The sequence below is a fragment of the Sporosarcina sp. ACRSM genome, assembly GCF_022346545.1.
Lineage (GTDB): Bacteria > Bacillota > Bacilli > Bacillales_A > Planococcaceae > Sporosarcina.
Window position 1 is genome coordinate 57,672 of sequence record NZ_JAKRNU010000014.1, and the last position, 53,712, is coordinate 111,383.

At 43.5% G+C, this 53,712-nt stretch carries 51 protein-coding genes, 1 rRNA gene and 5 riboswitches (1 of these 57 cut by a window edge); of the genes, 39 read left to right on the top strand and 13 right to left on the bottom strand.

Features of this window, described 5'->3' with window-relative positions; all coding sequences use genetic code 11:
• Positions 1-197 carry the final stretch of a saccharopine dehydrogenase NADP-binding domain-containing protein gene (locus MHZ95_RS18380; RefSeq protein ID WP_239392250.1) on the top strand. The gene continues 1,075 nt to the left of window position 1, outside the view, so only the last 197 of its 1,272 coding nucleotides appear in the window; its start codon lies beyond the left edge, outside the window; it ends in the stop codon at positions 195-197.
• Between the two features lie 130 nt (positions 198-327).
• Here MHZ95_RS18380 and MHZ95_RS18385 read toward each other — a convergent pair whose 3' ends face one another.
• On the bottom strand, positions 328-645 hold the full coding sequence (locus MHZ95_RS18385; protein WP_239392251.1) for a hypothetical protein: 318 nt from the start codon (positions 643-645) through the stop codon (positions 328-330).
• 287 nt (positions 646-932) lie between these two features.
• On the opposite strand from MHZ95_RS18385, the gene MHZ95_RS18390 reads away from it, so the two are divergent.
• The 7 genes from MHZ95_RS18390 to MHZ95_RS18420 all read left to right on the top strand — a co-directional run bounded on the left by MHZ95_RS18390 (position 933) and on the right by MHZ95_RS18420 (position 8,750).
• A complete protein-coding gene (locus tag MHZ95_RS18390; protein WP_239392252.1) occupies positions 933-1,424 on the top strand; it encodes a hypothetical protein in 492 nt (163 codons plus the stop codon).
• 68 nt (positions 1,425-1,492) lie between these two features.
• Entirely contained in the window at positions 1,493-3,217 is a 1,725-nt protein-coding gene (locus MHZ95_RS18395; RefSeq protein ID WP_239392253.1) for a hypothetical protein, read from the top strand.
• A 19-nt stretch (positions 3,218-3,236) separates the two neighbouring features.
• Positions 3,237-3,914, top strand: coding sequence for a DUF2642 domain-containing protein (locus MHZ95_RS18400; RefSeq protein WP_239392254.1), 678 nt, complete (start codon positions 3,237-3,239; stop codon positions 3,912-3,914).
• 319 nt (positions 3,915-4,233) lie between these two features.
• On the top strand, positions 4,234-5,589 hold the full coding sequence (locus MHZ95_RS18405) for an arsenic transporter (protein WP_239392255.1): 1,356 nt from the start codon (positions 4,234-4,236) through the stop codon (positions 5,587-5,589).
• Between the two features lie 272 nt (positions 5,590-5,861).
• A complete protein-coding gene (locus MHZ95_RS18410; RefSeq protein ID WP_239392256.1) occupies positions 5,862-6,602 on the top strand; it encodes a (Fe-S)-binding protein in 741 nt (246 codons plus the stop codon).
• Between the two features lies 1 nt (position 6,603).
• Positions 6,604-8,034 carry a LutB/LldF family L-lactate oxidation iron-sulfur protein gene (locus MHZ95_RS18415; protein WP_239392257.1) on the top strand — a complete coding sequence of 477 codons (1,431 nt, stop codon included), beginning with the start codon at positions 6,604-6,606 and terminating at the stop codon, positions 8,032-8,034.
• A complete protein-coding gene (locus MHZ95_RS18420; protein ID WP_255726843.1) occupies positions 8,031-8,750 on the top strand; it encodes a LutC/YkgG family protein in 720 nt (239 codons plus the stop codon). The genes MHZ95_RS18415 and MHZ95_RS18420 overlap by 4 nt, the downstream gene beginning before the upstream one ends.
• A 91-nt stretch (positions 8,751-8,841) precedes the next feature.
• Here the strand turns inward: MHZ95_RS18420 and MHZ95_RS18425 are convergent, their stop codons facing one another.
• Complete coding sequence (locus MHZ95_RS18425) at positions 8,842-9,039, bottom strand: hypothetical protein (protein WP_239392258.1); 198 nt, start codon at positions 9,037-9,039, stop codon at positions 8,842-8,844.
• Positions 9,040-9,254: 215 nt separating this feature from the next.
• Positions 9,255-9,361, top strand: a riboswitch (SAM riboswitch).
• Positions 9,362-9,667: 306 nt separating this feature from the next.
• On the opposite strand from MHZ95_RS18425, the gene MHZ95_RS18430 reads away from it, so the two are divergent.
• Together MHZ95_RS18430 and metE are read left to right on the top strand one after the other, a co-directional pair.
• Positions 9,668-11,530, top strand: coding sequence for a bifunctional homocysteine S-methyltransferase/methylenetetrahydrofolate reductase (locus MHZ95_RS18430; RefSeq protein ID WP_239392302.1), 1,863 nt, complete (start codon positions 9,668-9,670; stop codon positions 11,528-11,530).
• A 38-nt stretch (positions 11,531-11,568) separates the two neighbouring features.
• The gene (metE, locus tag MHZ95_RS18435; RefSeq protein ID WP_239392259.1) at positions 11,569-13,863 is read left to right on the top strand and encodes a 5-methyltetrahydropteroyltriglutamate--homocysteine S-methyltransferase; all 2,295 of its coding nucleotides are present in this window, start codon (positions 11,569-11,571) and stop codon (positions 13,861-13,863) included.
• A gap of 212 nt (positions 13,864-14,075) precedes the next feature.
• Here the strand turns inward: metE and MHZ95_RS18440 are convergent, their stop codons facing one another.
• The 6 genes from MHZ95_RS18440 to MHZ95_RS18465 all read right to left on the bottom strand — a co-directional run bounded on the left by MHZ95_RS18440 (position 14,076) and on the right by MHZ95_RS18465 (position 20,944).
• A complete protein-coding gene (locus MHZ95_RS18440) occupies positions 14,076-15,554 on the bottom strand; it encodes an MFS transporter (RefSeq protein ID WP_370643109.1) in 1,479 nt (492 codons plus the stop codon).
• A 73-nt stretch (positions 15,555-15,627) separates the two neighbouring features.
• Positions 15,628-15,738, bottom strand: a riboswitch (SAM riboswitch).
• A 14-nt stretch (positions 15,739-15,752) separates the two neighbouring features.
• Complete coding sequence (locus tag MHZ95_RS18445; RefSeq protein ID WP_239392261.1) at positions 15,753-16,862, bottom strand: 5-methyltetrahydropteroyltriglutamate--homocysteine S-methyltransferase; 1,110 nt, start codon at positions 16,860-16,862, stop codon at positions 15,753-15,755.
• Positions 16,863-16,885: 23 nt separating this feature from the next.
• A complete protein-coding gene (gene metC, locus MHZ95_RS18450) occupies positions 16,886-18,070 on the bottom strand; it encodes a cystathionine beta-lyase (protein ID WP_239392262.1) in 1,185 nt (394 codons plus the stop codon).
• Positions 18,067-19,191, bottom strand: a complete 1,125-nt coding sequence (locus tag MHZ95_RS18455; protein WP_239392263.1) for a methionine biosynthesis PLP-dependent protein — start codon at positions 19,189-19,191, stop codon at positions 18,067-18,069. The genes metC and MHZ95_RS18455 overlap by 4 nt, the downstream gene beginning before the upstream one ends.
• An 81-nt stretch (positions 19,192-19,272) precedes the next feature.
• Positions 19,273-19,379: riboswitch (SAM riboswitch) on the bottom strand.
• An 81-nt stretch (positions 19,380-19,460) separates the two neighbouring features.
• Positions 19,461-20,216 carry an ABC transporter permease gene (locus tag MHZ95_RS18460; RefSeq protein ID WP_239392264.1) on the bottom strand — a complete coding sequence of 252 codons (756 nt, stop codon included), beginning with the start codon at positions 20,214-20,216 and terminating at the stop codon, positions 19,461-19,463.
• The gene (locus tag MHZ95_RS18465; protein ID WP_239392265.1) at positions 20,213-20,944 is read right to left on the bottom strand and encodes an ABC transporter ATP-binding protein; all 732 of its coding nucleotides are present in this window, start codon (positions 20,942-20,944) and stop codon (positions 20,213-20,215) included. The genes MHZ95_RS18460 and MHZ95_RS18465 overlap by 4 nt, the downstream gene beginning before the upstream one ends.
• Before the next feature lie 148 nt (positions 20,945-21,092).
• Between MHZ95_RS18465 and MHZ95_RS18470 the strand changes: the two genes are divergently transcribed.
• The 4 genes from MHZ95_RS18470 (at position 21,093) to MHZ95_RS18485 (ending at position 24,011) form a co-directional block, all read left to right on the top strand.
• Complete coding sequence (locus tag MHZ95_RS18470; RefSeq protein ID WP_239392266.1) at positions 21,093-22,430, top strand: MATE family efflux transporter; 1,338 nt, start codon at positions 21,093-21,095, stop codon at positions 22,428-22,430.
• 82 nt (positions 22,431-22,512) lie between these two features.
• Positions 22,513-22,932, top strand: a complete 420-nt coding sequence (locus MHZ95_RS18475) for a hypothetical protein (protein ID WP_239392267.1) — start codon at positions 22,513-22,515, stop codon at positions 22,930-22,932.
• A gap of 4 nt (positions 22,933-22,936) precedes the next feature.
• On the top strand, positions 22,937-23,401 hold the full coding sequence (locus tag MHZ95_RS18480; protein WP_239392268.1) for a hypothetical protein: 465 nt from the start codon (positions 22,937-22,939) through the stop codon (positions 23,399-23,401).
• 31 nt (positions 23,402-23,432) lie between these two features.
• Positions 23,433-24,011, top strand: coding sequence for an SCO family protein (locus MHZ95_RS18485; RefSeq protein ID WP_239392269.1), 579 nt, complete (start codon positions 23,433-23,435; stop codon positions 24,009-24,011).
• Between the two features lie 417 nt (positions 24,012-24,428).
• Here the strand turns inward: MHZ95_RS18485 and MHZ95_RS18490 are convergent, their stop codons facing one another.
• The 4 genes from MHZ95_RS18490 to azlC all read right to left on the bottom strand — a co-directional run bounded on the left by MHZ95_RS18490 (position 24,429) and on the right by azlC (position 26,362).
• On the bottom strand, positions 24,429-24,743 hold the full coding sequence (locus MHZ95_RS18490) for a DMT family transporter (RefSeq protein WP_239392270.1): 315 nt from the start codon (positions 24,741-24,743) through the stop codon (positions 24,429-24,431).
• Complete coding sequence (locus MHZ95_RS18495) at positions 24,743-25,084, bottom strand: DMT family transporter (RefSeq protein WP_239392271.1); 342 nt, start codon at positions 25,082-25,084, stop codon at positions 24,743-24,745. Before MHZ95_RS18495 ends, MHZ95_RS18490 begins: the two co-directional genes overlap by 1 nt.
• A 69-nt stretch (positions 25,085-25,153) precedes the next feature.
• A riboswitch (guanidine-I (ykkC/yxkD leader) is annotated at positions 25,154-25,254 on the bottom strand.
• A gap of 65 nt (positions 25,255-25,319) precedes the next feature.
• Positions 25,320-25,652: a branched-chain amino acid transporter permease gene (locus tag MHZ95_RS18500; protein ID WP_239392272.1), complete on the bottom strand. Its 333-nt coding sequence runs from the start codon at positions 25,650-25,652 to the stop codon at positions 25,320-25,322.
• Positions 25,649-26,362: an azaleucine resistance protein AzlC gene (azlC, locus tag MHZ95_RS18505; RefSeq protein WP_370643111.1), complete on the bottom strand. Its 714-nt coding sequence runs from the start codon at positions 26,360-26,362 to the stop codon at positions 25,649-25,651. Before azlC ends, MHZ95_RS18500 begins: the two co-directional genes overlap by 4 nt.
• Before the next feature lie 196 nt (positions 26,363-26,558).
• Here azlC and MHZ95_RS18510 point away from each other — a divergent pair, with 196 nt between their 5' ends.
• Positions 26,559-27,947, top strand: coding sequence for an aminotransferase-like domain-containing protein (locus MHZ95_RS18510; protein WP_239392303.1), 1,389 nt, complete (start codon positions 26,559-26,561; stop codon positions 27,945-27,947).
• 22 nt (positions 27,948-27,969) lie between these two features.
• On the opposite strand, the gene MHZ95_RS18515 is transcribed toward MHZ95_RS18510, so the two are convergent.
• Entirely contained in the window at positions 27,970-29,013 is a 1,044-nt protein-coding gene (locus MHZ95_RS18515) for an AI-2E family transporter (protein WP_239392274.1), read from the bottom strand.
• Between the two features lie 168 nt (positions 29,014-29,181).
• On the opposite strand from MHZ95_RS18515, the gene MHZ95_RS18520 reads away from it, so the two are divergent.
• The 24 genes from MHZ95_RS18520 to MHZ95_RS18635 all read left to right on the top strand — a co-directional run.
• Positions 29,182-29,901, top strand: coding sequence for a GntR family transcriptional regulator (locus MHZ95_RS18520; protein ID WP_239392275.1), 720 nt, complete (start codon positions 29,182-29,184; stop codon positions 29,899-29,901).
• 281 nt (positions 29,902-30,182) lie between these two features.
• Positions 30,183-30,605 (top strand): phosphonate C-P lyase system protein PhnG, encoded by a 423-nt coding sequence (gene phnG / locus MHZ95_RS18525; RefSeq protein WP_239392276.1) that lies wholly within the window; start codon positions 30,183-30,185, stop codon positions 30,603-30,605.
• A 64-nt stretch (positions 30,606-30,669) separates the two neighbouring features.
• Positions 30,670-31,266 (top strand): phosphonate C-P lyase system protein PhnH, encoded by a 597-nt coding sequence (gene phnH / locus MHZ95_RS18530; protein WP_239392277.1) that lies wholly within the window; start codon positions 30,670-30,672, stop codon positions 31,264-31,266.
• Positions 31,267-32,373 (top strand): carbon-phosphorus lyase complex subunit PhnI, encoded by a 1,107-nt coding sequence (locus tag MHZ95_RS18535; RefSeq protein WP_239392278.1) that lies wholly within the window; start codon positions 31,267-31,269, stop codon positions 32,371-32,373.
• Positions 32,373-33,245: an alpha-D-ribose 1-methylphosphonate 5-phosphate C-P-lyase PhnJ gene (locus tag MHZ95_RS18540; RefSeq protein ID WP_239392279.1), complete on the top strand. Its 873-nt coding sequence runs from the start codon at positions 32,373-32,375 to the stop codon at positions 33,243-33,245. The genes MHZ95_RS18535 and MHZ95_RS18540 overlap by 1 nt, the downstream gene beginning before the upstream one ends.
• The gene (locus MHZ95_RS18545; protein WP_239392280.1) at positions 33,235-34,074 is read left to right on the top strand and encodes an ATP-binding cassette domain-containing protein; all 840 of its coding nucleotides are present in this window, start codon (positions 33,235-33,237) and stop codon (positions 34,072-34,074) included. Before MHZ95_RS18540 ends, MHZ95_RS18545 begins: the two co-directional genes overlap by 11 nt.
• A 12-nt stretch (positions 34,075-34,086) precedes the next feature.
• Positions 34,087-35,262 carry a phosphonate metabolism protein PhnM gene (gene phnM, locus MHZ95_RS18550; protein ID WP_239392281.1) on the top strand — a complete coding sequence of 392 codons (1,176 nt, stop codon included), beginning with the start codon at positions 34,087-34,089 and terminating at the stop codon, positions 35,260-35,262.
• Complete coding sequence (locus MHZ95_RS18555; protein WP_239392282.1) at positions 35,259-35,909, top strand: DapH/DapD/GlmU-related protein; 651 nt, start codon at positions 35,259-35,261, stop codon at positions 35,907-35,909. Before phnM ends, MHZ95_RS18555 begins: the two co-directional genes overlap by 4 nt.
• A complete protein-coding gene (locus MHZ95_RS18560) occupies positions 35,893-36,654 on the top strand; it encodes a phosphonate C-P lyase system protein PhnL (RefSeq protein WP_239392283.1) in 762 nt (253 codons plus the stop codon). Before MHZ95_RS18555 ends, MHZ95_RS18560 begins: the two co-directional genes overlap by 17 nt.
• A 140-nt stretch (positions 36,655-36,794) precedes the next feature.
• Positions 36,795-37,613, top strand: coding sequence for a PHP domain-containing protein (locus MHZ95_RS18565; protein WP_239392284.1), 819 nt, complete (start codon positions 36,795-36,797; stop codon positions 37,611-37,613).
• 186 nt (positions 37,614-37,799) lie between these two features.
• Positions 37,800-38,825 carry a PhnD/SsuA/transferrin family substrate-binding protein gene (locus tag MHZ95_RS18570; RefSeq protein WP_239392285.1) on the top strand — a complete coding sequence of 342 codons (1,026 nt, stop codon included), beginning with the start codon at positions 37,800-37,802 and terminating at the stop codon, positions 38,823-38,825.
• 158 nt (positions 38,826-38,983) lie between these two features.
• The gene (gene phnC, locus MHZ95_RS18575) at positions 38,984-39,748 is read left to right on the top strand and encodes a phosphonate ABC transporter ATP-binding protein (RefSeq protein ID WP_239392286.1); all 765 of its coding nucleotides are present in this window, start codon (positions 38,984-38,986) and stop codon (positions 39,746-39,748) included.
• A gap of 11 nt (positions 39,749-39,759) precedes the next feature.
• Positions 39,760-40,545 (top strand): PhnE/PtxC family ABC transporter permease, encoded by a 786-nt coding sequence (locus MHZ95_RS18580; protein WP_239392287.1) that lies wholly within the window; start codon positions 39,760-39,762, stop codon positions 40,543-40,545.
• A complete protein-coding gene (locus tag MHZ95_RS18585) occupies positions 40,545-41,408 on the top strand; it encodes an ABC transporter permease subunit (RefSeq protein ID WP_239392288.1) in 864 nt (287 codons plus the stop codon). Before MHZ95_RS18580 ends, MHZ95_RS18585 begins: the two co-directional genes overlap by 1 nt.
• 30 nt (positions 41,409-41,438) lie before the next feature.
• Positions 41,439-42,242: a Cof-type HAD-IIB family hydrolase gene (locus MHZ95_RS18590; protein ID WP_239392289.1), complete on the top strand. Its 804-nt coding sequence runs from the start codon at positions 41,439-41,441 to the stop codon at positions 42,240-42,242.
• A 214-nt stretch (positions 42,243-42,456) separates the two neighbouring features.
• Positions 42,457-43,002 (top strand): DoxX family protein, encoded by a 546-nt coding sequence (locus MHZ95_RS18595; RefSeq protein ID WP_239392290.1) that lies wholly within the window; start codon positions 42,457-42,459, stop codon positions 43,000-43,002.
• A 145-nt stretch (positions 43,003-43,147) separates the two neighbouring features.
• Positions 43,148-44,623 (top strand): nicotinate phosphoribosyltransferase, encoded by a 1,476-nt coding sequence (locus MHZ95_RS18600; protein ID WP_239392291.1) that lies wholly within the window; start codon positions 43,148-43,150, stop codon positions 44,621-44,623.
• A 19-nt stretch (positions 44,624-44,642) separates the two neighbouring features.
• On the top strand, positions 44,643-45,470 hold the full coding sequence (nadE, locus tag MHZ95_RS18605; protein ID WP_239392292.1) for an ammonia-dependent NAD(+) synthetase: 828 nt from the start codon (positions 44,643-44,645) through the stop codon (positions 45,468-45,470).
• Between the two features lie 266 nt (positions 45,471-45,736).
• Complete coding sequence (locus MHZ95_RS18610; RefSeq protein ID WP_239392293.1) at positions 45,737-46,687, top strand: AAA family ATPase; 951 nt, start codon at positions 45,737-45,739, stop codon at positions 46,685-46,687.
• Entirely contained in the window at positions 46,684-47,865 is a 1,182-nt protein-coding gene (locus tag MHZ95_RS18615) for a DUF58 domain-containing protein (protein WP_239392294.1), read from the top strand. Before MHZ95_RS18610 ends, MHZ95_RS18615 begins: the two co-directional genes overlap by 4 nt.
• A gap of 111 nt (positions 47,866-47,976) precedes the next feature.
• Positions 47,977-50,166, top strand: coding sequence for a DUF4129 domain-containing transglutaminase family protein (locus tag MHZ95_RS18620; RefSeq protein ID WP_239392295.1), 2,190 nt, complete (start codon positions 47,977-47,979; stop codon positions 50,164-50,166).
• A 122-nt stretch (positions 50,167-50,288) separates the two neighbouring features.
• Entirely contained in the window at positions 50,289-51,599 is a 1,311-nt protein-coding gene (guaA, locus tag MHZ95_RS18625) for a glutamine-hydrolyzing GMP synthase (protein ID WP_239392304.1), read from the top strand.
• A 173-nt stretch (positions 51,600-51,772) separates the two neighbouring features.
• A riboswitch (purine riboswitch) is annotated at positions 51,773-51,874 on the top strand.
• A gap of 91 nt (positions 51,875-51,965) precedes the next feature.
• Positions 51,966-53,300, top strand: a complete 1,335-nt coding sequence (locus MHZ95_RS18630) for an NCS2 family permease (protein ID WP_239392296.1) — start codon at positions 51,966-51,968, stop codon at positions 53,298-53,300.
• Positions 53,301-53,654: 354 nt separating this feature from the next.
• Positions 53,655-53,712, top strand: a 16S ribosomal RNA gene (locus MHZ95_RS18635); the annotation flags it as partial.

The following is a 53,712-nucleotide window of genomic DNA, read 5'->3' on the forward strand; positions in this document are numbered from 1 at the left end:
GTGGTATCTATGCTTCTTTATCCGTACTGCTATTAGATCAAATTCCACAAGGAGCTTATTATGTAGATGAACTATTGTTGAATACAAACAATCATTTTGGGGATTATTTGACTTATTACATGACGGATTTTATAACAGGTGAAAATAAGCATTCAGATGGTCTTTTGCATCAAAGGATGAAAAAACTCCGAAACTAGTCGATTGTGGACAGCGGCTTATGTTAAGTATCCCTTTCAGCTTCCTGACCTAAGGAAAGCCCACTCCCAAATGAGAGTGGGCTGTTTGGAGAACAACCTATTATAATACCGTGCTTACCTTACATACGTATCATTTTTTCTTATCATCGTCCTTCTTCGTGTGATCCTTCTTCTTATCTTTTTTCTTCTCTTCAACCGCATTCGCTTCTTTTTCAGTAGTATCGGTATCAGCTTCAGTCGCTTCTGTTTCAGTAACGTCTGCTTCGGCAGCAAGAACAGCAGCAACAGCAGCGGCTGCAGCAGTAGCGGCTGCAGAGGCAGAGGCAGAGGCATTAGCATCTGTTTCAGCTGCAGCAGCAATTCCAGCCGCAGCGCCCGCAGCCGCAGCTGCAGCAATCGCAGTAGTAAATGAAACCTCTAAATGTTTTGCTTTTTTTCCTTTTGGCACACAAATCCCACCTTTGATTTAGAGTTTAATATCACTATCATTGTATTCAACACTTTACGAACTGTGTCGGCAATAACGAGTATAGACATTTATTGCACCATGCCGTATGACCATACATATTCTTATAGAAAAGCGAAACTAATAAACTGTTAATAATCTCTTTGGAGTGAATAACCAAAATAGTCTGGGCGATTGATCCATTACGGCGGATTAGGCAATTGACCATTACACGATCATCCCAAGACACATATAGATAGGGGGATACTAAAAATGGAGGTTAGAAAACTATGAATAAGGATATGTTACTTTCATTAGTAGATAGAGTTATTAAAGTCGATCGAGGGGGACCTGAATCTAGATATGGTAAGCTGCTCGCAGCAGAAGAGGATCACTTTATATTGCTGACAGAAGATGATGGCATTATTTATTATAATACACACCATGTTAAGAGCTTAACTGTTAATGCAAAAAATGAAGTAAAGCTCAATTTTGACATTCCTAGAGGCTTAGATTATGTAAAAGCGGAAAATTTTAGAGGTGTAGTGGAAAAATTAAGATATCGCTGGGTAAAAATTAATCGTGGTGGGCCAGAAACACTAGAGGGTGTAATGGACGTTGTTAATGATGACTTCATAACAATTGTCTCTAATGAAGAAATTATAAACCTCTCCATGTTTCATGTCCGTAACATTAGCTATGGAGTAAAGGTTGAAAAAGCAAACAAAGGTAAGGGAAATGAAAGCAATAAACAAACGAATGCAAAAAAGGAAAACGAATAGTTCGATAGGCCATTCGTCGCTTCTAACTACGAGAAGCGACGATATTCTATGAAGGAGGCGCGCCAAAATTGCGAGAGCAAAAATTTGAAAAAGTATTAGGCGACCTTGTAAATTTAAAAATTGGTTTGTTTCTTAGTGATCAGCAATTTATAGAAGGCGTTCTATTAGCTGTTAAACAGGATCATCTCGTGATCGATATAAATAAGAATATACATTATATTGCACGTCAACATATTAAAGCTCTTTCAAAGAATGCGAAAGACTTTCATTTAAAGACGAAAACGGTTCCCTACCTCGATAGGCAGTACTTCACAGATGTTTTAAGTGTTATGAAATATTACTCGGTGACCGTGAATAGCTCGGGTAAACAGACACATTTTGGAGTGCTGAGTAAAATAGCTGAAGATTATATAGTATTGATCAATCATGCGGAATTACTGCATATTCCCAAATCCTCTATAGCAGATATCTCTAGTAAAATATCCGACAATCAAATCCGCTCAATCAATGCTAAAGAACAATTAAAGAGTCAAACGGTGCATTCAGCAACTGTTATTAAAGAAGTAGAAGAAATGGAAACTCACCAATTAGAAAGTGCTCAAGACGCTATTCTTCAGACAAATCATAAGACAGAATCGGTTGAAGTCTCTTTGGAAAAACAAGCAGCTACTATTCAGGAAGAAGAAAAGGAAGAACTACAGACAGATGAAATTGAAAGTCTTGGCGAGTCGGAAATTCCACAACAGCTTGAAGTGGAAGGAATACAGGAAAATAAGGTTGAATTACAAGAAGACACGAGTCAAAAGGAAGGGCAACAACTTACTTCGTCTTCTTCAACTGAAGAAATAAAACTAGTCGAACACTCTTTAGAACAAGAAACGGAACCAATTCAGGAGATGGAAGATAACGGGGTCCTTGAGCAGCCAGAAATCTCACAACAACTTAAAATAGAAGGTTTATTGGAATCATTCAATATTATAAAAGCAAATATTCAAGACAAGGAACAGATAATAGATGGTCTAGAACTAGAGTCGATTCATATGGAAGAATCATTGGATCAAATAAAAAACGAACTACAAGAAAAATTTACAACACTTATACAAGAAGCACCAATGGTAGTCGTTCAGGATGAGGAACATTCAAGCAAAGTAAATGACCATGAAGAGTTGTCGTCCATTTTTAAAGATTTTAGAGTAGAATTACTTTCCTATGATGAACCTCTAGGTTATGAAAGAAGTTTCCATCTTCCTGATTGGAAAATTTTCCAAAAGGACCAACAGGCAATGATAACTTTGAACAATCCGGCAGAGGGAGAGGAAGCTCTAACGTTTGACGACCATTCGGTGCAGATAAACGACAGCGCAGAGATGATTGAATTATGCAATGCGCTTAAAAGTGAAAATCTATCAACGAGTGAAACGAAGAATGATGATCAAGCTGAATGTATAGTTGAAGAATGCGAGCCTTCTGATACGAATCGTGCAAAGATAACGTTCAGACAAATGAGCCCAAAAGAAGAAAAAGCCATGTTAGAGAAGCAATACTTTTCTTTAGCGAAGTATGCTGCGGCCTATTCAATGAAGTTAGATGAGCGGTCTGATCAATCGAAGTCCACTTTGTATTCTTCGATTGATCACGACAAGAACAGTACAGGGGGAATTAATACTAGTTTCGAAAAAAAGGGAAAAAAAAACGTGATTAATTCATTGGAAAGGCAAAGCGCTCTCGAGGGTCAATACGTTTCTTTAATGAATCATGCAGCAAAAATGTATCGGCAATTAAGGGATTTTTAAGTAAAGAGGAGATGCTGATTTGAATAAAATTATTCAAAATCTCATTCAGGAAGTTATCCGAATTGAAATCTCCGGAAAGAAAAAGATGAACGGTACGCTAATTGATATGGGAAGCGATATGGTTGTCCTTTTCGATGGGAAGGATTTCGTGTATATTCCCTTAAATCATATCCGGAATTTTAGTCTGGATCGTGACAATGAAAATGAGGTTCAATCCCCTACAGAGCTCCCGAGCTTCGTAGCGGAAGAAAGCAAGGAAGACTTAGCGTTTGAAGAGGTGCTTACTCAAGCGAAAGGAAGAATTGTTGAAATCTATGTAACAGGCAACCAAACTTTGCATGGAACGATAACGGGCATTATGAACAACTATCTTATATTCCAATCTCCGGTTTATAAGACGATGTTCATTGCAATAGACCACGTCAAATGGCTAATCCCATATGCTCAAAGTCATACACTTTACGGGCTGGATTACGCTGCCGTCTCCTCACAGCCGCACAATGAGACGTTTGCTAGATCTTTTGACAGTCAAGTTGAAAAGTTTAAAGGTGCAATTGTCGTATTGAATATTGGTGATCCAAAAAGTTATATAGGGAAAATAAATAATGTCGAGGATCAAATCATTGAGTTTCAATCAGCAAGAACTTCCCCCGTTTATTTAAACATGCACCATATAAAAACGCTCCACGTAGTATAGTTATGGTTCAAAATTGTCTAGGAAGTTTTATAAGAGGAGATCCTTTTTTAGGCTGACGAGTAACGATCGACAGCCTAATTTTTTGTGGGAACTAACGTTGTTATTCAGAGAGAAAGAAGAAATCACAAAAAGGCAGGTTAGTATCGGTTCTTGTCCTAGTCGTAAAAAATTCCGAATCAGAGGGATTTTTCAGCTCAATTTCGTAAGGGTTGGACATACATCTCGTTTCACGTAGCCTGCAGTGAATATACATACAAGGAAACGGACAAACAATTCACTCGCGAGTCGTCTAGTAAAACGAAGGGAAATGAGTAGATGTATGAGTTTTCAAATAGGTATTACCGGTTTGGTGTTTGTACTAACCATGCTCATCATATTTTGGAGGCCAAGAGGTTTAAATGAAGCATGGCCTGCATCAATAGGCGCGAGTATTATTTTAGCAACAGGGATTGTCTCACAACAAGACATTATGGATATCATCAGCAAAATTGGCGGGGCATCCATTACGATTATTGCGACAATCGTGATGGCTGTCATATTAGAAAGTTTTGGATTCTTCCACTGGGCAGCGGCAAAACTGGCAAGATTCTCGAAAGGGTCGGGGTATCGTCTCTATTGGAATATTCAGCTCCTGTGTTTTTTAATGACACTATTGTTTAATAATGATGGGAGTATCTTAATCACAACTCCAATACTTATTTTACTCCTCAAAAATATGCAACTGAAGCTTCGGCAACAAATCCCTTACCTGTTAAGTGGTGCGCTTATCGCCACCGCTTCTAGTGCACCGATTGGAGTTAGTAATATTGTTAACTTGATTGCCTTGAATATTATTGAAATGTCACTTTGGATGCATACGGCCATGATGTTTATCCCGGCGACAATCGGATTGTTGTTTATGTCATTTTTGATGTTTTTTGTTGTGCGAAAAAAATTACCGAAAAAATTACCTGATTCCGTTATGGATATTGAAGAATCCTTTTTCATTAAAAACTTTCATCCATTGAAAACAAAATTATCCGTTGAAACAAAACGTAAGCGCACAAGGTTTATGATGAAGATTTTGCTGTTTGTCTTTATCATGCGTTGCCTTTTATTTGTGGCATCGTACGTCAATGTTCCCATTGAAATTGTGGCAGTATTCGGATCGGTCGTCTTGCTATTGTGGAGATGGTATCATTTACGGACGAATCCTGTGGACATTTTGAAGAAGACACCTTGGCATATTCTGATTTTTGCCTTCTCGATGTATGTCATTATTTACGGACTGCATAATGTAGGTTTGACAGCGCTATTAGTGCAATGGTGTGAGCCAATTGTAAACCAGGGATTAATTCAAGCAAGTTATATTATGGGAGGATTAGTTTCGATACTTTCCAACTTCTTTAATAATCACCCGGCTTTAATGATCGGAACGATTACTTTGACTGAAATGGGGCTAGATCCGATTACATTAAAGACCATCTATCTGGCGAATATTATAGGTAGCGACATGGGGTCATTGCTATTGCCGATCGGAACACTGGCATCGCTCATTTGGATGAGTATTCTCAGAAAAAACAAAATAAAAGTGACTTGGAAAGATTATTTAAGTGTATCATTACTTGTCATACCGATTTCAACGATTGTTACACTCACATTGCTATACTTTTGGGTACAATTTGTCTTCGCTTAATCGTTGGGAAATATATCATAAGTGCAGGGAATAGGTTGATTATACTTACGTATAATGGAACTACTTCTTGTACTTGTTTACTTGTTCATTTGAAAAATATGAAAGTTGGTTTGTTCCCTCTATGTATATGACATTATTGTGAGAAAGGTACAGCATTATTCATTTTAATACATATAGCCTATAGTCTATTGAGAGCAAGGTTATTAGATGATACTATACATTCATACTACTTTTTAGAATCAACAAAATTTTATGAAAGGGTGAAAAAGTGAATGAAAGTGACCCTTTTTGCGACGTGTTTGGTCGATATGTTTCAAACGAGTGCGGGAAAGGCGACGGTGGAGTTACTGGAGCACTTAGGATGTACCATCGATTTTCCTGAATCGCAAGTGTGTTGCGGGCAGCCTGCTTATAATTCGGGGTATGTAAAAGAGTCCAAAGAAGCAATGAAAAAGATGATCCAGACGTTTGAGCATGCTGAATATGTCGTTTCGCCATCCGGTTCATGTGCATATATGTTTCATGAATATCAAAATGTATTCAAAGGGGATCTAGTTTGGGAGCCGAAAGCACAGGCGCTTGCCAAGAAAACCTATGAATTGACGGAGTTCATAGTCAACGTATTGAAAGTGGAAGATGTGGGTGCGCATTTTGAAGGGAAAGTGACTTATCATACGTCCTGTCATATGACGCGGTTGCTTGGCGTCCAGGAGGCACCTATGAAACTGTTGAAAAATGTTGCCGGCCTTGAATATGTTGAACTGCCGAATAAGCATCAATGCTGCGGTTTTGGAGGAACATTTTTAGTGAAAATGGCACAAATTTCTGAACAGATGGTCGATGAGAAAGTCCAGCATGCCGAAGAGACGGTAGCGGATTATTTAATCGGCGCGGATGCCGGTTGTTTGATGAATATCGGGGGGAGAATGGAGCGCGTTGGAACCCCTGTGAAAGTGTTACACATTGCGGAAGTACTAAACAGTCGTTTAGTTGAGAAAAGTGAGGTGAGCTAATATGCCGATGAAAGTCGGGACGGAAGATTTTAAGAATCGTGTAGATGCGGGGCTTCAGAATACATTTATGAGAGGCGCTGTTTCGGGTGCTCAGGATAGGCTGGAGGTCAGGCGGCAACTTGCGGCAGAGGAACTTGGTAACTGGGAGGAGTGGCGTTCTTTAGGTGAAGAGATTCGTCAGCATGTACTGGAGAACTTGGATTTTTATTTGCACCAATTGAGTGAAAATGTGGCGAAGCGGGGCGGACATGTCTTTTTCGCGTCGACTGCCGAAGAGGCAAACGACTATATTATGGGCGTCATGAAGGAAAAAGAGGCCAAAAAAGTCGTCAAGTCCAAATCGATGGTTACGGAAGAAATCGACTTAAACGCCAATTTGGAACGGATGGGCTGTGAGGTCATTGAGACGGATCTTGGCGAGTATATTTTGCAAGTCGATGATCATGACCTGCCTTCCCATATTGTGGCGCCAGCATTACATAAAAATAAAGAACAAGTGAGAGAAGTATTCGCCCGAAAATTGGGGTATACCGGTTCAGAGAAACCGGAAGAACTAACCAAGCATGCCCGTAAAATGCTGAGAGATGATTATTTAACTGCAGACGTCGGCATTACAGGCTGTAATTTTGCGGTCGCTGAAACGGGTTCCATCTGTTTAGTGACCAATGAAGGTAATGCTGATCTGTCAACGGCGTTGCCTAAAACACAAATTACCGTGATGGGCATGGAGAGGCTTGTCCCGACGTTCGAAGAATTGGAAGTATTGGTCGGCATGCTTTCGAGAAGTGCTGTCGGACAAAAATTGCCGAGCTATGTGACGGTGCTAACGGGGCCGAAAGAGGAAGGGGCTGTCGATGGTCCTGAAGAATTTCATCTTGTCATCGTGGACAATGGCCGGTCGGACATTTTGGGCGGTGAATTCCAATCGATATTGCAATGCATCCGCTGTGCGGCTTGTGTCAATGTTTGCCCAGTTTATCGACATGTCGGCGGACATTCGTATGGCTCCATCTACTCGGGTCCGGTCGGCGCCATTTTGTCACCTTTGCTAGGAGGATACGATGACTATAAGGAACTCCCTTATGCTTCCACATTATGTGGGGCGTGTACGGAAGTTTGTCCGGTGAAGATACCCCTTCACGAACTATTGCATAAACATCGTCAAGTGATTGTTGAAAGGGAAGGGAAAGCACCGATTTCAGAAAAGCTGGCGATGAAGGCGTTCGGATTGGGCGCAGCCTCTCCCGCTCTCTATAAAATGGGGTCCAAAATCGCACCTGCGGCTATGAATCCTTTCACAGTCGGTGATAAAATCTCCAAAGGTGTCGGGCCGTTAAAAGCGTGGACGGAAATTCGGGAATTCCCAGCACCTCACAAAGAGCGATTCCGCGATTGGTACAAGGAACGTTCGAAAGGAGACGAAGAATCTTGACTGGGAATATTCAAGGGAGGGAAGCCTTCCTCACTAAAATAGCCAAACAACTTGGCAGGGAGAAAGTCGCGACTGATATTGTCAGACCAAAGTGGCGTCACCAACCCCAAGACAAAGTTTTACAAGGGGCTAGTCCCGATGAGTTAGTAGACGTGTTGGCGCAACAATGCCAAGTGATCAATACGGATTTTGTTGTGACAACAAAAGAAAGACTAGCATCCGACTTGCATCAAACAATTGCAGCCTATGGGGGAGGTCCTGTTGTTAGGTGGAAAGATGCCCGTTTTGAGCAATTTGGGCTCACTCCGCTGCTAAAGGAAATCCTACCTGCTGAACAAATCCCTGTTCATGAATGGGAAACCGCTAAAGGGAGAGAAAATATTGAACTAGTCGAGCAGGCGAATGTTGGAATCACCATCAGTGACATCACATTAGCGGAATCGGGCACAGCGGTTCTATTGAGCAGTAAAGACAAAGGGAGAACTGTCAGCTTTTTACCGTTAAAATCAGTCATAATCGTTCCGAAAAGTACGATTGTTCCACGCATGACCCAAGCGGCACGAATCATTCGAGAAAAAACGGCTAACGGCGAATACTTAGCTTCCTGCATCAACTTTATAACAGGACCGAGCAACTCGGCCGATATTGAAATGATTCTTGTCGTCGGCGTTCACGGTCCTATGAATATGACATATATGGTTGTGGAGGATTTATAAGCAGCTAAATTCGTACAACCTAAAAAACCGTGTATGGAGTACTCCGTGCACGGTTTTTTATTACAAACCGAACCTTGTGATGTTCGGTGCCCTAAGGAACCATTGGTATGAGCAAGGCGATTACTGCGAGGATAATCGCGCTCCATGCCAATCTTTTTTGTGGGAATGAGAGACCAATAATACCTAAGACGAGCGCAATGCCTCCCAGCCAAAATGGGGCGTAAAAAAATCCAAATACAGCCAAAACAATGGCTAACAAGCCGATCCAAACACCATAGGAAGCTTTCAAAATTAACACCTCCGTTCTACATGAAATGGAACAACAATATACTTTATACTATGCATATATACTGGCTTTTGCTTGGTCAATCTTCATGTATTTATAAGGATAATAGTTAGGTTGTTTCCAGAAAAACAAAAAACTTTCGGAAAAAGGGTTGCATTCTTTGGAGATAGCGTCTATTATTGTTAATAACGAAATATACAAATAAAACAGAATAGTTTTTCTTATCTAGAGAGGTTTAGGGACTGGCCCGATGACGCCTCAGCAACCACCATTTTGGTACGGTGCTAATTCCAGCAAGTCCATTAAACGACTTGATAGATGAGGAATAGACTTTTTCATATGAAGAGTCTGCTCCTTTATAAATAGAGGGGCAGACTCTTTTTGATTTGAATCAGCAGGGAGTCTAAACTCCCTGCTGATTCAAATCAAGCCTCCGGCGGATGTCACGGATTTTGAAAGGAGTTAATTGCGCTTATCTAAGTGCCTTAATTTCTGCAAAAAACGCAAAAATACGGTAAATCGAACCCTTCGCCGTTCGATTCGCAATTCAAAATCCGGACGCAATCACGCCGAGGCGTGATTGATTTATATGAAAAGAAAGAAAAAAGTGGGAGAGGGGAATGTGAAGCCGTTGAGTTTATTAGAGACGTTGAAGGATCGTGTGTTGATAGGGGATGGAGCAATGGGGACATTGCTCTATACGACGGGCGTGGACCGCTGTTTTGAGGAGTTGAACTTGACGCAACCTGAACAGGTACAACATATTCACGAGGCCTATATCGAAGCGGGTGCCGATGTCATTCAAACCAATACGTATGGAGCGAATTATATCAAACTGGCAAGATACGGCTTAGAAGAGCAGGTGAAGAAAATCAATCAGGCAGCGGTTCAAATTGCCAAAAGAGCTGCACGGAAGGAGACATACATCCTCGGAACCATTGGCGGCATCCACGGTACACAAACGACAATCGGAACGAAAGAGGAAATCAAACGTAGCTTCCGAGAGCAGCTGTATTGCTTGCTCCTTGAGGGGGTGGATGGTCTTCTACTGGAAACGTATTATGATTTCGATGAATTGACGACCGTTTTGAAAATAGCGAGAGAAGAGACGGATATTCCGATCGTGACAAACGTCTCCATGCACGAGGCCGGCATTTTGCAAAATGGAATCGAGTTGGAGGATGCTTTGCAACAGTTGGAAGATTTGGGAGCGGATCTGGTCGGTATTAACTGTCATTTGGGCCCTTATCATATGTTGAAATCATTGGAAACTGTGCCGCTTCTCAAGCGTGCCTTGTTGGCGGTCTATCCAAATGCCAGTTTCCCTGAATACCGGGATGGCAAATTGTTTTACGAAAATGAACCGGCCTATTTTGAAAATTATGCGGCCAGCTTCCGGGAACAAGGGGTCCATCTGATCGGCGGTTGTTGTGGAACGACACCTGAGCATATCCAAGCACTGACAAAAGGGTTGACCAATCGGAATCCGATCCGTGAAAAAGTCATTAAAGTGAAGAAGCCTAAGGTGGCTGTGTCCAAAGCAAGAGGCCCACAAGCGCCTTCGCTGTTGGAAACAGTAAGGGAAAGGCACTCAATCATCGTTGAATTGGATGCGCCCAAACATTTGGATACGCAGAAGTTCTTCGAAGGGGCTCAAGCCTTGCAAGATGCAGGGGTCGATGCGATTACATTGGCAGATAATTCATTGGCATCGCCAAGGATTTGCAATACGTCCATGGCTTCACTCGTTCAGCAAAAGACCGGTGCTACACCGCTTGTCCATATCGCATGCAGGGACCGGAATCTGATCGGTTTGCAATCGCATTTGATGGGACTTCATACATTGGGCATCACCGAATTGTTGGCCATTACAGGAGACCCGACAAAAGTGGGCGATTTTCCGGGAGCGACTTCTGTTTTCGATGTTACTTCGTTTGAATTGATCCGACTGATCAAACAGTTTAACGAAGGCATTTCATTGTCCGGGAAGTCGTTGCGGGAGAAAACATCCTTTACGGTAGCTTCCGCTTTCAACCCGAATATACGTCATCTGGAAAGGGCTATTCCGAGATTGGAGAAGAAACTGGCGTCAGGAGCTGATTATTTCATTACCCAGCCGATTTTTAGCCCTGAAAGGATTGAAGAGGTGCATAAGGCGACTAAACATATCGGAGCACCGATGTATATTGGAATCATGCCCCTGACCTCACCTCAAAATGCAGAGTTTTTGCATAACGAAGTGCCGGGCATTAAATTGACGGATCAGGTCCGTGACAGAATGGCGGCTACCGCCGGTAATCGGGAACAGTCAACGATCGAAGGGTTGGCAATCGCGAAAGAGCTGATCGATGTGGCGCTGGAACATTTCCACGGTATTTATTTGATTACGCCTTTCATGCGTTACGACATGACAGTTGCTTTAACGAAGTATATCAACGAAAAAGTGTCCGCAGTAAAGGGGGTGGTTCAAACAGAAAGTGTCGTGCATGGATGAAAGGAAAAAATACTAAGTAGACAAAGGGGATTAGTTACATGGTAAACGTACAAAGTTCGACGATTGGTTATCCAAGAATTGGTGGGAAACGTGAATGGAAGAGAGCATTGGAGCGATTTTGGAATGGCGATATTTCGGAGGCTGAACTGCTTACGACGACAGAAGCACTCCGTTTAGATAGCTTGGCGAAACAGCGGAAATTGGGCATCGACTTAGTGCCGGTAGGAGACTTCTCCCTCTATGATCACGTATTGGATACATCGATCATGTTCGGTGTTGTTCCGAAGCGTTTTGGCTACACAGGTGGAAAAGTGTCTTTGGAAACGTATTTTGCCATTGCTCGTGGAACGAAAGATGCAGTCGCATCTGAAATGACGAAATGGTTCAATACGAATTATCACTACATTGTGCCGGAACTTGAAGGCATCACGCCACAATTGGTGGAGAATCGTCCACTTGCATTTTATAAAGAGGCGAAAGAGAAGCTAGGCATCGATGGCAAACCGGTACTATTAGGACCTGTTACGTATATCAAATTGGCAAAGTCATATGGGAATGAAAATTTCGCTTCTTTATTGCAAGAATTTACACCGTTGTATATTCAGGTTTTGCAAGAACTTGCAGAGGCGGGGGCACAATATGTGCAAATTGATGAGCCGATTTTGACGAAGGAATTGTCTGCGGGGGAACTCGAGCAAGTGAAAAAAGCTTATATAGCGATTAATGAAGCGGTGCCACAGCTGAAGATCATCTTGCAAACGTATTTTGAAAAGATCGCAAATTATGAAGCAATTGCTACCTTGCCTGTACATGGACTAGGATTGGACTTCGTACATGGTGATTCGCTTTCATTGCTACAAAAATACGGGTTCCCGAAAGATAAAGTGTTGGCTGCAGGTGTCATTGACGGACGGAACGTATGGCGTGCTGATTTAGATAAAAAAGTGGCACTCTTGCAGGATATCTTAGCGCATGTTGAACAAGAACGACTGATCGTTCAATCATCCGCATCCCTTTTACACGTCCCGGTCAGTACGGAGCCTGAAGAAAAATTAGATCCGGTCATTAAAGGCGGTTTAGCTTTTGCAGATGAGAAGATCGCTGAAATCGTCCTGTTGACAAAAGGTGTACAGGAAGGGGCCACAGCGATTACGGCAGGGCTTGAAGAAAGCAGAAAGGCATTGGCTGCGCTGAATAACTCCAAATACCGCCAAAACACTGAGGTGAAAGAGAATGTTGCCAAACTGACGGATCAGGACGTGAATCGCGCATTGCCATTTGCGGAACGGATTCATGCGCAAGAGCAGCGCTTCCAGTTGCCGCTATTGCCGACAACGACGATCGGAAGCTTACCGCAAACACCGGAAGTGCGACAGACGAGATCGAAATGGCGCAAAGGCGAAATAACGGACCAAGCGTATGAGCAATACATCAATAGTCAAATCGATAAATGGATTGCCATTCAAGAAGAAATCGGTATCGATGTCCTCGTACACGGCGAATTTGAAAGAACGGATATGGTGGAATACTTCGGTGAGAAATTTGCTGGATTTGCAGTGTCTGAGTTCGGATGGGTCCAATCTTACGGTTCCCGCTGTGTCAAGCCGCCACTCATTTTAGGGGATGTTGCGTTCAGCGAGCCGATTACAGTGAAAGAAAGCGTCTATGCACAATCGTTGACGAAGAAGCCGGTGAAAGGGATGTTGACAGGTCCAGTAACGATCTTGAATTGGTCCTTTGTGCGTGATGATATCCCACGTTTCGATGTGCTGAACCAAATTGCATTGGCGCTGCGCCAGGAAATCGAAGCGCTTGAAAAGAACGGCATCCGCATGATTCAAGTGGATGAGCCTGCATTGCGTGAAGGTTTGCCACTCGATCCGGAAAAACATGAGGCCTATTTAGAGGCGGCTGTCTATGCCTTTAAACTGGCGACTGCGTCTGTTCAAAATGATACACAAATCCATACACATATGTGCTATTCGGAGTTCAACGGAATCATCGATTCAATCAGTGCATTGGATGCGGACGTTATTTCCATTGAGACTTCCAGAAGCCATGGTGAAATCATAACTGCATTTGAAAACAATACGTACGACAAAGAAATTGGCCTTGGCGTCTATGACATCCACAGCCCGCGTGTGCCAAGTAAAGAAGAGATGAAACAAAACATCCATCGCGCGCTTCAAACGATTCAACCGACACAATTCTGGATCAACCCGGATTGCGGTTTGAAGACGCGAAAGGAAGAAGAAACAATCGAAGGATTGAAAGTGATGGTAGAGGCGGCAAAAGAAGTGAGAGAAAGCCAGTTGGCTGCCGTTCAGAAATAAAAGGAAAAGCTTCCCCCGTTTAGATGGACGGGGGAAGCTTTTTTATTATCGGCGGAATTCCATATAATATTGGCGCTTAATGCTTCATTATCGGCGCTTGGAGGATAGATATCAGCGATTCCCCTACATATATTGGCGAATCGGGACTTTCCTCTCACCAAGTTCCAATGAAAAACCGCCTGACAATGAGTCAGGCGGTTTTAATAATGAAATCATCTTCCTGCTTTCGCCGGAGACAATGTTGTCTGGCGAACCTTTTGACTGGAGACAGCGAGTACGAGAACAAGACCCGCTGCCATCAATGCACCGTCAAGCATGAGCGGCATTCCCCAACTACCTGTACTATCCCGAACGACACCGGAGACGACAGGGGAGAGTACTGCCCCGATTTCAGCAACCAGATTGAGCATGCCGAACATGGATCCTTTGCTTTTTTCAGGTGTCAAATCTGATGCCAACGCGTGGGCCACCGGTTGCAAGGCGAAGAAGAACAATCCGGAGACAAACAACATGATGGACATGACGACTGGATTATTATGTCCCATCATGACGTAAGCGGCGAAAACGAAAATAAGGATGGTCAGAACACCGGTCAGCACTGCGAGTACATTGCGCCGCCCATTCGGACGATCCGACACGAGGTCTGAGATTTTGCCACCAAGAGGGAAACCGATAAGACCAGCTAATCCGTTAAATGACGCGACCAATGCTGCCGCCATCAACGCGCCGCCGCCAAAATCTTTGACGATGGAGACGGACCAGAAACCATAAAACCATAAATGCCACATGATTGGGATGAAGAATAGGTACAACAGGAACAAATTTTTATTCGCCAATAATGGCTTGATTTCGGATTTCTTTGTTATATATAAATATAAAATGAGCAGCGGGCATAGTGCCGTAAGAATAATTGCAATCGCAATGGAAGAAAGCCCTAGTTTGACAGAGACGAAATAGATCCCCATGACAATGACTAGGAAAACGGCGGAGTATAGGGTCATATATAAGAACCCTTTTCCGAATTGCGCTTTGATTCCTGGAGAGGATGAATCTAGAGCCACGCCAGGAGTAGCTTTTGGTTTCAAATACTTTAATAGAATGAATGCAACGATTAGTGTTATGCCTCCTGTTACGAAGAAAGGAAAACGCCAAGCATTGTGATTCATAAACGGTTCCGCTAGAGTGATCAGATAGGGTACCCCTAGCGTGCCTGCCGTCAGACCTAAAGACACACCAGTAAGCGCGATACCCATCCCTAGTCCGACTTTTTTCGGAGGGCTATGATAGGCGATATAAGAGCGGTCATTCGAATAAAAAACACCTTCACCAAGTCCTAATAATACTCTGAAAAGAATAAAGGCAATCAGACCGCCTACGATTCCTGTCAATAAAGTGGCAATCCCTGCCCAGAAGATACTTAAGATGATAATGGCGCGATAGCCAAAGCGGTCTCCTAAATAGCCGCCTGGGAATTGCATCAACATAAAGCCGGCAAAGAATAGACTTCCGATCAATCCGCCAATGGCATGCGGATTGGCTACGTCGGCAAAGAAAGAGACTTCATTTTCAATCATATAAGTGATGATTGGGCCTGTTGCTACACGGTCGATATACGAAACGAACCAACCTAAAAAGAGCAAGCCCCAAATTGTGTGATATCGTTGTAACCCTTCTTTTCTCAATTTCCACACGTCCTGTTCTATATTATTCGATATAAAAAACCTCTCCATTTTTCGGACGGAGAGGTTTTCGAAAGAAGATCCTCTCTTATTTTTCAAAGCATATCGCTTTGCAGGATTTAGCACCTATTTAACTGTTTCGTTAGATGGTTGCCGGGCTTCATCGGGCCAGTCCCTCCGCCGCTCTTCATAAGAGATTTCTATTTAATTTTATTTCCATACGTCGTTTGCAATTGAAATGACGTGACGCACTTTTTCCCATTGCTGTTCTTCTGTCAACAGATTGCCTTCTTCTGTTGAAGCGAAACCACATTGTGGGCTTAGGCAAAGTTGTTCAAGTGGAACGTACTTTGCAGCTTCTGCAATTCGTTCTTTGATACTTTCAGGGCTTTCCAGTTCGCCGTATTTGGATGTGATCAAACCTAAAACGATAGATAGATCCGGTCGATTGACGTGACGAAGCGGTTCAAATCCACCTGAGCGCTCATCATCGAATTCGAGGAACAGACCGTCAACATCTAACCCGCCAAAAATCGTTTCGGATACTTCTTCATAGCCGCCGCTAGAAAAATAAGTCGATCGGAAGTTACCGCGGCAAATATGCATCGTTACTAGCAAATCATCTGGTCTTTTAGAGATGGATTCGTTGATGATCCGCGCGTTTAGTTGCACTGTTGTTGCAGGGTCTAGACCGCGCTCTTTCAATGATTCTCTTCCTTCTTCCGATAAGAAGGCAGCCCAAGATGTATCGTCAAGTTGCAGATAGCGGCAACCTTCATCGTAAAGTGCCTGAATGACATCCTGATAGGCAGTGATCAAATCATTCACTAATTCTTCGTTATTTGAATAGACGCCATCTTCGAATGTCGCTCTGTGTAGCAACATATTCGGGCTTGGAATCGCGAATTTTGCCACCGCGTCGCCTGCGATGCTATGTAAGAACTTAAAGTCTTCAATCATGTAATGCGTGCTGAACTTAATTTTATCGTTTACGTGAATGCCGCTCGCTTTCCGCTTCACGCCTTTGAATTCAACGCCTACTTCGGTTTCGATATATTCAACGCCGTCGAAACCAGAAAGGAAATCGAAGTGCCATAATTTACGACGAAGTTCTCCATCTGTTACAACTTTCAATCCAACTTCTTTTTGACTTTCAACGAGTCTAATAATTTCTTCGTCTTCAATTTTACGCAATTCCTCAGCAGTAATTTCACCGTTTTCCTTTTGGAGACGAGCTTTCTTCAAACGTTCCGGACGTAAAAAGCTTCCGACGTGATCCGCTTTAAAAGGTGCTTTTGTTAGTATTTTTTCAGTTGTCATGATCAATTCCCACTTTCAGTCTATTAATTATTTGCAATTAATGTTTTATTGGCGATGGCTAATGCTTGGTCAAAATCCGCAATCAAGTCATCTACATGTTCCAGCCCCACAGAAAAGCGCAACAGACCATCTGTGATCCCGCGTTTTTCCCGTTCGTCTTTTGGCATAGCTGCATGAGACATCTGCGCAGGGTGAGAGAGGATGGATTCCACTCCCCCTAAACTAACGGCGAATACAGGAATTTGGACGCTTTCAACAAACGCTTTTGCCGTTTCCCGATTTGGTAACCGGAAAGAAAGGACCGCTCCTGGGCTGGTCGATTGTTTTGCATGGATCGCATGTCCTGGATGAGTAGGTAAGCCTGGATAGAAGACTTCTTCCACTAGCGGGTGACTGTCCAAATAGGAAGCGATTTTTTGCGCTGCCTCGGATGACTGTGTCAATCGGGCACCCATTGTTTTAATTCCTTGAATCAACGTATAGGAATCTTGAGCACCTAAAATGGCTCCGAATGAGTTTTGGATAAATGCTAAACGATTGCCAAGTTCTTCGTCCTTTGTCACCGCAAGTCCCGCAATAATATCACTATGTCCGGATAAAAATTTCGTGGCACTATGCAACACAACATCGACGCCGAGATCAAGCGGACGTTGGTATAGTGGCGTCATGAATGTATTATCAAGGAATGTTAGACAATCATTCGCTTTCGCTAATTCAACGATCCGCTCAATGTCGGTAATACCTAACAGCGGATTTGCAGGTGTTTCGATGTAAAGCACTTTCGTATTTGGCTGGATCGCTTTCGCGACATCCTCCGCATTTGTGAAATCGGCAAATGTATGGGTAATGCCGAATTTAGTCAACACTTGTGTGACAAAACGGTACGTTCCTCCGTAGACATCTTCTGTAATGACGATGTGGTCGCCTGAAGATAGCAACATGAATGCGGAAGAGATGGCAGCAATGCCGGAAGCGAATGCCAGCCCTCTCGCTCCGCCTTCCAATGCCGCAATCGATTTTTCCAATGCATCCCGTGTCGGGTTACCCGAGCGGCTGTAGTCATAAGGGCCGAAATCGTCAAAACTTTCCTGATGAAATGTTGAAGATAAGTAAATCGGGACGTTGACGACCCCTGTCTTTTGTTCAAAATCTCCGCGCGTGGATGCGTGGATTAGTGTCGTTTCTAACCGTTCTTCACGTGAACTCATCGCTGTTGCACCTCAACTTTTGGTAGTTTCGCAAAAACTTGTTTCAAATCGGCAATGATATCTTCTGCTTCCTCGACGCCGACTGAGAAACGTAAAAGTCGATCGCAAACGCCGCGTTGGATTCGTACTTCACGTGGAATGTCCGCATGGGTTTGCGTTGCCGGATAGGTGATGAAGCTCTCTGTACCGCCGAGGCTTTCCGCGAATGTTATGAGTTGCAAGTTTTGAAGGAAGGGATCAACCCAATCACTTTCCTGTAAGCGGAAGGAGAGCATACCGCCTTTTCCAGGATAGAGGACATCTTTCACAAGCGGTTCGTTTTTCAGATAGTCCGCAACGAGTTTAGCGTTTGCCTCATGTTGTTTCATACGCAGATGCAAGGTTTTCAATCCACGAATGATGAGCCAGGAATCGAAAGGTGAAAGAACCGCTCCGATTGCATTGTGGTTAGCTCCCAACTGTTCACATAGTTTTTCTCCTTTGGCAACGACAAGTCCGGCCAATACATCATTATGCCCTCCGATATATTTCGTCGCGCTATGGAGCACGATATCGGCACCAAGTTCAATCGGACGCTGTAAATAAGGGGTTAAGAATGTATTGTCGACGATGAGCAATAAATCATGCTTACGTGCAAGTTTTGCGTACTGTTCGATGTCCGTTTCCTGCATGAGCGGATTGGTCGGTGTTTCGATGAAAAGTGCCTTCGTGTTCTCTGTAATCAATTTTTCTGTTTCATGCACATCTGTAAAATCAGTGTAAGTAGTTGAGATAGAATAGATGTCTGCATACTGTTCGAGTAAGCGGTAAGTACCGCCGTAAATATCTTCCGGTCCGATGATTTCATCACCTGATCGGAATAAGGACAGCACGAGCTGAATCGCTGCCATACCGGAAGCGCAAGCATATCCTTGGTCTCCGCTTTCCAAATCGGCGATACCTTCTTCCAAAAGGGCACGTGTCGGATTTTTTGTGCGTGTATAATCATAGCCGGTAGACTGGCCGAGTCCATCATGCTTATAGGCGGTAGAGAAATAGATCGGCGGGTTCACTGCACCGGTTTTTGCATCACTTTGATTGCCGAGCTGTACAAAACGTGTTTCTAAACTTTTCTTTGTCATTGTTGTCATCCTTTGCTTGCGTAATAAATAAAGAAGACCCTCTTCTAGAGAAGAGGGTCTTCAAAAAATTTGAAGTCAATCTTCTCATCTTCTAGACAATGGCTGTCTATTGGAATTAGCACCATACCTTCGCGTGGCTGGTTGCTGAGACATCTTCGGGCCAATCCCTCCGTCTCTCTTGATAAGAATAAAAATATAAAGTTGTTTGAAAAGATTAATTTATCATACTCTAACATGAATAGAAAAATAATACAAGAGTCAAAATTAATTTATTGTTTTCCCCGCAATAATTGCATGCGTTCGTTGAACAGACTTGGATACGATAAAAAGCCGAGTAGGATACTTGTTACAGCTGCAGTGGTCAGCAATAGAAAGACGATCATTAATTGGAATTGGACTGCTTGCATCGGGTCTGCACCAGCGATGATTTGTCCGCTCATCATGCCGGGCAATTGAACGAGTCCAATCGTTTTCTGACTTTCAATTGTAGGGATCATACTCGTTTTGATCGAATTGAGTAATTGTCTATGGATCGCTTGTTTTGGCGTGCCGCCGAGTGAGAGGATCAGCTCTGTTTCGTCGCGATGCGCTTCCACTTCTGCAGTAAACCGGTTCAGGAATAAGATTGTTAACACCATTGAATTTCCAAGAATCATGCCGCTAATGGAAATGATATATTGTGCGGTAGGCGGAACAATTTGGAAGCCTAGTAAAATACTTTGTGTCAACACTTCAATGGCAATGAGCGTCGCCGCAATTTTCCATGTAATCCCCTTGATCGCTTTGCCTTTTTTACGCGCATTTTGTGTTGCGGCTCCGATCATGAGCGCTACCATTAGCAATATGTATATCAGATTCTCTGAATCGAAGACGAATTTTAAAATAAAACCGATGATTAATAATTGAAGGGTGGAGCGGATGGCTGCGATGATCGTATCTTTTTCCAACCCTAAGCGAAGCGTTTTGGATAACAGTAAAGGAATGACGACGAAAATGAGTGTGATGGCTAAAGTGGTATAACTCATCTGTGATCCCCCTGTACAAATTGCTTCACCAATGGATTTGTCGGTGATTTCAAGAACTCGCTTTCTCCGGTCTCCATCACTTTGCCGCCCATCAGCACCCATGTGAAATCACCAATTGAAATGGCCTGCTCCAGATTATGCGTAATCCAGATAATGGTCGTGCCGTATTGACGGTTTATATTGACGATCAATTGCTCGATGTCATGCAATGAAGTCGGATCCAAAGCGGATGTGATTTCATCCAATAATAAGATTTCCGAACGATTGATAAGCGATCGGGCAATGGATACTTTTTGCCGTTGTCCACCGGATAGATCGTCTGTTTTCCGTTGTAAGAAGGATTTCGCCAAACCAACATCTTCTAGTAGATGAAGGGCATCCTGTTCTTCTAGTTGTCTACCTTGCAGTTCGAGTGGCAACGCCAAATTTTGAAAAACGGCCCCTTTGACCATCGGTGCGCTTTGAAGCGCGATGCCGACATGGCGGCGCAATTCGACAGGGTTATAGGTGGAAATCGGTTTATTATGTATGAAAATATTCCCCGACGTAGGGGAAATCAATCCGTTACATAGTTTAAGCAAAGTCGTCTTCCCGGATCCAGAAGGGCCGACAAGCGTTGTAATTTTTCCTTTTGGAAAGGAACCGTTAATACCTTTTAAAATAGGAACGTCATCAATAGAATAATCGACGTTTTGAAAATGAAGGGCAGCTTCAGTTAATTGGGACATATAATCCGCTCCTAAATCGAGTGAGTTTGTAAGATTGAAATCCTTTGCAAGATATCCTAACTATATCTATTTTCACATAAAAAGAAACCTGTCGCGAACTTTGTTAAACTAGAGGTTCAATCATTTGGATAGACATGGGGGGAGTGGTATGGCAAAACAACATGATTTTACAGAGGGGAATATTGTAAAGCAACTCTTTTTCTTCTCTGCACCGATACTTATTACAAATTTACTGCAAGTATCTTATCAATTTATTGATAGTCTTTGGGTCGGCAATTTGATCGGAGCGGATGCGTTGGGAGCTGTCGCTTTATCCGGGACGGTTATTTTCACGGTACTCTCTTTTGTGATCGGTGTAAACAATGCCGCGTTGACGATTTTATCCCAACAAAAAGGGAAGGGGAGCGTTGCCGGACTCAGGCGTTATTTGAACGCTTTTGTTGTTTTGTTGACCGGCATGGCGGTTGTCCTTGGTGTGGCAGGCTTTGTGCTGGCAGAGCCAATTTTGCTGCTTCTTGGAACGCCGGAGTCAATGGTGGATATGGCTGTCGCTTATTTGCGGATCAATTTTCTTGGGATTTTGTTTTTATTTGGCTATAACTTCATCGGTACGGTTTTCCGGTCGATGGGGGACTCCAAGTCTCCACTCTATTTCGTGTTGACGGCTGTTATTTTGAATGCCGTGCTCGATCCGATTTTCATAGCGGTTTTCGGGTGGGGCATTGAAGGGGCAGCTTACGCAACGGTTGTTTCCCAAGGAGTCGCGTTTTTAATGGGGATTATTTATTCTAGCAAGGGGAATCGCGTCCCGTTTTCGAAACCGCATATACCCGCACGTCAAGAAGTGTTCGATATTTTGAAATTGGGTATCCCTGCTGGTTTGCAAATGAGCGTCATTTCCGCCGGGGTGATGGCGATCATGAGCGTTGTTGCTTCTTCCGGTCCTGCTGTTGTGGCGGGATATGGGGCTGCGCAACGTTTGGATAGCTTGATCATGCTGCCGGCACAAGCGCTTGGAACAGCTGTCAATAGTATGGCGGGACAGAATATTGGAGCGGGGAAATGGGATCGTGTGCATCGGATTACGTTGTATGGTTTTATCTATAACCTTGCTGTCATGCTGACACTGGCGCTAGTCATTGTGCTATTCGCGGACGTTGGCATCCGACTCTTTATCACGGAACCGGATGCGGCGGGCTTTGGCGCCGATTATTTGAAGATGATCGCCTTTTTCTATCCTTTCTTGGGCATTAACTTCATCCTCAATGGGGCGGTCAGAGCGGCGGGGGCGATGTTCCAAGTGCTTGTATTGAATATCGTTTCGTTTTGGGTTTTACGGTATCCGATCACTTATTTCCTATCTGGACTTTTTGGGGAAAAAGGGATTGCTCTAGGCATGGGCGTCAGTTTTGTCATCAGCAGTATCATTGCGTTTCTGTATTATCGATATGGGAAATGGAGAAAGGCGGAGACGTTCGGGGATTGAGCAGTTTGGAAAAGTTGCTGCTAGTAGTCGGAAGTGGTCATTTTCAAGTGGAACATGCCATATCGTATGTTGAGGTGGCGCGATGGCGAACGGGGTAATTTCTATATTGATTTATATTGACCTATTACTTGTGTCGTTTTTTTATCTGTACTTACGGAAAAGAAAGGAACAGATAAGCTATACGTTAGGGATGACGAGTAGTATGGCTGTTGGTGGGCTCACTGCCTTACTGACAGGCATTTTGCTCATAATGCAATTTCCGTTCCATTTTACGTATATTACGATGTTTTCTGCCCTGATTGGGGGATTTGTCGGAGCGTTCTACGGGCGATTGGTGGATAGGGGACTCTTTGTGCTGGGCTTGACGAATGGCATCATGATCGGGCTGATGGCACCGATGATCGGGACTGTCATTGAAATGCCTGTACCGTTCATAGGAGTTTTGCATGTGTTTTTTATCGGATGTATACTCACCATTTTTTGGACACTGAAAAGGACGTGAGTGGATGTGGCAGCTCATTCTTTTGTGTGCGATGTGGAATCTGACCGAAGCGGGGTTGGTCTATCAATCGTTGGAAACGAAACGATCATTTGTGGAAGAGTATTCCATGTCGACGATGTGCATGACCGTCATTATGATGACTGCATTTGTGATGGCGTTACATCTTGAAGTCCTCCTTCCACCGGATGTAACAGTGCTGCAATTCATCCCTCTGTTGATCGGTTTGGTAATCGGTTGGGGTTACAGTCGACTCAAGTCTGATCCAGCCAATTTGCTGATCAGTCTTTACAATGGGGCGATGGGCGGCCTCATGGGCATGATGTTAGGCGCTGTTTTGCAAAATCCGGCTCTGTGCAATATTCCGATCGCATCACAGGCGATGATGGAACTGAATACGTATAGTTTGGTGTTGTTCTCTGCTTGTTTGCATGTCGTTGTCTGTCATTTATTACGCTTTGTGAATAGGTAGATCTTCGGAAAGGATGAAGAGGACGGCTCGGATGAAAGTGATAATAGGAATCAGTCTATTCGTGCTCGGTTCTATCGCCTTTTACTTTATATGGCCACAAACTGCACCATTACCGAAAATTGGAGCTGTGCAAGAGTGGAAGCTTACAGAAGTGAACGGTGAGGAATTGTCCATGCAAGGGAAACCGAAACTGGTGACGTTTTTCTATACGAATTGCCCGGATATTTGTCCAATGACGATGTGGGATTTAACAACTTTACAGCAACTGATGCAAGAAGAAGGGTATACGGATGATCAATATTTGCTTGTCTCGGTGACGTTGGATCCTGTGTATGATACGGTGAAGAGGATTGAGCAATACAAGGAAGTGTTTACGATTTCAAGTCCCAATTGGTTGTTTTTAAGGGGAACGGAAGAAGAAACGTTGAACTTCGCTCGTAATTTCAATTTCTTCTATGATAAGGATGCGGATGGGTTCGTCACACATGCCACGACAATGTATATCGTGGACGCCGACGACCAAATTAGAGCACATCATAATATGGCGATGGGGAACAAACAAGTGAACATCCGAGAAGTTGCGGATCATTTACAGCAACTGATCCGATAAAGTGAAACTTCAATCAGTGGTTTTTTTTTCCATCCCCCCGCTGATTGAGGGGAACACAAGCTAAAAGCGTCACGTCCTGTGACAACGCTTGTGTGACCAACATCGTGTTGGCCCGAACCAATCGGGCTTTTATCTTCCTTTAACGGATGTCCAAACTACCCTGCTGAAGGAAGGCAACTTAAGTTCGCGGCGTCCTGTAAGTGCCTTAATTTCTGCAAAGAGCGCAGAAATATGGCCAATCGAACCCTTCGCTGTTCGATTGGCAGTTGATCTCCCGCCTATCCTTATCGTTTTACTTAAGTCTTGAGGTGGGAGTCTTACTGCCCGTTAATGCGGGATAAAAAACGGCCACTCGGTTTTAAAAAAGACAAGAGGACTTCAGATGTCCATCTTGTCTTTTTCAAGATTGTGGCAGTCTTAAGAGACTAGCTTTAGACCAACCGCAGCACCTAGGACCATGGCAATAAAAACGATTCTTTTCCACTCTTTCGGTTCATCATAAAAAATCATTCCTAATATAGCTCCCCCAGATGCTCCAATTCCTGTCCAAATTGCATAAGCAGTGCCCATCGGCAATGTTTTCATCGCGTATGCAAGGAAAATAAAACTTGCACCAAAGCCAAGAATGAGTAAGAGCACCGACTGCCAACTTCGATCTTTATGCAATTTATTGATCATCAAGACGCCAAACATTTCAAATAACCCTGCTACAACTAAAGAAACCCAAGCCATTAAGATTCAACCCCTTCTTCAATAGTTTCTTTCGTCACTAATTTCAAACCGATTACTCCGACCAATAAAAGCACAATCAACAGTACTTTTGCGAGTTGGAACGGTTCTCCAAAAAATACGATGTCCGCAAACACGGTTCCGGCAGTCCCGAGACCTACAAAAACCGCATAGACGGTTCCAACAGGTAATTCTTTTCCAGCCATAATCATTAAGTAAAAACTGACGATAATCGCAATCACCGTTCCAGTCCAAGTCCAAAAATCATCCGCATGTTTTAATCCAATAACCCAAAAAACTTCAAACGAAGCAGCAATCATCACTTTCACCCAGTTTGCATTCATGCAAACAACACCTCCGATTTTATTCTTACCCCAAAATAAAAAAAGCCTATGAGAAAACTGTTGACCAGTTTCTCCCAGGCTTTTATCCTTCCGTGACATAGCAGCAAAGCTATGAGTTTTCTCTCGGACCAGACAAACAGACTCGTTTCGGAACCCTAGAAAACATTTTAGTTATGCAATTGCCTCCTATTATACACAAACTTAGGAGGGATACAAGGATAATGATTTAATCTGTTTAAAAAACGATTTGAACTAAAAACATATAAACAATTGTTCCCCCAGCTATTGACAGGAGCATGTTTTTCTTCCAAAAGTGAAGCAGTGCAACTACCGCCACCGCAATCAATTCCGGGATACCGCGACTTCCGGATTGCAGATTTACATCTTTAAAACAATAAATAACTAACAGTCCAATGACAGCCGTTGGTAGCACTTTCCCAAGGTATTGTATATAGAGCGGTGTAGGTTTACCCGATGGAAAAACGATGAATGGAAGAAACCTCGTCAGCATAGTGCCTAAAACAACCATAGCAATGATAATGATCTGTTGTGTTACATTCATGGTCATATTGTGTGTGCCTCGACTTTCTCCAATGACTTTCTAAGCACGGTGAGTGTTCCTAGAATCATAAGCATGGCGGGAATGATAAAATTGTTGCCGCCAAAAATAAGTAGACTGATCACTGAAAGCCCAAGCCCAGCAAGCGCGCTATGGTGCTTTTTCTCTTTCATCCACTGTTCAATGAAAATGACAACAAACAGGGCAGTCATGACAAATTCGAGGCCTTCCGTATTAAAGGACAGATAAGCTCCGAAAATGCCCCCGATCGCTGAACCTATGACCCAATAGGAATGATTGAGCAATGTCACAAAGAACATGAACCAGCCCTTGTCTATATTTTGGGGCACATCAACGGTATTATTGATCGCAAAAGATTCATCGCAAAGCCCGAAAATCATATAGGATTTCTTTTTCCCCATTCCCTTGTACTTTTCGAGCATGGAGATGCCATAAAACAAATGCCGCGCATTCACCATCAAGGTTAGAAAAAGGGCATTGAGCGGATTGAAAGCGACAAGTAGTAAATTGGCCGCAACGAATTCCATTGAGCCTGCAAAAATGAAGAGACTCATTAGAATCGGATAAATTGCACCAAAACCTAATGAATTCATATAGATGCCATAAGCGATTCCTAAAAAGACAAATCCCGTCATAATGGGCACGGTAGGAGGAAAAGCTGAACGAAATGCAATCCATATATGGCTTTTGTTTTTCATATAATTCACATCCTGAATAATTAGCTTGAAGTTACTGTAGCACAATAAATCCATACAATAAACTAAATAATTGTATGGATTACACTTATATTGAAATTGAAAACCTTCCATTTTTAGTGGAATGAAGAAGCGGTTTTTGTTCATGCATACAATTAAATGCTACAATTGTATGCATTATGATGGTAGAGGTGTTCGTATGCCAGTTAACTCATTCGATAATTATTCAATGTCTTGGAAACCCGATAAGAACGCTTTAAAACGTCCTTTTTATAAATCGATAGCCGCACTACTTGAACAGGATATCGTAAACGGCTATTTAGCACCCGGGACAAAATTACCGCCGCAACGAGAATTGGCAGATTTTCTTGACTTGAACTTCACTACGATTACCCGTGTTTACAAAATATGTGAAGCGAAGGGATTGATTTATGCTGTTACGGGTAGTGGAACCTATGTAGCGCCGAATGCCTCCCGATCGATCACCATTTCTAAAGATAAAACGACTAACCTCATTGAGCTTGGTTTTGTTGCCTCTTTTGAGCAAACCAATTCAATGATAAAAGATAGTATTCAAAAGGTTGTCGAGAAAAGGTATTTGGAACAGTTGCTAAATTATAATGATCCGACCGGGATTCCGCATCAAAAAACGGCCGCTCTTAACTGGATGGAACCTTTCGGCATTCATGTAGACCAAGAGCAAATTGCAATCGTTTCTGGTGCTCAAAATGCGTTGGCTATCGCATTGGCCGCTCTATTTGAGCCTGGTAATCGAATTGCAACCGACTTATACACCTATTCGAATTTTATTGAGTTAGCGAAAATGTTTCATATTCAGTTAGTGCCTATTCGGGGAGACCAGTACGGTATGTTGCCGGCCGAACTTGAAAAACAGTGTAGCCAACTAAATATTCACGGTATTTTCCTCATGCCTTCTTGCTCCAATCCCACTACAATTATGATCCCGGATTTTCGAAAACTAGAATTGGCTGCGGTCATTCGTAAGCATCGCCTCCTGTTGATTGAGGATGATATCCATGCTTTTTTGACGGCAGGGACAATCGCAGATTACCAGCAGCCGATGTTCAATTTACTGCCTGAACAGAGCGTGTATATTTGTAGTACTTCCAAGTCGATTTGTTCAGGCTTAAGGGTCGCCTATATGGTCTTTGGGGAGGCATTGCGTGAAAAAATTTCGCAGGCTATTTTTAACATAAATGTAAAAACATCTTCTTTTGATGCAGAGGTGATTACGGAGCTGGTCCTTTCTGGGAATGCCGAGAAAATAGCTTCTCAAAAGAAACAACTTGCACAGTATACAAACCAGATCTATAAAGAATATTTCCCATCAGAAACGAATGTGGGGCATCCGCTTAGTTTTTATCGTTGGCTTCCGATTCAAGGGCATAACGATTCAGTACAGTTGGAATCAGATTTGAAGGAGCGAGGGGTTCAAGTTTTTCATTCCGATCGATTTTTAAGCGGACAGACCACTCGAAATCACTATTTGCGTATTGCACTTGCTTCTACAAACTCATTGGAAGAATTACAAGTAGGATTAGAGATCATCAAGCGCTACCTTTTGTAACGACAAAAAGACAAGAAGGACATCAGCTGTCCAACTTGTCTTTTTTAGTCGATCGCGTTTGTTTCGGATTTTTATTCGTCACATCAAGTATATCCAGTAGGAAGACGAAGACCGGAATTCCGATGATCAATCCCCAGACGCCGAAGAAATTTTGTGAGAAAATGAGTACGACGAAAGTGTAAAAAACGGGTAAATCCGTTTTGGAGGACATCAGCTTCGGATTTAAAATATACGCTTCGATCGCATGGATGACCATAATGGCGATTAGTAGGTAGACGACAGTCAGGAAGCCACCGATCGTAAAGCCGATAATCGTCAGGGGGATAAGTGAAATGATGACGCCTGCAACAGGAATGAGCCCCAAGAAGAAAATCATAATGCCCAGTCCGACAATTTGCGGGTAGCCGAGAACCATTAAAATGATCACCGACAAAAATGTATTGACGAGAGCGATGATGAACTGTGCTTCGATTACTTTTCCGAATGTGCGGGAAAACTTTTTTCCGAAGAATTCAATTTCATAGTAGAAAGGGGCAATCTTACTGTTTTTAAACTTTCCCGTGAATTCGATGAGGCGTGGCTTTTCAAGAAGGAAAAACAAACTTAAAATCAAAGCGATCAATACATGTATACTCGTTTTACTAATATTCGAAAATGACTGCAGTAAGAATGAAACCCCATTCTCAATATAGGCCTTAATCTGTTCGCCGGAAATAATAGACTCAATTTGGCCGAGCAGTGGATTTTCATTCGGATGGGTGAAGAAATTCGTAATTTGTTTAACGAGTTGACTGATTTCAAGTGTGATGAGCGGCAAATATTTCACCAGACCGACTGTCAATATACCGACGATCAATGTATAGAGCATGATGACAATCAGTTTATGATTCAAAGGAAGACGCTTCGCGGTGAAATCGACGAGTCGATTCATTAAAAACGTAAAAATAAAGGTGAGTAAGATAAGGTTCATCATACTTCGTACGCTAAAAAGCACTACGATGATCAAAGCAAAAATGACGAAGCGTTTCACTTCTTTTTTCCGGAAGAATTCAATTATCGCATCCATATAAACTAGTACCCCTCGTATCCATTATTTATGTAAAAAAACCACCTATGACCCTTTTATGTTAGTATCCACTTGTCTGATTAAGAATACAAGTGAGAACTCTCTTATACTTCATTTTACACATATAAGCGCCGCATTATACACTAATCATTAAAGAGGGTGACGCAATTGACCGAACAAATTGAGCTGATGATTATCGATGAGCTGATTCAAGCGATTAGCCAAGGAAAATATAAAGCGACGGACCGATTCCCTTCGGAGAATGAACTGGCCGATTATTACCGAGTCCCTCGCATAAAAGTACGGCATGCATTATTGAAACTGGAGGAAATGGGCTATCTGTACTCCAAGCAGGGGAAGGGCCGGTTTTTAAAGCCGAAAAGGCGCCAAATTGAGTTGCATTTAAGTGGAAGTTCGAGTTTCAGTGAGAAAATGAAGCAGGCCGGCCATGCTTTGGAAACTCGAAATCTTGGATGCGAACCAATCGCCTACGACTCCAAAATCTATGCAAGTTTAAATGTGGGACAACAAGATGAGGTTTTCAAGATTTCCCGATTACGCATCATAGATGGCGTGCCGATTGCCCTCCATATTTCATATGTGGCGAAAAGGGTGTTTCCTACTATCGAGAACGAGGGTGCTCACATTCAATCGATGTTTGCTTATTATGCGGAGCAAGGATATACCGAGTTTTTGAGTAGCAAAAGCCATATCAGCATCTCATTCCCTACCCAAGTTGAACGCTCTCTTTTCGATTGTGCGCCACTCGTACCGTTATTTGTCCTTGAAAGTGACTGCATCGATGCCGAGCAACGCCATGTCCTTGAATACACGAAAATCATTTATCGCAGTGACTCATTCACCTATGTGATGACGTCGGAAAATTAAACCAAGAAGCCTTTGTCAATCGACAGGGCTTCTTTTGTATTTATCCCGCTTTAACGGGCAGTAAGACTCCCACCTCAAGACTTAAGTAAAGCGATAAGGATAGGTGGGAGATCAACTGCCCGTAAAAGCCCGATTGGTTCAACTAACAATCAGTGGGGGATGGGAAAAACCCCCACTGATTGAAGTTTCACTTTATGAAGACGTGTTTACATTGTTTAATAAACCCTTAACACTACCTAGCTTGGCAACAAGTTAAGATGGGTTTGTAAAGGAGTGATTGGATGAACCGACGTAGACGGACGAAAATTCTCATTGATGGCTCTCCTCATCTAGCAAGAAAACTGGCGAATGTAATCGAGCAGAATTATACCGTTCATATTGTCACAGAACCTCATCATGCGTTAACGATGATCAAAATGAGAGAAACAGCTAAGAAAACGTTGTTTTATCTTGGCGAGGTGCTTGTCACGGAAACAAAGGTACAGATTGGTCAGTCATTCGGCATTGGCATTGTTGTGGGAGATGAAGAGGTGTTATCTTACCAACTTGCAGTCATCGATGCAGCGTACGAAGCAGATTTGGCAGAAACGACAAACTGGACAGCACTCCTTGAAGAGGAAGAGAGACATATCCGAGAAACAAGGGAAAAACTCGAAGCAAACCTATTAAAAACGAAGGTCAACTTCGAAATGATGGACGTTTAAGAAATAAAATTCCGCCTCTATAGATACTGGCGGATCACATAAAAAATGAGCTAGGAGTGAAAGGATGCTCTTCGATAAAGTGCATGATACACAAGAAGCATTTCGCACCATTCTGCATTGCATGTCGCGACCGGGAACGATACAAAACATTGCGAGTGAAAGAAATGACGCGGAGCCATTGGAGCATTGTGACTACGCATTGTTTCTCAGCGCAATGACGCTACTGGATGCAGAAGTGGGCTTTCATATTATCGGTAGCAATTCGGAACGGATCGGTGAATTATTTGCCGCTCATACATTGTCTAAAGCGACGGATTTGCCCAAGGCGGATTATGTATTCATCTTGCAAGACGCACAGCCACAGCTGATCCGTGAGGCTTTCCTGCAAGCGAAAAAAGGAACGTTAAGGGATCCGCAACAATCGGCGACCATCATTATGGAAACGGAAATGTTGTCCAAAATCCCTCAGCTTACCTTACAAGGACCGGGAATCGCCACAACGGAAAACGTCCACATTACGGCCAATGAGTTGTGGAGGGATGAAAGAGCCACTGCAAATCAGGAATACCCGCTAGGAGTGGATATGATTTTCATCGATCGTCAAAGCAATTTGATGTGCTTGCCAAGAACAACGATGCTCAAAGAATGTGAGGTGTCTTAAATGGCTTATGTAGCGGTGAAAGGCGGTACCGAGGCGATTGAAGCATCGATTCAACGGTTGCAGTTTGAACGGATTCAGCATCAGGAACTATTGGACGTTAAGACCATCATGGCAACGATGCGTGGAATGGTCGATCAGGTCATGTCTGAAAGCAGCCTGTACTCGGAGTTTTTAGCGGCTCTCGCCATTAAACAAGCGGAAGGGAATATGGAAGAAGCGGTTTTCCTGTTGCGCGCGCATCGATCCACGTTGCCAAGGCATTATTATACGAGGGTTGTTGAGACGGAGACGATGGTGGTGGAACGTCGGATATCTGCCAGTTTCAAGGACATTCCAGGTGGGCAAATTTTAGGAGCCTCCTATGATTATACGCATCGTTTAATGGATTTTGATTTAATTGATGAATCGGAAGCGAGCATGCAAACTTGGCTGGAGCAATATTTGGTTGAAGAAGTAGCCGTTTCGGAAGGAACTGATTTAACGGCCTTACCAAAAGTGGTTGATTATCTTCGGAAGGAAAAATTACTGGCTGAAGTGTCAGAGGATCAGACGGAACCGATCGATGTGACGAAACGGAGTCTCCAATTTCCAACGACACGAGGTGAAAGACTCCAAGTGTTGACAAGAGGGCAAACGGGAGCGGTGACATCACTAGGGTATGCAGCCATCCGTGGATATGGCGCGGTCCATCCGACAGTCGGCGAGCTACGCGTCGGTAAATTGCCCTTGACGATTGGCCACCCAACAGATCCGTCAGACGACTTCACGAATGACTATTATATTGGTGAGATTAAAGTGACCGAAGTGGAATCATTCGTTCCGATTACCGTTCAAAAAGACAATCATCGAGAAGAATTGGAATTTGAAATCGGCTATGGGATTTGCTATGGGCAAAACGAAACGAAGGCGATTGCTATGAGCATCTTAGATCAGAGCTTAGAATTCGGCCGTCAAGGGCACCCGACGCAGGATGAAGAATTCGTTTTGCTGCATATCGATTCAGTGGAGTCGAGCGGATTTATTTCCCATTTGAAATTGCCGCATTACGTCACTTTCCAATCCAAGCTGGATAGCATGCGACGTATTAAAAAGGAGAGTGGACAATAATGCAGCATACAACCCATTTTGCCTTATTTGACGAAGGTTCCAAAAAAGAAATCCGCAGAGCGATTTTAAAAGCGGTCGCCATTCCGGGTTACCAAGTGCCTTTTGCTTCTAGAGAAATGCCGATTGCACGCGGTTGGGGAACAGGCGGGCTTCAAATCACTTTATCGATCATCGGTAAACAGGATGTGCTGAAAGTGATCGACCAAGGTGCGGATGAATCGGTCAATGCCGTGAACATTAAAAAGCTTGTCAACAAAACGACAGGCGTCGAAACGACGATTGAAACGAGCGAAGCGACCATCATCCAATCTCGGCACCGCATTCCGGAAGTGTCCTTGACGGAAAAGCAGATCATGGTGTTGCAAGTGCCGATCCCTGAACCGTTACGCTGGGTGGAGCCGAGTGAATTCAAAACGAAAAAGCTACATGCTGAAAAGGAGTATAGCGGCGCGTGGCTGCAGTTATTCGAACAAATTATGAAGTACGGAAAAACAGCGACGAATGCGGATCATCCTGTACTCGTGCATGATCGTTACGTCATGGCGCCGAGTCCGATTCCCCGTTTTGATAATCAAAAAATGCATCAGTCAGAAGCGTTAATCTTACTCGGTGCAGGACGAGAGAAGAAGATATACGCAGTGCCTCCTTACACGGATGTTGCATCCCTCGCATTCGAAGATTATCCATTCGAAGTGGAATCGTTTGACGAAAAGCATTGCCATCACTGTCAAGCAACGAATGTCTTCATGGATGAATTGGTCGATCAAGAGACGGGTGAAACGTATTACCAATGCAATGACACGAGCTATTGTCTTGCCCGCTTGAACGAACAGGAAACCTTATTGGAGGTGGCAGTCGAACATGCAAGATAAGCCAATTTTACAAGTGAAAAACTTGGTGAAGCAATACGGATCGGGCTGTTCGGTTTGTGCAGATGCAAATGATGAAGTGTTGGAGAAAAATATTTGTCCGCATTGCAGAACCGTCTATGCTTGCCGATCGATTTCGTTTGATGTATACCCAGGGGAAATTCTTGGCATTGTCGGGGAGAGTGGAAGTGGCAAATCGACGTTGATGAAATGTCTTTACTTCGACGAAACCGTCACGAGTGGAGAAGGCTATATGACCCCTTACGAAGCCGGGATGGCGAATGTCTTTGAACAATCGTCACAACAACAGCGCTTGATCCGCAATACGATTCTTGGCATGGTGTATCAAAACCCGGTTTTAGGATTGAAGATGGATTTCTCCTCTGTCGGCAATATTGCCGAAAAACTCATTGCGGCCGGCGACCGTAATGTACAGCGTATGGAGACGCGCAGTAAAGTGCTATTGGAACATGTCCATATTCCACTTACGCGCATGAAAGATGAACCGAAAAAATTTTCGGGCGGTATGCAGCAACGTGTTCAAATTGCGAAAGCATTGTCCAATAATCCACCTATCCTATTGTTGGATGAAGTGACGACGGGGCTCGATTTGTCGGTGCAGGCAAGCGTTTTGGATTTGATCAAAACCATTCAACGGGAACTGGGAATCAGCATGATTGTCGTGTCCCATGATCTTGCTGTCATACGGATGCTGGCAGATCGGACGATTGTGATGCTCAATGGAAAAATTATTGAACAAGGATTGACGGATCAGATTTTGGAAGATCCTCAACATGCTTATACACAACAGCTTGTCTATTCTCTCATCTAATGGAGTGATTTCATGTACGTATTGACAAACGGCCAATTGGTCACGGAAGACCGAATTTTACAACAGCATGCAGTCGTAATTGACAATGACCGCATCCAGGCGATCATTCCTGAAGAAGATATCGTGAAATACACAGATTGTACGATCATTGACGCACGCGGAGGCTATATCTCCCCCGGATTTGTCGACATCCATTCGGATTATATCGAAGGAATTATTTCTCCAAGACCGACAAGTTTAATGGATTTCCATATGGGCATTCGGGAAGCGGAGCGCATTCTTGTCAGTCATGGAATTACGACGATGTTCCATTCGTTATCGATCTATAAAGACGATGGGTTTTCACATAAACCGATCCGTAATCCGCAAAATGTCAATCGGTTGATCGATGCCATTAACGAAACACATACGAGCGAGCATCTGATCCGCAATCGTATGCATGCACGCTTTGAAATCGACAATATCGAGGCGGTCGATCGCTTTGTCCAAAACATCGAGGAAGGGAAAGTCCACCTCATTTCTTTCATGGATCATACACCGGGACAGGGGCAATATCGAAACTTGGAAATCTACCGTGAAACGTTGAAAGGCTTCCGTCCGATGTCCAATGAAGAAGCGGACGTCCTCATTGCCGAGAGCATTACAAAAGAGAAAATCACATTGGAACAAATCAAGGAAATTGCTGAAATCGCATTGGCGAACAATATTGCAGTTGCTTCACATGATGATGACGAAGTGGAAAAGTTGTCGCTCGTGAAAAGTTATGGAACGACGATCAGCGAGTTTCCGACGACGATGGAAGTGGCGCGAAAAGCGAAAGAGATGGGCTTGTGGACGATTGCGGGGGCGCCGAATGTCCTATTAGGCGGTTCCCATTCCGGAAATTTATCGGCCGCAGAGGCTATTCAAGCACAAACGATCGATATTTTATGCAGTGATTATTATCCTGCTGCCTTACTACACTCCATTTTTAAATTAAGTGAAGCGTACGGACAAGATTTGCATGAAATGTTCCAGTTGGTCACATTGAATCCTGCAAAAGCGGTGCAATTGGACGACGAAATCGGCTCCATCCGGGAAGGGAAAAAAGCGGACTTGATCATTATCGAAAAGATGGATGACGGCTTTCCGGTCGTGACGGCTTCGATTGTAGATGGAAAATTGATCACGAGGACGATGTATCGATGAGGACAACAGAAGTGTTGTTATCTGAAAAGCCGTTTGTTCATGAACAGGCTGTGCTGAAAAATACACGGCTCGGGACATTTACTGAAGTAGGGATGTCCAATTTCGTCGAGAACTCGGTGCTGGACGATTATTCGTATACAGGACAGTTTTGTTTCATTCAAAATACAGAGATCGGAAAGTTCTCCAATATTGCAGCAATGGTAAGGATCGGTCCGACCGATCATCCGTATGAAAGGCCTTCCCTTCATCATTTTACGTATCGCTCCCAAATGTATGGATTCAGCGAGCAGGATGATGTGCCGTTTTTTGAGCAGAGGGAAAGCCGGATCGCGACGATTGGCCATGATACATGGATCGGTCACGGAGCAATTATCCAGCCGGGGGTGACAATCGGGGATGGTGCCATTGTCGGCAGCGGTGCCATCGTGACCAAAGATGTACCGCCGTATGCCATCGTCGTTGGTGTCCCTGCAAAAATCATCAAATACCGGTTTCCGGAAGAAACGATTGCGGCATTGCAACGCATTCAGTGGTGGAATTGGTCATACGACACGATCAAAGATCGATTGGAAGACTTCCGCCTTGATATAGAACAATTCATAGAAAAACATGATGGAAGGGTGGAAACGGATGCCACATCTGCTTGAAATTCAAGGGTTGAGTAAGTCTTTTACCATTCATCATTTAGGGAAACATATGCAGGCCGTTCGGGATATTCAACTTTCCTTGAATGAAGGTGAATTCATCGGTATTGTCGGAAAAAGCGGTAGCGGCAAGTCGACGATTTTAAAAAGTATTTATCGAACCTATTTCCCGGAAGAAGGGGCAATCAAGTATCACTCTGAAAAGTTTGGGACGGTTGATTTAGCGCAGCTTTCTGAAAGGGAAGTCCATTATTTGCGCAAGCATGAGATCGGGTACGTATCACAGTTTTTAAATGCTATGCCGCGAACGACTGCGCGTGAGCTTGTCGAACAGTCCGTCATTGAAATGGGGAAGTCGAAAGAAGAGGCGCAACAAGCGGCAATTGAGGCATTATCACATTTTGAGTTGGACTCCGAACTATGGGACAGTTACCCAACTACCTTTTCAGGCGGGCAGAAATTACGTTTGAATATCGCCTGTGCCATCGTTAAAAAACCGCGTTTGCTACTGTTGGATGAGCCGACAGCTAGTTTGGATGATGCGTCCAAATGGAAAGTGAGAGAAGTGATCGAGCGATTGAAAGCAGATGGCACGACGCTTATCGGGATTTTTCATGACTTGGAATTCATGGATGGGCTATGTGACAAAGTCTATGACTTGCTTCAGCAGAAGTCCCCCAATTCTATAAGTGGCGGGATGAATGATAGAGATGCATTCAATTCAGTGGGGGTTCAAAGCCCCGGCTGAATCAAGTCAAAGCCTCCGGCGGATGTCACGGATTTTGAAAGGAGTTAATTGCGCAAGCGCAATTCAAAATCCGGACGCAATTACGCCGAGGCGTAATTGATTTGCAGGAAAAAAAGATTGTCTAAAAGGAAGGGATTCGCATGAAGGCAGACTTACATGTCCACTCCCATTATTCGGATGGGTCCTCCTCTGTGGAGGAAGTGATGGAAATGGCGTCAAAAAGGGGCATCACCCATTTGAGCCTCGTCGATCATGATACAGTCGCTGGTTTGGAGGCTGCTCAAATCGAAGGAGCGAAACACGGTATCACAATCGTTCCGGGCATTGAAATTTCAGCTTATGATTTTACTAGAAATCGTAAAGTGCATATTCTCGGCTATTGGTTTGATAAAGAAGCGGCACATATCCAAGAACTATGTCAGTCACTGTTAAAAAGGCGACATGAAAATTCCCTTTGGCAAATTGAACAACTGCAAAAAAATGACTATACGATTCAGCTGGAAGACGTTGCGAAAAAAGCGATGATGTCGGGCGTCATTTACAAACAGCATATTATGCATAGTTTGCTCGATCATCATTTTACAACGCCGCTTTACCAGGAACTGTATCGGATGCTTTTCAAAGGAAATGGAATTTGTGCGCGGGATATCGAATATGTCGATGCCGTGGATGCGGTAAAAGCGATCAAGGCCGACAATGGGTTTGCCGTGTTGGCACATCCGGGACAGCTCGATTCTTACGATATCATCCCCGAGCTTGTGAGACACGGATTGGACGGCATTGAACGAGAGCATATGGATCATACAAGAGAAGATAGACGGAAAGTCGATCAGTATGCCGACGAATACGGACTATTCCGGACGGGCGGCAGCGATTTTCATGGAGATTATGGCACACAGATCCGAATAGGAGATCTGGTCAGTCCTACGGAATTACTGGAATCGGTCTTATCAAAATGATTTTAAAGAATGCATGAAGATATTGTAAATTCAAGGATTTTATTACTTTTATATGTTCAAATAGGAAGTGTAGAAGAATTAAATGAAAGGATGGATGTGCTATAGGAGAAGAGAGCTACATCTGTCGAATAGCCATTTGAGCGTCTGTGCGAAATACTACACTACTCAGTTGAAAAGGAGAAAATCATGAAAAAAACGCTATTGTCAGTGTTATCCCTTCTTTTTCTTGTATCCGTTTTGGCAGCTTGTACGTCCAGCAGTGCAAACTCGGATGATCAATTAACAATGGTTTGGTATCCAAATGAGTCCGGCAATGATTTGAAAGCGGCTCGTGATGAAATCGGTAAAGTCATTGAAGAGGTGACGGGTAAAAAGGTAGAGCATAAATTGACAACAGATTATGCGGTTGCCATTGAAACGATTGCGAATGGCAATGCGCAACTTGCATTCATGGGTGCACAAGGTTATATAGAAGCAAAAAACAAAAATAATAGCATCGAACCGCTTATTGTCCCAAGTGGGAAATCAGGTACGATCGACGATGCGGTGTACTATAGCTGGTTAGCGGTGAAAAAAGCGGATGCCGATCAATATAAAGTGAATGGCGAATACGCCATTGATAATATCGTAGATTCTAAATTCTCATTTGTATCAAGCAGTTCCACTTCAGGTTTTAAAGTGCCATCCAATGATGTCATTGCGTATTTTTCTCAACAGGATCAGTGGAAGGATTTGACGCCAGAAGATTTGATGGAAGGCGGATCATTTTTTAACGAAGTGTTATATGGCGATTCTCACCAAGGTTCTGCCGTTAACTTGTTAAGCGGTCGCGCAGACGTGGCGGCATTTTGTGATACATGTGTCGGCAACTACATCGAAATCGCTGAAGGAGAGCCGAACAAAACAGGTTCTGTCTACAAAGTGAAAGCAGATGCGGCTGAACCGTTCAATACTGTTCCAGGTGAAGAATTTACATTGATCAACGTAACGCCTGTATTAAATGCACCATTTGCTGCCAATAAAGACAGCTTAAGTGAGGAAGATTTCAAGAGAATTCAAGAGTTGATGACGTCTGACGACATTGCCAACAATGAAAAAATCTTTGTACCGGCAGATGCTGAAACAACTGGTCTTTTCACAAAATCGGCGGATGAAAGATTTGTTGTTGTAGATGATGCATGGTTCGATCCAATTCGTGAACTATCGAAATAAGTAGTGGGATGGATGAAAAAGCATGTACGAGAATGGGGTCCATTCATCTTCGTTCAGCGGGTATTCAAACACCCGCAGAACGGAAGATGAGGCCTCCGGAGCACATGCTTTTTTCTTTGCAGCAAGTCTTCCAAAATCGATACAAGGAGTTTTTATAAATGGCTTTGTTACAAGTTCAAAACCTATCCAAGCGATATGACAAAGAAAAGCGCGTCTTATCGGATATTAATCTGGAAGTGCGAAAAGGGGAGTTTGTCTCCATTATCGGTCCATCAGGTGCCGGCAAGTCGACCTTTCTTCGATGCATCAATCGAATGATTGATACGTCGGAAGGGGAAATCCATTTTGACGATGTCGATGTCATGGCTTTATCCAAGAGAGAGTTGCGCAAACATCGAACGAAAATCGGGATGATTTTCCAACATTATAATTTAGTTTCTCGCTTAACGGTTATTGAAAATGTATTGCATGGCCGGTTCGGCTATAAGTCAACTTGGCAAGGCATTTTAGGGCGTTTTACAGAAGAAGAAAAATTACAGGCCTTTAATCTATTGAAAAAGCTTGGAATGGAAGAACATGCATATAAAAGATGTGACCAATTGAGTGGAGGACAGAAACAGCGTGTCGGCATTGCAAGAGCGCTGATTCAGTCACCGAAATTGCTACTTTGTGATGAACCGATTGCTTCCTTAGATCCGAATGCCTCCAAAGTCATTATGGATCATTTACAGACGATTTCTAAAGAACTGGATATCACTTGTATCGTCAATCTGCATCAGGTGGATGTGGCGAAGAAGTATTCGGATCGGATCATCGGCTTGAATAGTGGGCGGGTCGTCTATGATGGCACGTCCACCGAATTGACTTCGTCTGCCATTCATACGATCTACGGATCTGAAGCCGGCGAGCTCATCATGGAGTAGGAGGGACGGTTGTGGATATAGCAGTTTTTCAAAAAAAGAAACAACGCATGACACTGTTCATGGTCATTTTGATCGGACTTACGCTCTTATCGGCAAGGATGACGGACTTCGACTTCCTTCACAGTGTCCAAACCTTGCCGAAAGCTTTAAGTTGGATGGCATCGAATCTAGTGGTCACGGAACAGGCCTTGACGAAAATGCCCTCCATTTTGGATAAATTGATCGAAACCATCTTTCTATCGATTACCGCGACAACAACAGCCAGTGTATTGGCACTACTATTGGCGCTAATGGGGTCACACACAACGAAGATCAATTCTTTTTTCGGGTCATTGAGTAGAATCATTGCTTCTGTTTATCGGAATATCCCCATTGTCGCCTGGGCGCTTATTTTACTTTTATCATTTGGTCAAAGTGCTTTGACGGGGTATTTCGCGTTATTTCTCGCAACGTTCGGTTTTTTGACGCGGGCCTTTATCGAAACGATTGACGAAACGAGTAGCAGTTCGGTGGAAGCATTGCGTGCAACCGGGGCGACCTATTTTCAAGTCGTAGCGAAAGCAGTCATTCCGGAATGTTCTCCACAAATCATCAGTTGGGTGCTCTTTATGATTGAGACGAATATTCGAAGTTCAACGCTTGTCGGTATTTTAACAGGAACGGGCATCGGGTTTGCCTTCGATCTGTACTACAAAAGTATGAACTATCATGTTGTCTGCCTCATTACGATCAGTATCGTAGTCGTCGTCATCGGAATTGAGCTTCTATCCAATTATGTAAGAAGGGTGATATTGTAATGACTTTAGCTAAAAGCGATTTGCTCTTTGACTTGAAAAGAAATCACGCAGGGAAAATTAAAATCAAAGCGTGGAATAAGTCGCAAGTGGTTATGGCGGGAACGTTTGTCATGCTTCTATTGTTGACTGTCTATGGGTTTCTCACATTCGACTATAAAGGAATCTCGATGATCGAAGCGACAGCAGCGACGCTTCATAATGTAAAGTTGATGTTTTTACAGCCTGTACTCAGCCATTTTTCGTTAGCGGAGGCTATGTATCAACTTAGTTTAACGATGGGGCTTGCCTTTTTATCGACCATCTTAGGAGCACTTCTTTCTGTGGTCATCGCTCTGTTTGCCGCTAAAAATCTAGCGCCTAAGGCAGTTTCCAACGCGATTATTGTAATGGTGGCATTTATTCGTGCTGTGCCTACAGTGCTATGGGTCTTAATTTTTGCGATTGCTGCCGGACTGGGGAGCGAAGCCGCTATTATCGGGATGGTTTTCCACACGATCGCGTTTTTAGTCAAAGCGTATGCAGAGTCGTTTGAGGAATTGGATGAAGGGAATTTAGAGGCGTTGCGTGCAAGTGGGGCAAGTTGGTGGCATATTGTAATACATGCTGTTCTCCCTTCCACAGTTACTTCGTTATTGTCTTGGACGTTTTTACGCTTTGAAACGAACTTCACCGTAGCGGTGGCGATGGGGGCTGCTGCCGGAGCGGGCGGAATTGGTTTTGAATTATTCATGGCATCAGGGTTCTACTTTGATCTGCGGGAAGTCGGGTTTATCACGTATGCAATTTTGCTTGTCGCTATTGGGCTCGAGCTGCTTTCTACTCAATTGAAAACTCGTTATTTGAAAAGTTCAGCTGCAAATTAAGGGAGTTATTTCGATGAGGAGGAATGTTTGATGGAGAAAAAAGCTGTCTTTTTTGATTTGGATGGGACGTTATTGAACGAAAACAAAGTCGTCTTGGAGTCATCAAAACAAGCGATTCAAGCGCTGCAGGAACAAGGGATTGTGGTTGCCATTTCGACCGGTCGTTCGCCACGCATGTTCGATTGGCTCCTGGATGAGTTGAATATTTCTTCGTATGTGTCGATGAATGGGCAGCATGTCGTTTTTGAAGGGAAAGAGATTTACTCGAATCCGATGGATCCTGATATGTTGCATGATCTATCGACAATCGCTTATGACAATGGACATGGATTGGCGTATTCCAATTGTCAGCAGATCAGGGTGAACACAGACAAACATCCGCTCATCTATCCGAGTTATGTGCACATGAAAATCGATTATCCTTTGGTTGAAAAGGAATTTTACAAGTATTCGCCTGTTCACCAAACTCAGATCTATTGTGAACGCAAGCATGCGCAGTTTTACGTGCAGCGGTACTCGGATTATACATTCCTCGATTGGGGGGAGCATGCATCCGATATGTTACCGGCAGGGATATCCCAAGCGGTTGGCGTTCAAAAGATTATGGAGAAGCTAGGCGTCAAGCGGGAAAATAGTTTTGCCTTCGGCGATGGAACGAACGATTTTGAAATGCTTGACTTTGTCGGCACTGGTATCGCGATGGGGAATGCAGTCCCTGCGTTAAAAGAGCAGGCTGATTTTGTGACAACAAGCTGTTCGGATGCAGGTATTGTCAATGGATTGATCGGTGTCGGCTTATTGGAATCAACCATTTTTGAAGATGTCTTTAGCTGAATTGAGTGGAAGGGCTATCCTGCGAGTTGACAATCAGCTTGTAGAATAGCTTTTTTATTGTCAAAATGAATTCGTATTTTTAAGATGAATAGTCGGATAAAACTGTTAAAAGCTATGTATTTTTAATCATTCGCTAAAATGTAACAATATAAGCACTAAAAAGCAGAAAATTGGGTATTAAAAACAATATAATAGGAGAAAAGGAGGTTTTTAGATGAAAGAGCAACATACGATCGTCATTCCGGAAAATCCGGTCTCCCGCTTTCTATTCAGCGATACCCGTTCTGCATTCATTTGGTTGGTTATTCGTCTTTACGTAGGGTATGCATGGCTGAAGGCTGGCTGGGGGAAAGTGCAAAGTGACGCTTGGACTGGCGAAAATGCTGGAGCCGCCATCCAAGGATTTGTGCAAGGTTCACTGGCAAAATCCCAAGAGGGTGCAGATGTGGCAGGGTGGTATGCAACGTTTTTAGAGAGCAGTGTGCTCCCGAATGCAAAATTATTTGCGTTTGTCGTAGCATACGGGGAATTACTAGTAGGGCTAGGATTGGTGTTTGGATTGTTAACCGGCATCGCGGCATTCTTCGGAGCGTTGATGAACGTCAGCTTTCTATTTGCCGGCACACTAAGCACGAACCCGTTACTTTTCATATTGGCCACTTGGCTCGTTCTCGCTTGGAAAGTGGGGGGCTGGTATGGCTTGGATCGCTGGGCACTTCCGAAGTTAGGAACACCGTGGAAGACGAACGACAAGAGTTAACGGATAAAAGAGAGTCGATTTCATTTTGAAGAAATCGATTCTTTTTTATTGTTTAGAAAAATGAAGTAATCTGTTATTAAGGCTCGAAATAAGGGTAATTGGTGTATAATGGTCATAACTTAGTTTTTGGAAGAAGGAGATTATCATGAGTTCAAATTATGCAGATGACAGTTTAGCCTTACATACGGATCTTTATCAAATTAATATGGCGGAATCATACTGGGCGGATGGGATACATGAACGGAAGGCCGTGTTTGAGCTGTTCTTCAGAAACTTGCCATTCGGGAACGGATATGCGGTATTTGCGGGATTAGAACGGATTTTGGATTATTTACGTGATTTTCATTTCAGCGAAAGTGATCTTACCTATTTGAAGGAAGAGCTCGGTTATCAAGACGATTTCATCACTTATTTAAAAGACGTCCGTTTCACCGGTGATGTGTATTCGATGGTGGAAGGGGAACTCGTATTTGCAAACGAGCCGATTATCCGTGTAGAAACTTCATTGATCGAAGCGCAGTTGGTGGAGACGGCATTGCTGAATATCGTCAACTATCAAACATTGATTGCCACAAAAGCAAGCCGTATCAAGCAAGTGGTGAGAGATGAGGTGGTGATGGAATTTGGGAGCCGCCGGGCGCATGAGATGGACGCGGCGATTTGGGGGGCCCGTGCCACAATCATTGGTGGTGTCGAGGCGACAAGCAATGTCCGGGCAGGGAAACGATTCGGAATTCCAGTGTCGGGGACGCATGCCCATTCCATGGTTCAAGCGTATAAGAGTGAGTACGATGCATTCCATGCCTATGCAAAGCGTCATAAGGATTGCGTCTTTCTAGTCGATACGTACAATACATTGAAAATTGGCGTTCCGACAGCCATTCAGGTCGCAAAAGAATTAGGCGATCAAATCAATTTCATCGGTATTCGTCTGGATAGTGGAGATATCGCTTTCCTTTCGAAAGAAGCGCGTCGCATGTTGGACGAAGCTGGATTTTCAGAAGCGAAAATTATTGTATCGAATGACTTGGATGAATATACAATCCTAAACTTGAAAGCGCAAGGCGCAAAAGTGGATGTGTGGGGGATCGGTACGAAACTGATTACAGCATACGATCAACCGGCATTGGGCGCTGTCTATAAAATCGTCTCGATTGAAAATGAAGCGGGAGAGATGGAAGACACGATTAAAATTTCGTCGACGACAGAAAAAGTGACAACACCGGGACGGAAGAAATTGTACCGCATCATCGATCGGGAAAACGGCAAGGCTGAAGGGGATTATATTACGATGTACGACGAAGATCCGGCATCGGAAAAACGCATTAAAATGTTCCATCCTGTGCATACGTTTGTATCCAAGTTTGTCACGAATTTCGAAGCGAAAGATCTGCATGTCAAAGTTATTGGAAACGGTGAAATCCTCTATACGAACCCGCCATTGATGCAAATGCGGGAATATGCCAAAGAAAACTTGGGGCTCCTATGGGATGAATATAAACGCTCGTTGAACCCTGAGGAATACCCTGTGGATTTAAGCCAGAAGTGCTGGGATAACAAAATGCGCAATATCCAAGAAGTGCAAGAAATGGTCGAGGATTATATCGATCAAAAGTCTTAATCAATGAGGTGATTGAACGATGGAAGCATTGCAGAAAAAGATCATTGCGGAGTTGAAAGTGCAACCGGTTATCGATCCTCAAGAAGAGATCCGGAAATCGATCGATTTCATGAAAGCATATGCGAAGAAGCATGCTTTTGTACGAGGATTCGTGCTAGGGATCTCAGGTGGACAGGATTCAACGTTAGTCGGGAAGCTGGCACAGCTTGCTGTCGATGAATTGAATCAGGAAGAGGGGATGGACCGCTATCAATTCATAGCACTCAGACTTCCGTATGGGACACAGTTCGATGAAGAGGATTGTCAAGATGCCTTGGATTTTATTGGACCGTCCAAAATTTACACTGTGAATATTAAAGAGGCAGTCGATGCAAGTGAGCGTACATTGAATGCTGCAGGGGTGACGTTATCGGACTATGCAAAGGGCAATGAAAAGGCGCGCGAACGGATGAAAGCCCAATATTCCGTTGCGGCCATGCATGATTGCATCGTTCTCGGAACCGACCATGCGGCGGAGGCCATTACCGGTTTTTATACGAAATTCGGCGATGGCGGTGCCGATCTCATGCCGATTCATCGCTTGAACAAACGGCAGGGCAAACAGTTATTGAAGGAGCTCGGGTGTCCGGAACATCTTTATTTAAAAATCCCGACTGCGGATTTGGAAGAAGATAAGCCCGCCCTACCGGATGAGGTTGCACTTGGTGTAACATATGAAGCGATCGATGATTATTTGGAAGGGAAAGAAGTTTCGAAAGAACTCCGGACAACGATTGAAAATCATTTTCTCCGTTCCGCGCATAAGCGGCATATGCCGATTACTATTTTTGATGATTTTTGGAAGTAAAAAAGATTCATTGAGCGGTCTTTTCAGAGTGTTGACAAAGTCGTACTGTGGCTTTGGCGACACTCTTTTTTTGGTAGGAATTTGAGGCGGATCTTTTTTTAGATAAGGCAATGCTTTTCATGCTGTGGGCATGAAAAGCATTGGGAATGCAGTCATTTTCCGTCTTGGCGCTTAAGTTGTATAGGAAAAGGAAATCCTGTATGATGGAGGTGTGTTTTGTTAATTTTCGGATAAATAGAAAGTCCTATATAATTGGGGGAGTTGACATGAACCATACAGAGAAAATCAATCGAATTTTGACGAATATCGATCAGGTCATGATTGGAAAAAGAGATATAGCGGAACTGTGCGTGACAGCGCTTCTTGCCGGCGGACATGTATTGCTAGAGGATGTACCAGGCGTTGGAAAAACGATGATGGTTAAAGCACTGGCAAAGTCGGTAGGTGCTGATTTTAAAAGGATTCAATTTACGCCGGACTTATTACCTTCTGATGTGCTAGGTGTTTCTATCTATAATCCAAAGGCGATGGAATTTGAGTTTAGACCCGGTCCGATTATGGGGAATATTATTCTCGCAGATGAAATCAACCGGACCTCGCCCAAAACCCAATCATCACTTCTGGAAGGGATGGAAGAAGCTTCAATCACAATTGATGGTGTAACCATGCAGATTCCACAACCATTCTTCGTCATGGCCACGCAGAACCCGATTGAATACGAGGGAACGTACCCATTGCCGGAAGCTCAATTGGATCGCTTTCTATTCAAATTGAAAATGGGCTATCCAACAAAGACGGAGGAAATGGAAGTGCTCGAGCGCGCGGAAAAAACGGTACCGATCGAGCAGTTGAAATCTGTCGTCTCATTAGAAGAATTAATAGAGCTTCAGCGGGCGGTCACGGAAGTGAAGGTCGACGATACGATCAAATCTTATATTGTCGATTGTGTAGCACAGACGCGTGACAATCTGTATGTCTATCTGGGGGTAAGCCCCCGAGGGTCACTTGCATTGATGAAGGCCTCTCAAGCATTTGCGATGCTGAAAGGAAGAACGTATGTCGTACCGGATGATGTGCAATATTTAGCACCATTTGTCTTCCAACATCGGATGATTTTAACGCCTGAAGCAAGATACGAAGGGATTTCTACAACAGAAATCGTGGATCGGATTTTGATGAAGGTCCGTGTACCGGTAGATAAGGCCACGTTAAGATGAAAATTGTCAAGCACGTGTTGAACAGTTCTATGCAAATGGTCTTTGTGGTAAGCGTCTTGGTAGCGGCGTTCGTTTTTGCGATGTTCCAAGGCGGACAAGTCAGTTGGACGATTTTTTATATTTTACTGCCATTTGGGCTGTACTCGCTTTTCCTGTTTTTTTATCCGCTGTCGGACGTGAAGGTCAGTCGGGAGATTCGGACGCCAATTGTTGAAAGTGGCGGGAAGCTAATCGTTTCGTTATCGATTAGGCGAAACAGTTTTTTTCCCTTGCTTTATACTGTCGTGACGGACAAATGGGCAGAACCCGAACGGTTTACAGTAACGGGAACCGCATGGAAACGATTGTTTCTGTTCGGTTTCCGCAAAGAAATGAAGTGGGAATATGAAATCGAACCAATGCCAAGGGGCGAGCATGTGTTGGAAGGGATCGAAATGGAAGTGGCGGATTTTTTCGGCTGGGTCCGGAAAAAGAAATGGGTTCCGTTGCGGCATACAGTACTCATTTTTCCAAAAACGATTGCGTTTCAATTTGCGCCGATTGAGACTCAATATGATCACGGGACACTCGCGTCCCCTTTGAATATTGTCAAAGATACAACGCTGGCAACGGGGATCCGAAATTACCAGCCCGGCGATCGAGTGACTTGGATTCACTGGAAATCATTTGCGCGTACACAAACGTTGATGACGAAAGAATTCGAGGATAGAAGATCACAAGACTTGTTAGTGATTATGGATGGCAGGAGAACGGAAGTGTTTGAGGACATCGTTGCACTCACGGCTTCGCTTTTAAAAGAAGCTTCAAAAAGTCAGGCCGCTCTTGCGCTTATGACGGCGGGAAAGGAAATAGATCGCTATCCTCTTATCCAATCAGACGCCCAATTGCATCAGGCGCTTGTCCACTTAGCTAAAATACAACCGGCAGAAGTGGCAGCGGGCCTTGTGAGTGATGTGGTTAACGCAACACTTGTCGGGGGAAGTGCGGTTGTCATTACAGGGAATCCCGATTGGACGTTCCTTCAGCCGATAGTGCAAAGTGTGAAAAGTAACGGGACGCTCGTCTGTTATGTAGTCACTAGTAAAGAGAAAGAACCTTCGCCCGACGTGGTGAATGCTATCCAAATTGCGAAGTCGAGGGGAATTCATGTGCACTTACTGGAAGAGCATCGGTTTTAACCGGTAGGTATCCTGACTTGCATCAGTGGAGAGTCGAATGCTAAGAGTGCGCGAAGCAATTCAAATTCTGGACGCAAATATACGGCGTCATTGTTAAAGAAGGTGAGGATTATGACTGGAACACAGATGGACAGACGGCTTCTCGCCATTTTATATCTTCTTTCTTTTGTGTTGTTAAGGGAGTGGCTTCTTCCGGTTATGGCATTGACCGATACGGATTATTTGGGACTGTTTCTCCTCTTTATTGCCATCGTATTTGTCTTGGCATTAGGACGGGTGAAATGGTGGATTTCTGTCCCAGTGAAATTTTTGTATATTATGTGGGCCATCCAATATATCTATTTAGATGAAAAATTCGTATCGATCAGTCGCATCGGGTATTTGGTGGAAGATCTATTGTCCAACGTCCCGATGCTTATGAGCGGTGACTGGGAAAATATTACGAACCCTTTTCGGACATTATTGTTTTTTTCATTATTATGGATGACGACCTACTTGATTCGTCATTGGATTGAAGTAAGAAAAAGTATTTTACTTTTTTATAGTATGACCGTTATTTTTGTTGCAACGATTGATACATTCAGTCCGTTATCGACGGACAGCTCCATCTTTCTCATCATGGTGACAGGCTTATTACTGCTTGGCCTGCTGTTCATCTCAAAATTGGCTGAGAAGCACAATACCCCGATTCCAACAGCCGCATTTTTAACGGTTTCGATTCCCTTGCTCTTCTTTGTCATACTGAGTGGTATATTTGCCAATGTCATGCCGAAGCAAGATCCGGTTTGGCCGGATCCTGTACCCTATGTGAAGTCGTTTGTTCAGGGAACAGATGGCCCTGGAAACGGTGCGGGTATGATGACGAGCGGATATGGAACGGATGATTCACAGCTCGGTGGTTCATTCGAACAAGACGATACGCTCGTTTTCGAGGCGAAAGTGGCAGGCAAACAGTACTGGAAAATTGAAACGAAAAATACGTATACGACAAAAGGTTGGGAACAACTATATCCAGATCAGAGTGAGACAAGCTATTCATCTGGTATGGAACTGGTGCACGATGCACAATCTGATCCCGAAGTTCTCCAGCATGCAGGTTTGCAAATGGACATCGATTTTCCATTCATCGTGTATCCTTATGGCTTACAGAAGGTGAATGCGGATGCCAATGTCGAATTTCTGCATTCTGAAGCGACAGGGAAATACCGGACCGAAATTGATGGTCGCGATGATTCGCTTTCCGCCTACGAAATGGAATTTGTGGAACCGGATTATAGTCTGAAAGCGTTAAGAGAGACAAATATGCAAGACTTACAGACATTGGACAGCTCGTTTTCTCAGTATTTACAATTGCCGGATGCGTTGCCGGAGCGGGTAAGGGAACTGGCGGTGTCCATTACCGAAAGCCAAGAGAGCGTTTATGATAAAGCAAAGGCGATTGAAAGGTATTTCGGTAGAAGCGGTTTTGTTTATGCGCAACAAGAGATTCCTATACCGGATGCCGATGAAGATTATGTAGACCAATTTCTCTTTGAAACGAAGAGAGGTTATTGCGATAATTTTTCAACGTCCATGGTCGTGATGCTACGTGCAATTGATATTCCTGCCCGCTGGGTGAAGGGGTTTGCTCCCGGTGAATATCGTATGAATGATGAAGGCGAGCGCGTTTATCAAATTACAAATAACGAGGCCCATTCATGGGTAGAAGCCTACTTACCGGGAATTGGGTGGATGCCGTTTGAGCCGACAATCGGTTTTACCAATTTAACGGATATTGATTACGATATTGAATTGGAAGCAAATGATCCTCAAGCGGCAGAAAGAGATGAGCAGAACAAACCGGAAGAAGAACAATCCAAAGAGCCGGTTGAAAAGGCAAAGTCATTCGATGTGAAGAAATATGGAAGTCTGTTTACTTCATGGTTGAAGAAGTATATCGGGTGGATTGTGGCGACCATATTAGTGATTGCCTTCATGGTTTGGAGCTTTTATCGCAGTCGAGTGAAATGGATGCCGAAGTTTCTTTTAAGGACCTATCGATCGGAAGCCGATGATTGGGATGCCTTTGTCAAACGCTATCAAAGTTTGTTGAAGCAGCTTGATCGCGCAGGCCTGAAGCGATCAGCAGGGATGACGCTAAACGATTATGCGGCGAATGTTGACGCCCAATTCGGCGGAAACCAGATGAGCGCGTTGACGGCAGCTTACGAAAAAGGTTTGTACGGTGCGAATACAACCGAGCATGATTGGGGATATTTAAAGGAAATGTGGGAAGATTTAATCAATAGGACATCGGGTTGATTTTTGAGGTATAGTCGTAGGAGATATAATGTTTAGAATATAATTTGGTTACCGATGAAGTGAAAAAATATTTGTTGAAACAGCCGTAAAGGTGTAGAATGGTTGGATTAAGAGGAGGTTGTATCAACTTGAAGCAGGACAATATTTTAGTGTTGGACTTAGGTAGTAGTGAGAACACGGCAATTGCCCGTTGGATTCGTGAGCTAGGTGTATATAGCGAGATTCATCCTCATGACATTACATCTCAAAATATTGAACAGTTAAAAACGGTAAAAGGAATTATTTTAAATGGCGGTAAAAATAATATCATTGATGGAGAAGCAATCGATGTATTAGATGGAATTTACTCTTTAAATATTCCGGTTATTAGCGTGAATCATCCTTCAACAAAAGCATTGAAAACGCTCGAGCAATGGCCAAGTGAAGAAGAAACAAAAGCATTGTTAAAAGACTTCGTGTTCCATACATGTAAGGCGGAAGCGAACTGGAATATGAAAAATTTCATTGATGATCAAGTGGCTTTAATTCGTAAACAGGTAGGCGATAAAAAAGTATTGTTGGCTCTTTCAGGCGGCGTAGATTCGTCTGTTGTGGCAGCATTACTAATTAAGGCAATCGGCAAGCAATTAGTTTGTGTGCATGTAAACCACGGTTTAATGCGTAAGAATGAGTCTGAGGGCGTTATTCAAATGTTCGAAAAAGACTTGGAGGAAAATCTTGTTTACGTGGATGCGAGCGAGCGTTTCTTAGGTAAACTAAAAGGGGTAGCCGATTCAGAAGAGAAACGTAAAATTATCGGCAATGAGTTTATTCGTGTGTTTGAAGAAGAAGCGCGTAAACTGGAAGGGATTGACTTTCTGGCGCAAGGAACAATCTATCCGGATATCGTAGAATCCGGCACGAAAACGCATAAAGTCGTCAAATCTCACCATAATGTTGGAGGGCTTCCAGAAGATTTGCAATTTGAATTAGTGGAACCGTTATTCCAATTATTCAAAGATGAAGTACGTGCATGTGGGGTTGAGTTAGGTCTTCCGCATGATATGGTATATCGCCAACCATTCCCAGGACCAGGTCTAGGTGTGCGTGTTTTAGGTGAAATTGAGCCTGATCGTCTTGAAGCAGTACGCGAATCAGATGCTATTTTACGAGAAGAATTTGCACTCGCAGGATTAGACCAAAAGGTTTGGCAGTACTTTACAGTTGTGCCTAACTTCAAATCTGTCGGTGTACGCAACAATGAGCGGACATATGAATATCCAGTCATTATTCGTGCAGTAAACACTGTAGATGCATTGACAGCAACGGTAGAACAAATCGAATGGCCAATCCTTCTGAAAATCACTGATCGGATTATTAATGAAGTGAAAAATATTAACCGAGTGTGCTACGACCTATCTCCGAAACCAGGTGGCACGATTGAGTGGGAATAAGATCAATTACGCCTTGGCGTAATTGTGCCCGGATTTTGAATCGAGCAAGCTCGATTCAAAATCCGTGGCATCCGCCGGAGGCTCTATTTTGTTCAGCAGGTGTTTGAATGCTACCTGAGCAGGGAACAAAATCACGTTTATCTCTCCACCTATGGAAGAAGCGAGAGTCTTTTGCTGAATAAAATAGAAGTTATCGTATAAAGCCGAGGATATGGCTCGGAAGTTTCTACCGAAACACCTTAAATGTTTCGACTACGATTTCATAGGAAGGGACAACCTTCTAATTGGATTTGTTTTTGGGGAGCATACGATGTTTGTGTCGTATGCTTTTTTTGTCTGTAAAATTTAAGGTAGAGGAAGGTACAAATGAAGAAATACTTTGAGTTTGATAAACTTGGTACAAATTATCGCAGGGAGATTATCGGGGGCCTGACGACGTTTCTTGCTATGGCGTATATCCTGATCGTTAATCCGCTGATGTTATCTCTTGACGCAGTTCCAGATTTGCCTGATGCAATGCGGATGGACAAAGGTGCAGTATTCGTCGCAACTGCATTAGCTGCTGCTGTAGGTTCACTGTTCATGGGGTTGATCGCGAAGTATCCAATTGGATTGGCACCTGGCATGGGGCTTAATGCATTCTTTGCTTTTTCAGTTGTGTTAGGAATGGGGATTCCTTGGCAAACTGCGTTGACAGGCGTGTTATGCTCAGGTCTAATTTTCATCGTCCTCTCTCTCTCCGGTTTGCGTGAAATTATTATCAATGCAATCCCGATGCAACTTAAGTTTGCAGTGGGAGCTGGAATTGGACTTTTCATCACTTTCCTAGGATTTCAAAATGCAAAAATTATCGTTGCCGACCCTAATACGCTTGTAACATTAGGGGATCTCTCGAATGGTCCGACATTGCTTGCTATTTTTGGTCTTGTCATTACGGTAGTCATGATGGTTCGAAAGATTAAAGGTGCTATATTTTATGGAATGATCGTGACTACAATTGTGGGGATGATTGTGGGTTTAATCGACCTACCTGAAAAAGTCGTCGATAAAGTCCCAAGTGTAGCCCCAACATTCGGTGTTGCGTTCGAGACGATATTCCAAGATCCGAGTTCATTATTGACGACTCAATTCCTCGTCATCGTCATTACATTCTTATTTGTAGACTTCTTTGATACAGCGGGAACGCTTGTTGCGGTTGCAAATCAGGCGGGGCTTATGAAAGATGATAAATTGCCACGAGCAGGGAAAGCACTCCTTTCAGACTCACTAGCGACTGTAACCGGTGCTATTTTCGGAACATCAACAACGACTTCTTACATTGAATCTTCAGCAGGTGTTGCAGCGGGAGCAAGAACGGGATTCGCTTCTATTGTAACGGGTGTTCTATTTTTACTAGCCTTATTCTTTTCGCCGTTATTGTTCGTCATCACGTCTGAAGTGACTGCTCCTGCACTGATTATCGTCGGTGTGTTGATGGTATCGACGTTGGGGAATATAGAGTGGACAAGATTTGAAATTGCAGTTCCGGCATTTTTAACAATTATCGCCATGCCACTGACGTACAGCATCGCGACAGGAATTGCAATCGGGTTTATCTTCTATCCAATCACGATGATTTTAAGTGGACGTAGGAAAGAGATTCATCCAATTATGTATGGTCTGTGGGTCATTTTTGTGCTGTACTTTGTGTTTATCAAGTAATCGAAATAACAGTTCCCATGAATAGGACAATAGGGAACTGTTATTTTCATATAGAAGACAACGTTGGAAAATGCACAATTTAAGTGGCTGAATGATAGGGGATTAATAAACGCTTAACAATCTCTTAAAAAACTTTTACAAAACCGTTGACATTCTTTTTGGTGGATGGTATATTAATTAAGCAGTCGACGAGAACGACATAAACCGACAGCAACTTACAATAAATGAACCTTGAAAACTGAACAGCAAAACGTTAACAAATACAGTTTGTTGAACCGACCCTGTCGGGGAACACAAACACAAACGAATCTTCGGATTCAAAGTCAGCAAGAAATGAGCTATTCATTTTCTTCTTTTATGGAGAGTTTGATCCTGGCTCAGGACGAACGCTGGCGGCGTGCCTAATACATGC

What these genes read in the sequence shown, in the direction of transcription:
- MHZ95_RS18390 (WP_239392252.1), top strand. Translation starts at nt 933, where the DNA reads ATGAATAAGGATATGTTACTTTCATTAGTAGATAGAGTTATTAAAGTC.
- MHZ95_RS18405 (WP_239392255.1), top strand. Translation starts at nt 4,234, where the DNA reads ATGAGTTTTCAAATAGGTATTACCGGTTTGGTGTTTGTACTAACCATG.
- MHZ95_RS18410 (WP_239392256.1), top strand. Translation starts at nt 5,862, where the DNA reads ATGAAAGTGACCCTTTTTGCGACGTGTTTGGTCGATATGTTTCAAACG.
- MHZ95_RS18415 (WP_239392257.1), top strand. Translation starts at nt 6,604, where the DNA reads ATGCCGATGAAAGTCGGGACGGAAGATTTTAAGAATCGTGTAGATGCG.
- metE (WP_239392259.1), top strand. Translation starts at nt 11,569, where the DNA reads ATGGTAAACGTACAAAGTTCGACGATTGGTTATCCAAGAATTGGTGGG.
- MHZ95_RS18445 (WP_239392261.1), bottom strand. Translation starts at nt 16,862, where the DNA reads ATGACAACTGAAAAAATACTAACAAAAGCACCTTTTAAAGCGGATCAC.
- metC (WP_239392262.1), bottom strand. Translation starts at nt 18,070, where the DNA reads ATGAGTTCACGTGAAGAACGGTTAGAAACGACACTAATCCACGCATCC.
- MHZ95_RS18455 (WP_239392263.1), bottom strand. Translation starts at nt 19,191, where the DNA reads ATGACAAAGAAAAGTTTAGAAACACGTTTTGTACAGCTCGGCAATCAA.
- MHZ95_RS18460 (WP_239392264.1), bottom strand. Translation starts at nt 20,216, where the DNA reads ATGAGTTATACCACTTTAGCCATCACACTCATTTTCGTCGTCATTCCT.
- MHZ95_RS18465 (WP_239392265.1), bottom strand. Translation starts at nt 20,944, where the DNA reads ATGTCCCAATTAACTGAAGCTGCCCTTCATTTTCAAAACGTCGATTAT.
- MHZ95_RS18470 (WP_239392266.1), top strand. Translation starts at nt 21,093, where the DNA reads ATGGCAAAACAACATGATTTTACAGAGGGGAATATTGTAAAGCAACTC.
- MHZ95_RS18475 (WP_239392267.1), top strand. Translation starts at nt 22,513, where the DNA reads ATGGCGAACGGGGTAATTTCTATATTGATTTATATTGACCTATTACTT.
- MHZ95_RS18480 (WP_239392268.1), top strand. Translation starts at nt 22,937, where the DNA reads ATGTGGCAGCTCATTCTTTTGTGTGCGATGTGGAATCTGACCGAAGCG.
- MHZ95_RS18485 (WP_239392269.1), top strand. Translation starts at nt 23,433, where the DNA reads ATGAAAGTGATAATAGGAATCAGTCTATTCGTGCTCGGTTCTATCGCC.
- MHZ95_RS18490 (WP_239392270.1), bottom strand. Translation starts at nt 24,743, where the DNA reads ATGGCTTGGGTTTCTTTAGTTGTAGCAGGGTTATTTGAAATGTTTGGC.
- MHZ95_RS18495 (WP_239392271.1), bottom strand. Translation starts at nt 25,084, where the DNA reads ATGAATGCAAACTGGGTGAAAGTGATGATTGCTGCTTCGTTTGAAGTT.
- MHZ95_RS18500 (WP_239392272.1), bottom strand. Translation starts at nt 25,652, where the DNA reads ATGACCATGAATGTAACACAACAGATCATTATCATTGCTATGGTTGTT.
- azlC (WP_370643111.1), bottom strand. Translation starts at nt 26,362, where the DNA reads ATGAAAAACAAAAGCCATATATGGATTGCATTTCGTTCAGCTTTTCCT.
- MHZ95_RS18510 (WP_239392303.1), top strand. Translation starts at nt 26,559, where the DNA reads ATGCCAGTTAACTCATTCGATAATTATTCAATGTCTTGGAAACCCGAT.
- MHZ95_RS18515 (WP_239392274.1), bottom strand. Translation starts at nt 29,013, where the DNA reads ATGGATGCGATAATTGAATTCTTCCGGAAAAAAGAAGTGAAACGCTTC.
- phnG (WP_239392276.1), top strand. Translation starts at nt 30,183, where the DNA reads ATGAACCGACGTAGACGGACGAAAATTCTCATTGATGGCTCTCCTCAT.
- phnH (WP_239392277.1), top strand. Translation starts at nt 30,670, where the DNA reads ATGCTCTTCGATAAAGTGCATGATACACAAGAAGCATTTCGCACCATT.
- MHZ95_RS18535 (WP_239392278.1), top strand. Translation starts at nt 31,267, where the DNA reads ATGGCTTATGTAGCGGTGAAAGGCGGTACCGAGGCGATTGAAGCATCG.
- MHZ95_RS18540 (WP_239392279.1), top strand. Translation starts at nt 32,373, where the DNA reads ATGCAGCATACAACCCATTTTGCCTTATTTGACGAAGGTTCCAAAAAA.
- MHZ95_RS18545 (WP_239392280.1), top strand. Translation starts at nt 33,235, where the DNA reads ATGCAAGATAAGCCAATTTTACAAGTGAAAAACTTGGTGAAGCAATAC.
- phnM (WP_239392281.1), top strand. Translation starts at nt 34,087, where the DNA reads ATGTACGTATTGACAAACGGCCAATTGGTCACGGAAGACCGAATTTTA.
- MHZ95_RS18555 (WP_239392282.1), top strand. Translation starts at nt 35,259, where the DNA reads ATGAGGACAACAGAAGTGTTGTTATCTGAAAAGCCGTTTGTTCATGAA.
- MHZ95_RS18560 (WP_239392283.1), top strand. Translation starts at nt 35,893, where the DNA reads ATGCCACATCTGCTTGAAATTCAAGGGTTGAGTAAGTCTTTTACCATT.
- MHZ95_RS18565 (WP_239392284.1), top strand. Translation starts at nt 36,795, where the DNA reads ATGAAGGCAGACTTACATGTCCACTCCCATTATTCGGATGGGTCCTCC.
- MHZ95_RS18570 (WP_239392285.1), top strand. Translation starts at nt 37,800, where the DNA reads ATGAAAAAAACGCTATTGTCAGTGTTATCCCTTCTTTTTCTTGTATCC.
- phnC (WP_239392286.1), top strand. Translation starts at nt 38,984, where the DNA reads ATGGCTTTGTTACAAGTTCAAAACCTATCCAAGCGATATGACAAAGAA.
- MHZ95_RS18585 (WP_239392288.1), top strand. Translation starts at nt 40,545, where the DNA reads ATGACTTTAGCTAAAAGCGATTTGCTCTTTGACTTGAAAAGAAATCAC.
- MHZ95_RS18590 (WP_239392289.1), top strand. Translation starts at nt 41,439, where the DNA reads ATGGAGAAAAAAGCTGTCTTTTTTGATTTGGATGGGACGTTATTGAAC.
- MHZ95_RS18595 (WP_239392290.1), top strand. Translation starts at nt 42,457, where the DNA reads ATGAAAGAGCAACATACGATCGTCATTCCGGAAAATCCGGTCTCCCGC.
- MHZ95_RS18600 (WP_239392291.1), top strand. Translation starts at nt 43,148, where the DNA reads ATGAGTTCAAATTATGCAGATGACAGTTTAGCCTTACATACGGATCTT.
- nadE (WP_239392292.1), top strand. Translation starts at nt 44,643, where the DNA reads ATGGAAGCATTGCAGAAAAAGATCATTGCGGAGTTGAAAGTGCAACCG.
- MHZ95_RS18610 (WP_239392293.1), top strand. Translation starts at nt 45,737, where the DNA reads ATGAACCATACAGAGAAAATCAATCGAATTTTGACGAATATCGATCAG.
- MHZ95_RS18615 (WP_239392294.1), top strand. Translation starts at nt 46,684, where the DNA reads ATGAAAATTGTCAAGCACGTGTTGAACAGTTCTATGCAAATGGTCTTT.
- MHZ95_RS18620 (WP_239392295.1), top strand. Translation starts at nt 47,977, where the DNA reads ATGACTGGAACACAGATGGACAGACGGCTTCTCGCCATTTTATATCTT.
- MHZ95_RS18630 (WP_239392296.1), top strand. Translation starts at nt 51,966, where the DNA reads ATGAAGAAATACTTTGAGTTTGATAAACTTGGTACAAATTATCGCAGG.